This window comes from Dyadobacter sp. LHD-138 (assembly GCF_030929615.1).
Classification (GTDB): Bacteria; Bacteroidota; Bacteroidia; order Cytophagales; family Spirosomataceae; genus Dyadobacter.
Map to the genome: position 1 here is coordinate 1 of NZ_JAVFVU010000046.1, position 51093 is coordinate 51093.

General features: G+C 43.9%; 34 protein-coding genes. 14 read left to right on the top strand and 20 right to left on the bottom strand.

Features of this window, described 5'->3' with window-relative positions:
• The first annotated feature begins 438 nt into the window (after positions 1 to 438).
• Positions 439 to 807 carry a VOC family protein gene (locus RB622_RS26070; RefSeq protein WP_308049715.1) on the top strand — a complete coding sequence of 123 codons (369 nt, stop codon included), beginning with the start codon at positions 439 to 441 and terminating at the stop codon, positions 805 to 807.
• 43 nt (positions 808 to 850) lie between these two features.
• Here RB622_RS26070 and RB622_RS26075 read toward each other — a convergent pair whose 3' ends face one another.
• The 3 genes from RB622_RS26075 to RB622_RS26085 all read right to left on the bottom strand — a co-directional run bounded on the left by RB622_RS26075 (position 851) and on the right by RB622_RS26085 (position 6930).
• Complete coding sequence (locus RB622_RS26075) at positions 851 to 3028, bottom strand: c-type cytochrome domain-containing protein (protein WP_308049716.1); 2178 nt, start codon at positions 3026 to 3028, stop codon at positions 851 to 853.
• Between the two features lie 67 nt (positions 3029 to 3095).
• Positions 3096 to 4550 carry a DUF1501 domain-containing protein gene (locus RB622_RS26080; protein WP_308049717.1) on the bottom strand — a complete coding sequence of 485 codons (1455 nt, stop codon included), beginning with the start codon at positions 4548 to 4550 and terminating at the stop codon, positions 3096 to 3098.
• 67 nt (positions 4551 to 4617) lie between these two features.
• Positions 4618 to 6930 carry a PSD1 and planctomycete cytochrome C domain-containing protein gene (locus RB622_RS26085; protein ID WP_308049752.1) on the bottom strand — a complete coding sequence of 771 codons (2313 nt, stop codon included), beginning with the start codon at positions 6928 to 6930 and terminating at the stop codon, positions 4618 to 4620.
• Positions 6931 to 7481: 551 nt separating this feature from the next.
• Here RB622_RS26085 and RB622_RS26090 point away from each other — a divergent pair.
• Positions 7482 to 8702 (top strand): erythromycin esterase family protein, encoded by a 1221-nt coding sequence (locus tag RB622_RS26090; protein WP_308049719.1) that lies wholly within the window; start codon positions 7482 to 7484, stop codon positions 8700 to 8702.
• Between the two features lie 23 nt (positions 8703 to 8725).
• Here the strand turns inward: RB622_RS26090 and RB622_RS26095 are convergent, their stop codons facing one another.
• Positions 8726 to 9538, bottom strand: coding sequence for a sugar phosphate isomerase/epimerase (locus RB622_RS26095; RefSeq protein WP_308049720.1), 813 nt, complete (start codon positions 9536 to 9538; stop codon positions 8726 to 8728).
• Between the two features lie 93 nt (positions 9539 to 9631).
• Between RB622_RS26095 and RB622_RS26100 the strand changes: the two genes are divergently transcribed.
• Together RB622_RS26100 and RB622_RS26105 are read left to right on the top strand one after the other, a co-directional pair.
• Complete coding sequence (locus tag RB622_RS26100) at positions 9632 to 10180, top strand: hypothetical protein (RefSeq protein ID WP_308049721.1); 549 nt, start codon at positions 9632 to 9634, stop codon at positions 10178 to 10180.
• An 81-nt stretch (positions 10181 to 10261) separates the two neighbouring features.
• Positions 10262 to 11380, top strand: coding sequence for an AI-2E family transporter (locus RB622_RS26105; RefSeq protein ID WP_308049722.1), 1119 nt, complete (start codon positions 10262 to 10264; stop codon positions 11378 to 11380).
• A gap of 21 nt (positions 11381 to 11401) precedes the next feature.
• On the opposite strand, the gene RB622_RS26110 is transcribed toward RB622_RS26105, so the two are convergent.
• From RB622_RS26110 to RB622_RS26140, 7 genes are all read right to left on the bottom strand, one after another.
• Positions 11402 to 11710 carry a hypothetical protein gene (locus tag RB622_RS26110; RefSeq protein WP_308049723.1) on the bottom strand — a complete coding sequence of 103 codons (309 nt, stop codon included), beginning with the start codon at positions 11708 to 11710 and terminating at the stop codon, positions 11402 to 11404.
• A gap of 80 nt (positions 11711 to 11790) precedes the next feature.
• Positions 11791 to 12183, bottom strand: a complete 393-nt coding sequence (locus RB622_RS26115) for a response regulator (protein ID WP_308049724.1) — start codon at positions 12181 to 12183, stop codon at positions 11791 to 11793.
• A 60-nt stretch (positions 12184 to 12243) separates the two neighbouring features.
• Positions 12244 to 13551 carry a TolC family protein gene (locus tag RB622_RS26120; RefSeq protein WP_308049725.1) on the bottom strand — a complete coding sequence of 436 codons (1308 nt, stop codon included), beginning with the start codon at positions 13549 to 13551 and terminating at the stop codon, positions 12244 to 12246.
• Between the two features lie 255 nt (positions 13552 to 13806).
• Positions 13807 to 16929: an efflux RND transporter permease subunit gene (locus RB622_RS26125; RefSeq protein WP_308049727.1), complete on the bottom strand. Its 3123-nt coding sequence runs from the start codon at positions 16927 to 16929 to the stop codon at positions 13807 to 13809.
• A 100-nt stretch (positions 16930 to 17029) separates the two neighbouring features.
• The gene (locus RB622_RS26130; protein ID WP_308049728.1) at positions 17030 to 18076 is read right to left on the bottom strand and encodes an efflux RND transporter periplasmic adaptor subunit; all 1047 of its coding nucleotides are present in this window, start codon (positions 18074 to 18076) and stop codon (positions 17030 to 17032) included.
• 355 nt (positions 18077 to 18431) lie between these two features.
• Positions 18432 to 19337, bottom strand: a complete 906-nt coding sequence (locus RB622_RS26135; RefSeq protein WP_308049729.1) for a helix-turn-helix domain-containing protein — start codon at positions 19335 to 19337, stop codon at positions 18432 to 18434.
• A 101-nt stretch (positions 19338 to 19438) separates the two neighbouring features.
• Positions 19439 to 22213: a DUF6797 domain-containing protein gene (locus RB622_RS26140; protein WP_308049730.1), complete on the bottom strand. Its 2775-nt coding sequence runs from the start codon at positions 22211 to 22213 to the stop codon at positions 19439 to 19441.
• A 331-nt stretch (positions 22214 to 22544) separates the two neighbouring features.
• Between RB622_RS26140 and RB622_RS26145 the strand changes: the two genes are divergently transcribed.
• Positions 22545 to 23726: a PQQ-binding-like beta-propeller repeat protein gene (locus tag RB622_RS26145; RefSeq protein ID WP_308049732.1), complete on the top strand. Its 1182-nt coding sequence runs from the start codon at positions 22545 to 22547 to the stop codon at positions 23724 to 23726.
• Positions 23727 to 24223: 497 nt separating this feature from the next.
• Positions 24224 to 24895: a DUF3244 domain-containing protein gene (locus tag RB622_RS26150; RefSeq protein WP_308049733.1), complete on the top strand. Its 672-nt coding sequence runs from the start codon at positions 24224 to 24226 to the stop codon at positions 24893 to 24895.
• Positions 24896 to 24964: 69 nt separating this feature from the next.
• Here the strand turns inward: RB622_RS26150 and RB622_RS26155 are convergent, their stop codons facing one another.
• The 5 genes from RB622_RS26155 to RB622_RS26175 form a co-directional block, all read right to left on the bottom strand.
• Positions 24965 to 25720: an MBL fold metallo-hydrolase gene (locus RB622_RS26155; protein ID WP_308049734.1), complete on the bottom strand. Its 756-nt coding sequence runs from the start codon at positions 25718 to 25720 to the stop codon at positions 24965 to 24967.
• Between the two features lie 115 nt (positions 25721 to 25835).
• Positions 25836 to 26834 (bottom strand): ELWxxDGT repeat protein, encoded by a 999-nt coding sequence (locus RB622_RS26160; protein WP_308049735.1) that lies wholly within the window; start codon positions 26832 to 26834, stop codon positions 25836 to 25838.
• A gap of 311 nt (positions 26835 to 27145) precedes the next feature.
• Positions 27146 to 28495, bottom strand: coding sequence for an ectonucleotide pyrophosphatase/phosphodiesterase (locus RB622_RS26165; RefSeq protein ID WP_308049736.1), 1350 nt, complete (start codon positions 28493 to 28495; stop codon positions 27146 to 27148).
• A gap of 96 nt (positions 28496 to 28591) precedes the next feature.
• On the bottom strand, positions 28592 to 31195 hold the full coding sequence (locus RB622_RS26170; RefSeq protein ID WP_308049737.1) for a TonB-dependent receptor: 2604 nt from the start codon (positions 31193 to 31195) through the stop codon (positions 28592 to 28594).
• A 66-nt stretch (positions 31196 to 31261) separates the two neighbouring features.
• On the bottom strand, positions 31262 to 31750 hold the full coding sequence (locus RB622_RS26175; protein WP_308049738.1) for a carboxypeptidase-like regulatory domain-containing protein: 489 nt from the start codon (positions 31748 to 31750) through the stop codon (positions 31262 to 31264).
• A gap of 583 nt (positions 31751 to 32333) precedes the next feature.
• Here RB622_RS26175 and RB622_RS26180 point away from each other — a divergent pair.
• Together RB622_RS26180 and RB622_RS26185 are read left to right on the top strand one after the other, a co-directional pair.
• The gene (locus RB622_RS26180; protein WP_308049739.1) at positions 32334 to 35597 is read left to right on the top strand and encodes a SusC/RagA family TonB-linked outer membrane protein; all 3264 of its coding nucleotides are present in this window, start codon (positions 32334 to 32336) and stop codon (positions 35595 to 35597) included.
• A 44-nt stretch (positions 35598 to 35641) separates the two neighbouring features.
• A complete protein-coding gene (locus RB622_RS26185; RefSeq protein ID WP_308049740.1) occupies positions 35642 to 37087 on the top strand; it encodes a SusD/RagB family nutrient-binding outer membrane lipoprotein in 1446 nt (481 codons plus the stop codon).
• A 412-nt stretch (positions 37088 to 37499) separates the two neighbouring features.
• On the opposite strand, the gene RB622_RS26190 is transcribed toward RB622_RS26185, so the two are convergent.
• A complete protein-coding gene (locus RB622_RS26190; protein WP_308049741.1) occupies positions 37500 to 38249 on the bottom strand; it encodes a response regulator in 750 nt (249 codons plus the stop codon).
• Between the two features lie 80 nt (positions 38250 to 38329).
• Positions 38330 to 40093, bottom strand: a complete 1764-nt coding sequence (locus RB622_RS26195; protein ID WP_308049742.1) for a histidine kinase dimerization/phosphoacceptor domain -containing protein — start codon at positions 40091 to 40093, stop codon at positions 38330 to 38332.
• 444 nt (positions 40094 to 40537) lie between these two features.
• Between RB622_RS26195 and RB622_RS26200 the strand changes: the two genes are divergently transcribed.
• The 6 genes from RB622_RS26200 to RB622_RS26225 all read left to right on the top strand — a co-directional run bounded on the left by RB622_RS26200 (position 40538) and on the right by RB622_RS26225 (position 47796).
• Positions 40538 to 40981, top strand: coding sequence for a hypothetical protein (locus RB622_RS26200; RefSeq protein WP_308049744.1), 444 nt, complete (start codon positions 40538 to 40540; stop codon positions 40979 to 40981).
• A 66-nt stretch (positions 40982 to 41047) separates the two neighbouring features.
• Entirely contained in the window at positions 41048 to 41626 is a 579-nt protein-coding gene (locus RB622_RS26205; protein ID WP_308049745.1) for a hypothetical protein, read from the top strand.
• Between the two features lie 100 nt (positions 41627 to 41726).
• Positions 41727 to 43409: a CsgG/HfaB family protein gene (locus RB622_RS26210; RefSeq protein WP_308049746.1), complete on the top strand. Its 1683-nt coding sequence runs from the start codon at positions 41727 to 41729 to the stop codon at positions 43407 to 43409.
• A 107-nt stretch (positions 43410 to 43516) separates the two neighbouring features.
• The gene (locus RB622_RS26215) at positions 43517 to 44050 is read left to right on the top strand and encodes a hypothetical protein (protein ID WP_308049747.1); all 534 of its coding nucleotides are present in this window, start codon (positions 43517 to 43519) and stop codon (positions 44048 to 44050) included.
• A gap of 278 nt (positions 44051 to 44328) precedes the next feature.
• Positions 44329 to 46716, top strand: coding sequence for an FtsX-like permease family protein (locus RB622_RS26220; protein ID WP_308049748.1), 2388 nt, complete (start codon positions 44329 to 44331; stop codon positions 46714 to 46716).
• A gap of 153 nt (positions 46717 to 46869) precedes the next feature.
• Positions 46870 to 47796 (top strand): VOC family protein, encoded by a 927-nt coding sequence (locus tag RB622_RS26225; RefSeq protein ID WP_308049749.1) that lies wholly within the window; start codon positions 46870 to 46872, stop codon positions 47794 to 47796.
• Positions 47797 to 47810: 14 nt separating this feature from the next.
• Here RB622_RS26225 and RB622_RS26230 read toward each other — a convergent pair whose 3' ends face one another.
• Positions 47811 to 49373, bottom strand: coding sequence for a TlpA disulfide reductase family protein (locus RB622_RS26230; RefSeq protein WP_308049750.1), 1563 nt, complete (start codon positions 49371 to 49373; stop codon positions 47811 to 47813).
• A 377-nt stretch (positions 49374 to 49750) separates the two neighbouring features.
• Entirely contained in the window at positions 49751 to 50899 is a 1149-nt protein-coding gene (dgoD, locus tag RB622_RS26235; protein ID WP_308049751.1) for a galactonate dehydratase, read from the bottom strand.
• Positions 50900 to 51093: the final 194 nt, after the last annotated feature.

A 51093-nucleotide genomic window follows, 5' to 3' on the forward strand; every position in this document is an offset into this window, starting at 1 on the left:
CCTTCTGGCAAAAGGATACGGACTAAGGCTTGATAGGATTCGTTCAACACAAACGGGATTGGTTCGGGCTACAAAGCAAATAATTTATTTCATTCCCCCCAACTTTTCAGCTTGATCCTCTTTTATTTATCGGTCCGACGGTTGAAAAAACCGTCGGACCGGCGTCGGACCGGACTACGGATTAATCATACTACATCCGACACCAAAGCAACAATTCGCTCCGTTATTCCCGGCCGCTATTATGCCAAAAACAAATGATATCAGGTCCGGAAATAAATTAAAATTTCAATTTACAAACCTGAAAAATAGCGTTATATTACTGATAAATTCTGTTGTTCATCAGCAAAACTAAACCTTGTCATGGAGGCGATACAATGAAGCCGACAAAACTGACATTCCGGGTATGACAAACAGAAGTCACCCTAAACAAACCTGAAAATGGAACAAGGAAATCACCCCACTTTTGCCAACGGAAAAGTATGTTACATCGAAATCCCAGCCATTGACATCAGTGTTTCAGCAGCATTTTACAAGACCGTTTTTGACTGGCATATCCGCCACCGGAGTGACGGGAGCGTAGCTTTTGATGATGGTGCCAGTGAGGTAAGCGGCACCTGGGTCACAGACCGCAAACCCGCCAAAATCGGAATACTGATTCATCTTATGGTTGACGATATCCATGTAACAATGGCGTTGATCACTGCCAATGGCGGTAAAATCACACAGCCCGTGGGTATGGATGCACCGGAAATCACCGCGAGGTTCAGTGATCCGGCTGGGAATATTTTTGGAATATTTCAGCAGTAGCGCAAAATAATTTCACACCGTCTGATCAAAAATTAAATAACCGTCAATTAATAAACATTTCATCCACCAGCAAAAGCGCTTTTTTACCCTTATTTCTATGCCATTCCGGCAATTGACCGACAGGTTTCGCAACGATTTTAAGATAAGAAATACGCTCCGGTTTAAACTTACCTTCCAGTGATTTAAGGACCGGTTTATCTCCTTTTGCGGGTGACGCCGGTTTTACTTTTGCCAGTAATTTCAACTGTTTCATATTGGGTCCGCCCCAGATTTCAACAACATCTGGTGGAAAAATTCCGGTGTCCTCCTCGATCATATAATGCATCCCGACAGACGAAATGGTCACGGGCGTTTTAAACTCAGACACCAGCGCCATATCATTGTCCTTCACCGCGGCCCAATTATTGGCCCAGGCAGGGTTGTTGGCACCGATCGCACCCAGTTTGTTGTCAAAAAAAGTTTTGGCGCCTTCCGCCTGATGTACCCTGTTCAATGGCAGCAGCAGGTTAACGCTATCGGGTTTAAAGGTGCATTTAAAAAAATCAAAAGTAGCCAGATCACTTCCAAACCAACCCGGCTTGAACGCTTTGGCTTTGATCGTCATACTTTCCTTAAGTATAGTTTTATTATCAAAAAGAGGTGATTTGAGGCTATCAGGCTCTGTTCCGTCCGTGGTGTAACGGATATCCACACCCTTGATCGGATGCTTCAACAGCAATGGTGCCGTCTGAGCAAAGATCGTTGAACCGTTTTTAATCTGCGGCGGATTCAGCTTTAATGGCTCTTTTCCATCATCCTTAAAACCGCCAATAAAAGTGATATTTTTATTGCTTTTTTGAAGCAGTGACACTTCGGCCAGCGATATTTCCGTATCCCAAACCGACACCGTTTTTAGCTTTTTAAATGCCGCTATCTGGCTTTGCAGATCTTTGAAATTAACTTTGGTTCCTGATAACGTCAGGCTTTGCAAATGTTTCAGCCCGGTAAGCTCTTTCAATCCTTTTCCGGTTATATCCGTAAAATTCAGATCCAGTTTTCTCAGGTTTTCAAATCTCGCAATACTTTTAAGTTCACCATCATTTACCGGCATCTTGTTTAGGTTCAGCGACACAATTTGCTTCCTGACCTTGTCGAGTTCATCCAGTTGCTTGACATTGAATGCACTTCGGTTATAAATATTGACGGATAATGCCGGCGACTCTGTTGCCAGCGGTGCAACGGTACGGTAATCGTTATTCAGCTTTTTGACTGTTTCTTCATCCGCCGCATCAAAATCGTACGGTTCCTCACTGCTTGTCGCTGGTTTCAACTTAGCTGTGGCCAGAATTCTCAATGAATCGTTTGGCGGCAGATCAATTACTTTTTTATTAAAACCTGAGTTTTGCTTGACCCAAAGCGACAACAAACTGATTTCATTAGCTGTCAGCTGTGTTTTTCCCGTTGGCGGCATATGTTTTTTGTCGTCGACTGGCAAGTGAAGCCGCTGCAACAGCAGACTCATGCCCGGATTGCCAGGGATATACAATTTCCCCGATTTCCCTCCTTTTAATATTGATTGAGGATCCGTTAAAGATAATTCTCCTTTTAATTTATCGGGATTATGACAGCTTACACATTTTTGCTCTAAAACCGGCTTGATAACATCGTTGAAGACGATGGCCTTTTCCAACGGTACCATGGCCATTTCGCGCTGCGCGTCAATCGGTTCAAATACAAAGTTTTCTCCATGCGTTAAAGATGCACCGTAATGCCCCGTCAAAATCAGGGCGACCACGACCAAAACCGAGCTGATTTTCGCAACCGGAGCCTTATACCAGCTGCTGTTTCTAATCCAGTAAATAAATGAAGCTATAAAAAATATTCCGGCACCGGTCCACTTATGCCAGAAAAGTGTATTTCCTGAATAACCTTCCTCCCGGGAAAGAAACAACCCCATGATCACCGTTACGGCAGCAAACAACGCACCGATCAGCAAAAGATTTTGCAAGAAGTTCCGGTAAAAAATATTGATGGCATTCTCGGTTTTGAACCGAAAAAACTCCATCAGCATCGCAATCAGCAGGATGACAATGGGAAAATGCAGAATCATCGGGTGCATCCGGCCGATGGTTTGCAGCCATGCCGGTATGACCAGTTTGTCTTCAAAAAGAAACAAAAAAGCAATCAGAATATTGGAAGCAAACAACAACTGCTCAGCAAACCTCTTTAATTTTATATGCATCACCAATTCAATTCATGTATTAAAAGCTTCCGACTTATTTATCTAAATTCAATGTGAACAGGTTATCCTAGCTAATGATATCATTCACCACTTTCCCCGACACATCCGTCAAACGGTAACGACGTCCGAGGTGCTTGAAAACAAGTTTTTCGTGATTCAAACCTAACTGGTGCAAAATGGTCGCCTGAAAATCGTGCACGTGCACCGGATTGCTCGCGATGTTATAACCCAGTTCGTCTGTTTCGCCATACACAATCCCGGGCTTAATACCGCCACCAGCCATCCAGATCGTAAAACAGCGCGGATGGTGGTCCCGACCGTAATTATCGGTGGTGAGTTTGCCTTGCGTATAACTGGTACGTCCAAATTCTCCGCCCCAAATTACCAGCGTTTCGTCCAGCAAACCTCTTTGTTTTAAATCCGTAACTAAGGCGGCAGATGCCTGATCGACATCCTTAGCCTGTTTGGTAATTTCAAATGGAAGATTTCCGTGCTGATCCCAGCCCTGATGATAAAGCTGTACAAAGCGTACGCCGTTTTCAGAAAGTTTTCTGGCAAGCAAACAATTCGCCGCAAAGGTTCCCGGCACGAGACAATCCGGGCCGTACAGTTTTATGATATCGTCTGATTCCTTTGACAGATCCATCACTTCCGGTACAGCGGTCTGCATCCGGTAAGCCATTTCATATTGTTTAACCTTCGCTGTAATTTCCGGGTCGCCAAATTCCTGATACGACATTTCATTCAGTTCCGACAAATTATCAAGCATATCCCGCCGCTCCTTCCGATCCATCCCTTCCGGATCCCGCAGATATAACACAGGGTCTTCGCCTTTGCTGAACTGAACGCCCTGATGCACCGAATCCAGAAAGCCATTAGACCATAATTTCGAATAAACACCCTGTCCATTCCCTACCCCGCGGGACAACAAAACCGTAAAATTGGGGAGATTTTTATTTTCATTACCCAAACCATAACTCAGCCAGGCACCCATACTCGGCCGGTTGCCCTGCTGCGACCCCGTTTGCAAAAAAGTGAGCGCGGGATCATGGTTGATTGCTTCCGTATACATCGATTTCACGATGCAGATATCGTCCACAATTTTAGATGTATAAGGCAGCAAATCGCTTACCCAGGCTCTGGATTCCCCATATTGCTTAAAATTCACAAACGAGCCAACCAATGGGAACGAGGCCTGGTTCGCCGTCATACCGGTTAACCTTTGCGTACCACGAACCGATGGCGGTATTTCCTGCCCGAACAAATCCCGAAGTTTCGGTTTATAGTCGAATAGCTCCTGTTGGGAAGGTGCGCCATTTTGAAATAAATAGATAACCCTTTTTGCTTTCGGCGCAAAATGCGGCATTCCGGCCACAAGCGCTTCCTCATCCAGCTCACCGTTTTTGAAAAGGTCGGGCATCAGCAGCGATCCCAGCGCTATGCCACCAATCCCCAAACTCATCGAAGATAAAAACCGCCTTCTGTTAAAATTAAGGCCGTGTTCCAAAATTTCCTTTTCCATAGATACTTAGCTTTTGGGCGAATACTGAGGCTGCTATTAACAATCAACCATTAATAATTCACCATTATCAGGATTTCGTGATCGTCTCTTCCAAATTGTAGATTGTGGAAACCACCCGCATCAGCGCGGCCAAGGTTTTCTTGTCTACATTTTTTGTTAATGGGTATTCCCCGACTGCAATCATTTTCTGAGCGGTTTCCGGCTTCATGGTTTTTAATTGCTTGTCGTAATAGGCCGTCAAAACACCGAGCTCCTTATCACTTGGTTTTCTACACACAATCAAACGGAAAGCCTTGGCGACTTTCTCCTTTGCATCTGTTTTTTCCTGCAACAATTTAGCTGCCAAAACACGGGATGCTTCCAGTACCGTCGGATCATTCATCATCACCAGCGCCTGCAAAGGTGTATTGGTTTTCAGCCTTTTCACCTCGCATAAATCCCGGTTACTGGCATCAAAAATCCCCATGGTTGGAGGCGGAACCGTTCGTTTTATGAGTGTATACATGCCTCTTCTATACAAACTGGCACCATGATCCTGGTTATAAACAGACAACAATCCTCGTCCGGACGTTGCGCCTTCCCACAATCCTGCCGGCTGATAGGGTTTGACACTTGGCCCGCCTATGGTTTTGTTCAATAATCCGCTGCTTGACAAAACAAGATCCTTGATAAACTCAGCATTGATGCGATAACGCGCCCCTCGGGCCAGCAAAATATTGTCAGGATCCATGGCCAGCTTTTCTTTGGTAATCACCGCCGACTGGCGGTAAGTTGCTGAAGTCACCATTTGTTTCACCAGCCTTTTAACATCCCAGTTGTGTTCCATAAAGTCGGAGGCAAGCCAGTCCAGCAGTGCCGGATGCGACGGGAGTTCTCCTTGCATACCAAAGTCGCCGGAAGTTTTGACGATCCCTTTTCCAAAAAACTCCTGCCATAATATATTGACATAAACCCTGGCCGTCAGTGGATTTTTCTTATCAAACAGCCACTGCGACAATCCCAGACGGTTTTTAGGATACTTATTATTGAAAGGTAAAATGGACTTCGGCGTGCCTGGTTCTACCTCATCGCCGGGCGCATCATACACACCGCGTTTCAGGATATACGTTTTTCTTGTCGTATCAAGATCTCCCATAACCGAGACGATCAGCCGGCTTGTATCCTGCTTGTTGACAAAAGTCAGAATGTTTTTCACATCTTCATTGCTGATTTCCATCAAGGGTTTTTTGGCATAAGTTTCCGGCCCGCCGATAACCGATTCGATCCCAACTTCCTTTACATTATTAAAAAAAGCAAACATCTGGTAATACTCCTTCTGCGAAAACGGGTCGTACTTATGGTCGTGACAATGCGCGCATTCCAGCGTAACACCCAGCAAACCTTTGCCAAAAAGATCATTTCGGTCGGTTACATACATGATCCGGTACTCTTCCGGAATGACCCCGCCCTCTTCCGTAATTTTATGATTTCTGTTAAACCCTGTGGCCAGAAGCTGCTCTTTTGTCGAATTTGGCATTAAGTCGCCTGCCAGTTGCCAGGTCACAAAATCGTTATAATGCATGTTTTGGTTGAACGCATGAATCACCCAGTCGCGCCATGGCCATTGGGTTCTGTACCCATCGTCCTGATATCCGTGCGAATCGGCATAACGTGCCAGATCCAGCCAGTGGATGGCCATTTTTTCTCCATAAGCCGTATTTTTCAATAGTTTGTCAACCATTTTCTCATATGCTTTCGGACTGTTATCGGCCAAAAATTCATCCATCATTTGCAAACTCGGAGGCAAACCATTCAGGTCCAGACTTAACCGTTTCAGCAATCTTTCCTTGTCGGCTTCTTCATTCGGTTTTAACCCCTTTTGTTCCTGTTTTTGCAGAACAAAATAATCAATCTCGTTTTTCGGCCATTCTTCCTGCTCTACTTTGGGAACCGAGGGCTTTTTAGGCGCGACAAACGCCCAGTGTTTTTCATATTTGGCCCCCTGTTTAATCCATTTCTCAATGAGGTTAATCTCATGCTGCGTCAATTTCAAATTTGAAGATGGCGGCGGCATCAGCAGCGCCGTATCCTTGGAAGTTATCCGTAAGTAAGCCTGAGAAAATTCAGGTTTTCCAGCCACCAGTGCATGTGCTTTGGGATTTTCCTTCAATGCCTGAAATGCGCTTTCTGCCACATCCAGACGAAGTCCCGCCTCCCGCTTGTTCGCATCCGGTCCATGACAGACAAGACATTTGTCTGAAAGTATGGGTCTGATATCAAAATTATAGCTAATTTCCTCCGGTACTTTTTCCTCTTTCGCCTGATTTGACGAATCAGATGTACGGCATTGAAAAACCAGTGCAAGACAGGGTACGGTAAGGAATAATAAGGTTCTGCGCATATCAATTGGGCTCTTCAAAGGGCAGGATATTTTATACTAATATAACTAATCAACTAAATAAATGTACATTTTTTGGGCAATATAATCAAATATATGTGCGCCAACTGTCCTGTGCTATGCTGTTTTTCACAAATGTCTACCTGATTTTTTTCCGTTTAAAAAAATACCCAGGAGCGGAGCCTCAAAGGTTACTGACAATCAATCCGTTTCGTTTCAGACCGGTCAAATAAATATTCTCTGCGACACATAAATTCTTTGAATTGTTTCAATTTATATTATGCCTGTAGGCGAACATCACCCCAAATTATCTATCCCGAACATTAATTGATTTTATCCGCGACAAGCCACGGAATCACTTCAATTAATAATAGTTATTTTATATAGCATTGTTACTTATATATAAAATAACTATTTTGAGCGTCCGAACAATTTACTCAATTCGAAGATCACTTAATTTTCAACTGAAACCATTAAATATGATTACTCAGTATAACAGCTTTCGAAGCGCCTTTCAAATTGCTGCTTTAGTATTGTCCTTAAGTAGTTCAGCCATGGCCCAATCCGCTGATAATTTCACTGAAATTATAAAAGCCAACGCAATGATTATCGATCCAAAAATCCTTTCCCAGGACGATGACGTTGTTACCAAACTGGAAAAATCAATCCATTTCGGAGATTATAAAGTGCTGGCCATGGGAGAGCAGTCTCATGGTACTTCCGAATTTTTCAAAACCAGAACCAACCTTATCAGGCTGTTGGTAGCCAGGAAGCAACTGACAAAAATAGGGCTTGAAGCGCCAATGCCGGAAGTAGATTTATTAAACAAATTCGTTGCCGGTGAGGGCGGCAATTTAAAAGACATATTGAAAAGCTTCCGTCTCTACAGTTATGAATGCAGCGAGTTTATGGATCTGGTGGAAGCCGTTAAAACGATCAATGTGAACCGGCGGGATAAAATCATATTCTTCGGATTTGACGTACAAAGCCCTTTTCAATCCCTGCAAAATATGCTTGATTACAGCGCAAAAAACAATCCAGCCACGGTTGATTCTTTACAAAAACTGATCAACAACTACAAATTGCTAAATAATGAAATGTACGCTCATACATTCAGCGAGGAGGATTTTAACGAGCTTAATACGTTGAGTGAGCAAATAATGACTACATATGACCCGCAAAGTGCGTCTTCTGAAAAATCTGATTTGCTCAAAAAAAGTATCAACAATTACAGGCAATTTTTACTGATCAACAATCCCTATGTTACCAAAAATGATATGCTGATCCAGTCGGTGATCAGGGATTCGCTGATGGCTGTCAATGTACTTTCAGAAATAACGGATGCTGATAAAATTATTATTCTGGCCCACAATGCACATATCCAGAAAACCGTGAATGTGTATTCAAAAAGTATGGGTTATTATTTGTCCAATACGTTGGGAAAGCATTATAAATGCCTGGGTTCAACGACCTCAACCGGGTTTTATACGGCTTACAACCCGGCCGTCGGCAAGATTACAGACATGAACAAGATTCAGACAGGTGATCAGGACACTTTTGAATTCTTTTTCTCCCGGACAGAAAAACCCATATTTTTCCTCAACACATCGCAGGTTGTACAGCAACTGAAAAATGTCACCACACCGACGAAATACAGACTTCTGGTGTACGGCTATACAGAACAGCAATTTGTACCAGGCAATGTTTTAGCCGATTACGATTTTGTTTTGCACATTGACCGTACGACTGGAAACAAGAGTTTTTATTTAAAATGAGTGAAAAACGTTATGCAGCAAAACTACTTCGCTGCATAACGTTTTTTCAGTAAATTCATCATGTGCACATTAATATCCCACTGATTCGCCACTGGCATTTGTGAAAATGGCAGTGTAGGCATATAAGTTGCCGGCCCGAACTCCGTCGTAATGGTCAGTGTCGTGCCATTTTTTTGATGCGTGGCAACCACCTGATCCCACCAGCCCAGATGCACCTGCAAGGCCTCCTCCCACTCCGGCGCGCGCGGATCATTCACCTGCGGGCCTTCCGGGTGCCCTACCCTGCTGTGAATGTGATCGGTATGTTCCAAAGCCAGATTCACCGCGTCGGCCTGATCTGCCAGCAACGACTCGTGTACATTACACCAGTGTGATATATCAAGCGTAATCCGCAGACCCGGAATTTTTGTTAAATAATTTCTGGTAAGACTTGCAGCAAAAAGACTTTTCCCCCGATGCGTTTCATGAATAATCCGCACACCTGTCTCCATGGAAATTTTGTCCGCCAGATCAAACAAATGTTTATTTTGATCAAATGTGAAATAGTCCTTCCCCGTTTGGCAGTTGATAAAAACAGGTTTTGCCGCAATCAGATTTCGCAGGTATTTCTCATAATTGGCTGCGTGCTCGTGAAGATCAGCTTCAAATGACTGCCAATACTGGCCGACCAGCTCAAGACCATGTTTAGCCAGGCAATCCAGAATTTCCTGTTTTTCCCGCTGTTCAAAAGGCAATGCCATTTCAACGCCGTCGTAACCTGCCGTTTTTACATGCTGGCAAAAAGTATCAAAAGGAAGCGTATTGCCCCAATGAGGTGCATAAAATTTAATTTTCATACCCTCAAAATGCAAGTAACATACCTTTTATACTCTTTGGATACCAAAAGAAGATTTAATAACTTGGAAAATTAACCACGAATTGCTCAGTTTATGGATCCTGCTGTTCGCAAACATTTTGATGCCCTGTACGTTGACGATGCCAATGTCCGCTATGAAGCTTTTAAGCATATTATTGAAATAACCCATAGACCGGTAACATGGATTTATGAGATTTGGGACGAGTTATTGAAATTGTTACAAAGCAAGGATAACCACGTGCGGACAATCGCTGTTCAGCTTTTAAGCAACCTGGCTAAAAGTGACTCCGAAAACAGGTTATTGAACGACTTCGACCAGCTGATCGTCGTAACGAAAGATGAAAAATTTGTGACAGCCAGACACTCACTCCAGTGTTTATGGAAAATCGCAGTGGTGAAACCCGAATTCCGGGAAATGGTTGTCGGGAAGCTAACGGAACGGTTTGACGGGGCGATGCAGGAAAAAAACGGGACGCTGATCCGCTATGATATCATTGAAGTGTTCAAAAAATCTTTTGATGTTACTCAGGATTCGTCTCTGAAAGCTATTGCACTGAAACTGACTGAATCAGAGCCTGATCTGAAATACAGAAAAAAATATGCAGGCTTGTGGAAGAAATGACCCGACCGCTTCATCCTGCTTTCAGTTGCCCGTGGTACGCTTTTATTAGACGGGGATTATAGTTTACATTGCATCAAGCCTATGACCAATCTGCCTTCTACTGTTAAACGCGCTATCGAATTAGTGGGTTTGTTTACCCTCGGAACCATTCTGGTGGTGGGAAACGATATTATTATGCCGGTTATCATGGCATTTTTTATCAGTCTGGTACTGCTTCCCGTTTTCAGATTTTTGAGGAACCACCGCGTTCCGGAAGCCCTGGCCATTGTTTTACCCATTTTACTGCTTGTTGTGATGCTGGCCGGCATTGTCTGGTTTTTCTCCGCTCAGGTCAGCAGCCTGGTCGCTGATTTCCCCCGTATCAAAAGCAATGTCAATAGTCACCTCAAAGCCCTGAGCGACTGGATATCCAGTATCAGTGAATATTCTGCCAAAGAGCAGGTCGATTTTATCAATAAAAACACGAACGACCTCGTCAGTTTTGCAGGCAAAAAAGCGAGCGGCGTGGCCGTAACACTGAGCTCACTCTTCGTTTTCGTTGGCTTGCTGCCGATTTATATCTATCTGATGTTGTTTTACAAGGATATTCTGCTCCGTTTTATTTTCATGTGGTTTGAAGAAGGCCATTACGGCAAAGTTAAAGAAGCCATTTACGAAACTGAAACCATCATCAAAAGTTATTTGATCGGTTTACTGATACAGGTTACTTACATGACCATACTTTTAGGCGGAATTTTGATGTTGATCGGTATCAAACATGCGCTTTTAATCGGCGTGATATTCGCTTTCCTGAATCTTATACCCTACGTCGGTGCACTGGCCGGAAACATTATCGGCGTATTGTTAACACTGACATCGTCCACAGAGTTATGGCCGATTATAACCGTTTTATGCGTGATTGCAGGGGTTCAGTTTTTAGATAACAACATTTTGATGCCAAGAATTGTGGGATCAAAAGTAAAGATCAATGCGCTGTTTTCTATCCTGGGTGTGATTATTGGCGGAAGTATTGCCGGTGTTTCCGGCATGTTTCTGGCGATGCCGATTATCGCAGTGCTAAAAGTCATTTTCGACAGAACGGATATGTTTAAACAATGGGGTGTTTTACTTGGAGATGAACGGCCGGCTAAAAGCCCGCTTGTCTTTTCAAGATATCGGAAAAATAGACCAAGCGATACCAAGCCGGGCGTCCAAAAATAACACAACCATCCGCCATTTCCATTAAACCACCACGACAATCGACCGGCATTGTATTTCAGTGTTTTGATTGGTGACAATATGGTAAACATCGTCCCGGTGGCTTACGTCTTTTATGCGCTCATTCGAAGAAAAAACTGGCTCAAAGACCCGGATTTGTTCCATCAACATCGCACACAAATGTATTTCTAACGGGCCGGGTTCTGTCAAAGTTGTTTCTTCATGATCGAAACCGCTTACCACATGGCAGCGCATGTTCAACAATCCTGCTTCCAAAACGGCAAGCAAACTGGATGAACCGGAGCCGACGATACATAGATCAGTATTAATCATTTTGTCAGGACATTAAATAAACCAGTAATTTATCTCTTCCCCCGTGGCCTTTGGCAAGCCACAGAAGAAGAAATTTGATTTTACCAAAAGGCATTCAGCACATTTTCTTTCAGCAGAAAAAGGTCATAAGCACTTTTCAAGATGATTCTGAACTCCGTTTCATCCCAGGGCTTGGTCAGTTTTTTGTATATTCCGGAGCCTGAAACAGCATTGTTTAACGGATAGTCTGAGATCAGAATGCATGTGCATTTGCAGTATTTTCGGGAAACCGCTAACAGAAATTTCAACCCGTCCGTTTCCTCTACATAAAGATCGCTGATCACAATGTGTACAGTATCGTTCAGCAGAATATCAAACCCCTCGGTAGCGGACGACGCGGTAAGAATTTTGTAATCCCTTCTGAAAATAGCGACGAAAGAGTTGATGTTATTAACCTCCCTGTCTACATAAAGTATGGTCGCTTTCTTATTCATTGCTCCAACATCCTGATTCAGGATTACGCTTACGACAGTTCCTAATTTCGCTCAAACCTACTACATACCCGATTCACCGATCGCTTTTTTATAGGCCGCCTCGCTCACTTTGTATTCCACTTTGGCATCTATCACACTGCTCAGCGCTTGCTGCCAAAGCGTTTGCGCTTCCAGAACGTCCTGTCCGGTTACCGTTCCAGCCTTAAACCGGTCATTGCTTAACCGGAGGTTTTCTTCCGCCTGCTGAACAGAAGCATTTGAAAGATGGATGCGGCGGGCAGACTGGTTGAGCTGCAAATATGCATTTTGCGCTTCAAGCGAGATCATTTCTTTGGTTTCTTCCAGCTCCGTCTGATGTGCCCGGATTTTAAACGCCTGTTCTTTGACCTTACTCGCTTTTTGTCCCCAATCCCAGATAGGCACACTCACGCTAACCAAACCCACATAAGACGACATGAAATTTTTGCCGTTTTCAAAGTTCATGTTTGGACCAATACTGGCAAATCCGCTGGCAAGCAGACCTACGGTTGGTTTGAAATCAGCCTTTAAAAGTTTTTCCTGTAACTGATTTGCTTCCAGTGATTTTTTAAGCAGCCGGATTTCTGCCCTGTTCTCCGCCGCGTTTAAAAAGTTTTCTGATGCAAGCGGATTAAAAGCGCCAACAACCGAATCGCTTAACATAAAATCAGTGCTGCCGGCCATGCCCATGGTCTGCGCCAGGCTGAGTTTCGCCATAACCAGTCCGTCATTCGCCTTACCCAGGTTAAGCTCGGTTTCATTCAACTGCACCTGCACCCTTAACATATCATTTTTATAGATCATACCGGCATCAAAAGAATTGGTAAGCTCGCCCAGCAAAGATTCAAGTAGGGTTTTAAAATGCCTACCCAGCATAATTTTTTCGTTTACACTGGCTACCTGCCAGTATGCTCTTTCGACATTAAACAGCACTTCTGACTCTGTAACGGCCTTTTGTTCTTCATAAATTTCAATACCCTTGTCGGCAGCCTGTTTTCCGAGTTTGATCTTTCCTCCCGCGTAAATGGATTGTTTTACCATCACAGATGGACTGACGCCATATTCAGGCAAAAGCGCGTTCAACGGTTTTCCGACATAAAAACCAGCGATGGAACCATCAACCATGGGTTTATCTGCTCCGTTCAGCCCTTCTCTCGCGGCTTTCGCGGCATCAATGTTATATTGGGATGATTTCAGTTTCTTATTCTGTGCCAAGGCAAGTAACCGGGCTTCTGCAAGGGAAATGCTCTTCTGGGCCGTCACGCCATGTGAAAGTAAAATCACCAGCAAAGCCGACTGTCCGAACGGCTTGATCATGCGCCGGAATACTTCCGTTTTTAAAAGTTTCATTTTTTGTATCGTTAGAATTTAGCTATCACCTTGATCCTGTCGTTTTTCAGCGTATAAAATTGTAAGTGGCTTAGCGTGGCCACTTACAATGATGCACTACCTCTTACTACACTCAAAACATGGAAGGCTTATTACATTATTAGTTTAAATAGCTTATTTAAAAAAGATTATACAGAATAAAATTAAAAGTGACGTGTGTTAAAAACATCACTTTTAATTAATCATTACCCGTACATATACTTCCCTGTTCAGCTTTTAAACATGTGAAGGTTTGTACTGAATATGCTCACTGTCGGGCGTTGGCATTTCAGGTTCTGGTTGCGGTTTGATGAACCTGTAATATAAAACAGGCACAACGAATAATGTCAGTATCATCGAAACGATCAGTCCAAATGCAAGTACACTGCCCAGCGGCCCCCACATGGGTGATTTGCTTACAATCATCGGAACCACACCAACCGCAGCCGCTGCGGAAGTAAGGAAAATCGGCCGCATTCTGCGTTTTGCAGCAGCAAGTGCAGCCGCCTTCACAGTATAACCATGTTCAATGACAAGTTCATCGGCATAATCAACAAGGATAATCCCGTTGCGCACTACGATCCCGATCAAGCTGATAATCCCCATAAAGGCCGTGAAACCCATTGGATTTCCCGTTACATAAAGTCCTAAAAATGCACCCAGAAGGCTTAGAGGGAATGTGGCAAGGATGATGAGCGTTTTTCCGAAGTTCTTGAACTGGAATAAAAGCGTCATAAAAATCAGGATCAGACTCACGCCCAGCGAAACACCCATGCCCGGCGCGCTTTCCCCGCTTGATTCAAGTTCTCCGCCGTAACCGATCCTGATCCCGTCGGGCAGTTCAAGCTTTTCAATTTCTGGCTGAACCTTGGCCATAATCGCAGAGGCTTTTATCCCCAACTGCGCCTCCGACTGAATGGTCAGCGTGCGAAGCCCGTTGCGGTGCGCGAGTGTTCCTGTATGCCAGGCAGGTACGAGTTCGGCAACTTCTTTCAAAGGTACTTTACCGCCATACTGCGTGCTTAAATAGAGATTATCCAGGTCGTTAAAATCTTTCCGGCTGGCGTCGTCAAAGCGCAAAAATATGTCAACCGGCTTGTCGCCCTCCCATAAAGTAGAGACCGAATATCCTTTCAAACCGGCGCCCAGCGTCTGGGTAATTGCCTGATTGGAAACACCCAACCGGCTGGCAACATCCTCTTTTATTTTAAGGCTAACACCCATATAATCCTGTTCATAGTCGCTCCGTACCCAGTTGGTACCCTCCTGTTTTTCGAGAATCGCGGTAACCTGCTCCGCTACCCTTTTCTGGTCATTCAAATCGTTACCGATCACACGGATTTCGATGGGAGAACCAGCCTGCATACTCAGCTGTTTAATCCGGACATAGCCATCGGCAACCAATCCGTCGAACTTACCCAGGTATTCCTTCACCATTTCATTGGTAGCGTCCGGACTGGTCGTCGTGACAAAGATCTGCGCAAAATTCCTTCTTGGTGTTTCCGGCGCATAAGTCATCTGGAAGCGCGGCGAACTTGTTCCGACAAAGCTGGAAAGTCCGGCCACACGCTTGTCCTGCTGCAATATCGCCTCAACTTTTTTCACTACATTTTCCGTCGTTGGTAACGACGTCCCACTTGGCAGCCATACTTCCACATTGAACTGATTTCGTTCGGAGGTTGGGAAAAATTCCTGCTCAACATTTGCGGCCGTCAGGAAAGCCAGCGCAACTGAAACTACTGCCGCCGCCATGGTGGATTTTGGCCAGCGGAAACAAAACTCAACACCGATATTAAAAATATTCTGAAGATAATCCAGCAAACTCTTTTTCACCGGACGATCACTCACCTTATGCTTCAAACCCTTTTTGATAAACACATAACACATGTAAGGCGTCAATAGCAATGCCACAAGCATGGAGGCGATCAGTGCCACCGCAATCGTCAGCGGAAGCGCTGCGATAAAGTCTTTTGTAATCCCGTCCAGAAAAAATGCCAGTGGTGCAAATGCAAATATAATCGCCAATGTTGCCGTGAAAATCGGCAGGGAAAGCTGGGTAGCCGATTGCCAGGCCGCCGTCCATGGCGTCACACCTTCGTCCAGCTTTTCAATATAATTGTCAACTACAACAATGGCGTTATCTACCACCATCCCCAATACAATAATCAGCGCAGCCAAAGTCACCTGATGCAGCTCTATCCCCATGATGTTGATCACACCAAAAGTAATGGCAATGGAAATGGGTGCCGCAACCGATGCAATGGACGCAACCCGGAAAGGAAGGAGAAACATCACGACCAGGATTACGGCCAGAATGGCGATCCCGAACTCCACCATAAAGTGGGAAATGCTATCTCCTACCACCTGAGGCTGATCCACAATGGTCGTTACTTTCACGTCTTCCGGTAGCGTTGACTGGATTTCCTTAATCTTATCCTGCACAATATGACCGAACTCGACAATGTTATTGCCGGGCTGCATTTCGATGCTTAACATCATCACTTTATCTTCACCCATACGGATATACGAAGAGACCTCTTCGTACCGTCTCTCAATTTGCGCCACGTCCTTCAAGCGGACCACCGTTCCGTCAGGGTTGCTGTACACAATCTGGTTTGCAATATCGGCTTCCGTCCTGTACTGACTGTTCGCGAAAATCGGGATATTGTTAGCCGCGATCGTAAGTTCACCGGAATAACCCGTCACGTTCTGCATTTGCAGCGCTCCTGCCAGCACCGAAACATCAAATCCGTACTGACGTAGTTTGGCATTATCTACTTTTATATAAATCTGCTGTTTCTGTCCGCCTGAACGGTTAATTTTGGAAACGGTTGGTATTGTTTTCAAGCCATCTTCCAGATCATCCAGATACTTTTCAATTTCAGCATAATTGCGTTTTGAAGACGACACGGTGATCATCTGCGCCACAACATCGCCAAAATTACTATTGACAATCGGCCCTAAAACGCCCTGAGGAAGCACAGAATGCATGTTCATGTTCAGACCATGCTGTAAAGTCGACCAGAATTTCTTCCGGTCTTTCACACTTGTATGGAGTTCAACCGTGATAAAAACCTGTCCATCTTTGGTGGAAGATTTTGTCTTTTCTTTCCTGATTTCCTCAAATGAAAACAGATATTGCTCAATCTTGTTGGTCACCTGCTTTTCCATCTGGATTTCATCCGCGCCCGGATAAAAAGCCATGACCATCGCCACGGGCATATCTATTTTCGGATCTTCGCTGCGCGGCATGTTCAGCAGCGCATTTATTCCGAGCAAACCCAGAAGTACGGTCACGACAATCGTCACCCGCTTGTACTTCATAGCCGCTTCTATAAAATTCATTTTATGCTTTTCCATTTACAAGTACGGATTTTTAGATAATAGGATTCCAGCCATCCCAGAGAAGATTCTGAAATGAAAATCCTGCCGATCAGGAGATTCCGGTTAAGATTTTTTGTTATAAACTGATGGCCGCACCATCTTTCAGCCGGGTTTGCCCGGCAATCACCACCTGGTCTCCAAACTTCAACCCTTCTGAAACAACGATGTCATTTCCCTGAACACCACCTGCGGTAATTCTCCTGCGCATCGCTTTCTGATCACTGCCAGCAACAAACACATAGGTAATATCGTCTGCATCCCGGATCACCGCCGAAGCCGGAATCGTAATCGCTTCCACTGACTCACCGGTTGCAATCTTGGTTTGCGCAATCATACCGGGCAATAACCTCCCCGCCGGATTTCCGAGCTGTACTTTTACCGTATATGATTTTGTCGCCGGATCCGCCTGAGGGTTAATGATCGTGATTTTACCGGACAACTGCTGATTTAACGTTGAGATAAAAACGCTGGCCGTTTGTCCTTTTGAAATCTTACCGATTTCACTTTCCGGTACGGTCACACGAGCATAAACCTGGTCAGTTTTGATAATGGTAAAGACCGGAACACCAGGCGCTGCCATGGCTCCTTTTTCCAGCGATTTAACCGTAATGATGCCCGACATCGGCGCATACAATTTCGTATCATGCACCCGTTTGACCGCGAGATTTTTATTCGCTTTCGCCTGTGCAAGTTTCGTTTTGATGTCTATAAAATCCTTTGCCGGCAAACTTCCTTTTTGATACAATCCATTCAAACGGTTGAACATATCCTCTGCCTGTTCCAGTCCCGCGCTTGCAATGAGCAGCGCGTTGTCGTACTCCGTTGCATCAATGGTTGCCAAAACTTGCCCGACGCTCACCTGCTGGCCTTCATTTACTTTTACTGCACTGATCGTACCGGGCACGGCAAAACCGATCTGAACCGAGTTATCTGCCTCAATGGTTCCCGAAAAACTGAATTCTTCTTTCAATCCCTGACTGCGGATTTCCTGAACGGATACTTTTACAGCCGATGGTTTGGTCTTCTTCTCTTCCTTGGCGGCACAGCCCGACAAGAAACCTGTAACAGCCGACAATAATAAAATGGATAGTATGGGCTGACTAATAAATCTGTTCCTTTTCATTTTTTGATTCAATCGTGTAACCTTTAAAAGTTGGGTTTGCAAAGGTGATTATTGTCTTTCCCAAACAAAAGGTTTACAGATCGGTTAGATTGGTCAAAAAGTCGGTTTATCGAAAGCAAGGGAAGAAAAACAATTTTTAATTCTCCACTAGCCTATAAAAACTACAAAACAAATTCGGAAACAAGATTTCAAAAAAAGCTACCCATTCTACAAGATGATCACTTTTATCTATAAATACACCTGACAATTATATGTCACACCGATAAATTAATAAAAACAGGAAAACAAACTTTGGTATGATTGTCGTTTATAAATTAAACTACAAAAAAGAAAAAACCAGGCATCTGGTGTAAAACTATAATCCCTTACGATACTCTTTTGGCGAAATACCCGCGTGCCTTTTGAAGAATTTCCCGAAAAATGACTGGTCATTAAAATTAAGTAGATTGGCCGCCTGCCCGATACTGAGGGAAGGATTCCCCAACAAATACCTCGCTTCAAGCATGACGACATCGTCGATAATTTCACCGGCATTCTGTCCTGAAATCTCTTTGACGGTTTCAGTCAGATACTTTGGTGTAATACTCAACATCTCTGCATAGACATTCACAGTACGCTCATGCCGGAAATTTTTCTGTACAAGCTGCATAAATTCCATCACCAGATTTTCCTTTCTGGAAAAGTAATTCGTGACCGGCTCGGCATAACGCTGACTGATACCTGCAATCTCATAGATGAAAGTCTGGAATGAACTGTACAATAACTCCTTACCGAAAGGATGTTTTTCCACGGCGTTATTTCTGCGATGCAACTGAAAAATCTGGTCTTTCATGATGTCCGCAGATTCCTGATCAAGCGACCAAAAAGGTGAAAATTTTGTAGAAAAATAGTCAAAAAGCTCAGGTGATAAGTTAGGAATCCCAACTCTGTTCAGAAAGTCACCGGTGAAGCTTACGGCAGACAATCTTGCTTCCGGGCTGGCACTTAAAAATTGTTTCAAGGCATTGGGCGAAACCACAATAAGGCCATTCGTCGTCAGCTCATACTTTTTCAGATTCACGGTAAGGGTTACTTCACCACTGACAACAAGGCAAATAATCAGATAATCGCTCCTGAAATGCTCCTCCGTAAAATGCTCATGCCTGACCATTTCATCGATATGAACAGCAAAACCGCTGGTCACTGCATAACCCTCTGACGAAAATACCTGCTGTAATTCCTCGTGCCGGTGAATGGTTTCAACTTCTTTTTTATTACGCATAACTAAGACTATGACCTCTGTTTTGCAAGGAGCAAAAAAGCGGGATACAAATGTATTCACTTCCCGCTTTTTTTTACAGGATAATCGTTACCCAACCGCAATTACTTTTTGGGAAGTGTCTTAATATGTAAAATAATTGATTCAATATCCGAGTCAGAAAGCACCCCCACAAACGACGGCATTTCTTCATTATAACCCTTCACTATTTTCAATGAAGGACTCAGAATTGACTCCTTAATATACTTTTCGTCAGCAATGATCGAAGTGCCGTCTTCAAAATGTCTCTCGGATTTATAAAGATTCTGGAATGGGGGGCCATACATTCCGTCCGTTTTTAAACCTTCCGAATGGCAAGCTACACAGGCCATTTTTTGAAATAACGCCTTTCCCTTTTCCGCCGTAGCCATCTCATCCTTTTTTGCACTTACAATTTCTTTCTTTTCAACCGATAACCGTGCGAGATCAACATTTTTAAAACCGTACTGATCCAGATTAAGATTACCGGCGCTATTAACCGTGAACCAGAACGGATCATTCATTTTATGCCCGTCTCTGGATTTGAGCTGGTAAACCACCTCCATTTGCATCACTTCTTTCATGTCAGGAACCAGCAACAGCACTTTTTTCCTGTCAGCCGACAAATACGAAGCCGTGACAGCCAGCGTTTCTTCTCCCGACGTTCCGTCCGTTTTGTAATGACCGGAACCATACTCCTCCGTTCTTTTATAATCCCATCTTTTTACCCGAAAGTTTTCAGGATTCGACGCTGTTGCAGCATCCAGTTCTGCATCAAATCCGAGAATAATGCCTTGCTTGCCCGCCCTGATCATTGCAGGCAGATAACTTGGCTTGCCGGTGTAACGCAACCTGAGCAAAGAACTGATGCCGTTGGAAGTTGAACCCCACAAATTAAACCCGGTTATGTACAACTGTTCGTCCACCGGGTTCATCGTACCTTTTGAAGTTGGAGCCGGATAATTGGCATGAATTACCGAGACACCGCCCTGTAAAATCGCCGACGTACTGTCAATCAAAACCCGAAATAAACCCGGGCGACCAAACGAAAAATGGATCAGACTTCCGCTCAGCGGCCCCATTTTATTCCCCGTTATCCATGCCTGCCCCAGACTGGAACGATCTACCCGGTGCGGTATCCAGGTCAGTGGCGGCGTTATGGCGGGTTTATCTTTCCGGTGCAACGTCGGGATGACCCCAAAATAATCGCCTTTTTTTAACACATAAATTGGCGACGACGGGACAAAATTTCCCTGCTGATCCGTACTTGTCAATATCCCTTTTTCTGAGTTAAATCCAAGATATGGGCCACGCAAACCTGTTGCCACCACCTCGGATTTACGGCCATCCGGGCTAATTTTCAGTACGGTACCGTTTTCATCTGAACCGGCCCTGAACCCTTTGCCGACCTGGGCAGTGACGCCCGGACCGTTACTTAAACTTCCACCTTTGGCGATGTAAAAACTACCATCCGGCGCATAAACCATATCAGCGGCCCATTCCCTGGATTCTGATGACTGAGCCATGACGTTGGAGAAATTTTCATAAAAATCTGCCATTCCATCGTTATTGAGGTCATTCAAACGAACAATTCCTTCTCTGCCAAAAACATAAATCTTGTCTTTCACCACTTCAATGCTCATGGGTTCGTGCAGTCCCGAGGCAAAGCGTCGCCACCTTACATTTTTCAGATCCTGATCGATCCCCTCGATAAGCCACACGTCTCCGTCAAAAGTGACGGCGGCTGCATGTCCATCTTTGAAAAATGAAATATCAGCAACCCGAACATTACGTTTCCACGGATTATGAAGCGGCAAACCCAGCAAATCCGTTACAAAAGCGGCCGTGTCAGGCGCTAATTGTCCATGTGTCACAACCGTTTCTTTCCATTGTCCCGGTCCTCCACTTTTAAATTCCGGCAATATAATCTGGGTTTTGCGGCACAATTTCTCAAATTTTGATTTCAGCTTAGCCGACCCTTTCCATATTACAATGCTCATGGATGATGCATCAGAACCGGCAGGGACGTGAATCGTCAGGTACTTGTTATCACGAACTTCAGCTTTAAGCGCAGACTTTCCTTTTCCCGCAATCCCGACCGCGGTAACGGTATCTCTGTTCGCACCCTGATAAATGTAGGCCACTCCGTTTTTCACCTCACTATAAGTTGCATTGGTGATTTCGGCAGCCGTCAGAAAAAGTGCCTCCGTTGGTTTTTCAAGCTGAAAAGTTCTTGTAAAAGCCGTCTGGTTATCAAAAGTAACACTCCCGGGCATTTCGTAGATGTTGGTACTCCCAACGGAATAGTTCAAAATGGCTCTTTTGTCAAAAACATAAACACCATTCCACCGGGCTTTTTCCGCAGGGAGCGGACGCCAGGTTGGCTGATAAGTATCCGACGATTGAAATTCGGGTTTGCCCGCAGACCAGCCGACATATGAACCTGTGGCGATTAATGGACGCCCGGTCAGGGTTGTAACCTGATTGTTTTTATTAAAAAAATCCTTGTAAGAAACCTGCGCCAAAAGTGTCATGGGCAGAAATTTACCCGTCCAGGCCACGGACCACCTCAACAAATCGGTATCAAAACAGGCGTAGGCGCTATCGCCGAGCTGTAATGCCAGCGTTCTTCCCGCCATATTATCCTTTGGAAAACCATTACCCAGTTTCCGGGCATCGATAGAAGTTGAGATAAAGGGAAAACCCGGCTCAACAAACGGATTCAATTCCAGCGAATCAGGCCTGTCCAAAATTTCTTTTTCTGTGTCCGTATATCCGGTCAGTAAAAAAGAAGCCGCGACCAAACCACTTATTGCAATAGCACTCAAATATTTACCGGATTTTTTAAGAAAAGGATGCATGTTTTGAATCAATGTTGGTCAGGTCAAACGTCAAAATCGTCATGGACGAAGTTTGTATTTAGATAAGACGCAAATCCCGGTTTTTTACCTTACACAGCCACGAGAACTATTATTCAGACAATCACCACTGGCTTATTTTCGGTTTCTTTCAGTATCTCAATTTGCTACGGATAACAATTTTCATTCACCTGAAACAGGTTAGTTATCAGTCAAAGCGGTATTTTACCCACACAACAGCTCTCCAAATTAAATATAAACAAATCACCAACAAATGGACTTATATTAATAATTTGCAACCCAAGTTGCTAATCCTAAACCTAATAAGATTGTCATGAAGCAAATATCCTTGTTGCTATGCTGTGCCCTTACCTCACTAACCACCTTTGCTCAAAACGATTTCCTCTGGCGATTTCCAACCGACAGCGCGATTTATTCCACACCCGTCGTCAGTGGAGCACATGTTTATTTTGGAAGCAGCGATACCTATTTGTATGCTGTGACCAAGTCCGCAGGCAAGCTTAACTGGAAATTTAAAACCAACGGAAAGGTCAACTCCTCGGTTGCTTCGACAGAAAAAAGCGTGATGTTTACCAGTACGGATGGCAACATTTATTCGGTGGATAAAACCAATGGAAACTTAGTATGGAACTTCAAAACAGGTGGTGAACAGCGTTATGATTTGTGGGATTACTATCTTTCCTCACCGGTTGTTTTCAATAATGTAGTTTATTTTGGAAGCGGCGATAGCTCAATCTATGCACTGGATGCGGTTAATGGCAAGAAGTTATGGCAGTATAAAACGAACGGAATCGTGCATGCATCGCCCGTTGTAAAAGACAGTACCGTTTTTATCGGCAGTTATGATGGCTGGTTTTATGCCCTGAATGCAAAAAACGGCAGTCTGAGATGGAAGTTCAAGACGGTCGGCGACGCTTATTTCCCCAAGGGAGAAATTCAAAAAGCAGCGATTATTCATAAGAATACGATATTTTTTGGCAGCCGGGACTTCAACATTTATGCCCTAGACCTAAGCACCGGGACCGGCAAGTGGAATATGAAAGAACGCGGAAGCTGGGTTATTGCCACGCCTCATTTTTACAACGACAACCTTTATTTCGGAACTTCGGATACGCACAGATTCTATTGCATGAACGCAGAATCGGGTGAGATAAAATGGACACTGCCGCTGAATATGCGCGTATACGGGACAGCGTCCTCAATAGGAAATCAGGTTTTTTTCGGTTCGTTTAATGGTAAAATCTATTTTGTAAATTCGGAAACCGGCAAGATAAATTCGACATTTCAAACGCCTGAAAGTAAAAAATTATACGCCGGTCTTTTCGATGCGAACGACCATATCAGGAAAGATGTTGACCTGTACGGAAAAGATTATCTAATTACCGAAAAAAAAATACTAGCGCTGGGTTCTATTCTTTCCGACCCGGTCAGTGAAAACAATATCCTCTATTTTGGAGACACCAATGGATACTTCTACGCATTGAAATTACAATAAGTCCAGTGTACGGGAAATAAGTATCGTTCATTTCCCGTACTGCGTAGCTAATCACAACCAATCGGCCACCCCGGCGGGGTTTGATGGGACGGTCTGACATTTATTTGCTACAATAATACCATCCCTCCGGGATTTTTTCGGGCTGATGGTATATCGGCTTTCGGCGAGGCCACCTCGGCTATCCTGCTGAAGGCAAGAAATCAAATTTTGCCCGATCGCAGACGGCAAAACTGTCTTACAATACAATTCGCGTAATGCATATTAATTTACCACAAATAAGTTTAAACAACTTCTATGTGATCGGTTCTTGCCCGATCTGCATGAGAGAAAATTTATCTGGAAAATATTTTCTATTTCCTGCAACGTTCTTAATAAATATGACTCTTTGTAACAATTGATGGCCAGCAAGTTATACATGTTTAGTAAACCGGATACCCAAATTTCCGGAGCACCTTATTTTGTTGCTTTATTACAAAAAACATTTATCCCTGATAGCCATGAAAAGTTCAGAAACCCCAAAAACGAAGGTGCTAATCATAGCACTTCTTTTGACATTAAGTTTGCCCATTTTGGGCCAGTCCCATTATTCATCCGAAGAATCCGGGAAAGGATACTGGCAGCTTCACACAGATTTCAGCTCTAAAAGTACGATTGTTCAGTTTTTCGACGCAGACCACCAGCCTATTTATCAGGAAACAATGCCGAGTAAATATATCAAATTAACTAAAAAGAACATCCGGCGGTTTGACAATTTGCTAAGCCAGTTGATGAACAAAAATCTGCTTACCTCTATGGTCCGGTCCTATGACCTGGTGGCAGACAACCGGCCTGATTTCCGGGATATTCATAAACCCGAAGCGAACGCCGCTGGCTTTTCAGAATCCAGCAAAACTTTTGCCTCGAACGTATATGTACTCGATAAGGGAAAATTAAAAATCATCTTAAAAAACCCTACTCAGGATCTTTTCACCGTTACCATCAGGGATTCAGAACTCCGGACAATCTACTATGAACCGATCAATAACGCCTCTTACGGCCGGTGGTTCGATATTTCGAACTTACAGGAAGGTGCATACAAGGTTCAGATTAACAGCAAGAATAAGCGACTGGCCTACAAACTTACCGTGGACGGATATTTAAATTCCTACCATCTGGAAGCATTGCGGTAGAATACTGAAAGTCTATTTTGTGGTCGCCGATGGCTTTTTTGAGCCGCCGGTGACCACAAAACGACCAAATTATTTCTTTGCATACCAGTTTCGCAACCGGACATCAATGGATGTGCTGGACGCATTAACGAGTTTTTTAAAAGCTTCGGTATCACTAAATCCGTTTGCGCCACGGTAATGATAAGGGTAAACAATTTTGGGTTTAAAATCAAGCACGGCAGCAGCAGCTTCCGGGACATCCATCGTGTAGGGCAAATTCATACAGACAAATGCCACGTCGATATTTTTCAGACCTCTCATTTCAGGAATTCCAGCCGTGTCACCGCTAATGTAAACCGTTTTGCCACCCATTTTCAAAACATAGCCGTTACCTCTTCCCTTAGTATGTTTCGCGTCTGCCGCTTCCGGCAAATTGTACATCGGTATCGCCGTTATCGCAATGTCAAGCTTACTGATGGTTTGTCCGTTATTGATAATCACTGCCTTTGATTTCAGTTTGTCCGACATTTTATCGGCTACTGCCTGAGGAACCACCAGCACTGCGTGGCTTAAATCAAGTGCTTCCAGGGTCGTAGAATCAAAATGATCGCCGTGGATATCGGTGATCAAAATCAGATCCGGAGCGGCTATGCCCTCAAATGTTTTCGCGCCTTCGTACGGGTCGGCATAAATCGTTTTCCCGTTCCAGGTCATCGCCAAAGTAGCATGAATCAACGGCTGGATTTTCAATGCACCCTTCGAAGTCTTAATATCGTCGGCAGCCGGAAGCTGGGCCCATGACACCGTACCTATGAACAGCAATAACAGCGTAAGCTTCGTTTTCATATTTTACATTGATTTGTTTAACCAAAGATAGATTACCGGGCGCTTTCTTCCACAGGATGGCTAATTTATTTGACGACATGCATCGCCCGGTTTGAAAATCCCAAAGAAAAACTGTTTACAGCGGAAAAATGACTTTCTTTCCTTTTGGCAAAACAAATTTATAAAGTTCATTTCCTGTGACCCTGAGCCTGTTCTGGGTATAAAAAAGCTTGCCATTTACATGGATCAGATTGGCAATCGGACCGGACGTCTTGAAAACAGCATACGCGGTATTCAACGACGGATTTGTTGCGTAAACCGATTTCCCTGAGTTGACAAAATAAAGCACCCCGTTCACATGCGTCAGATAACCTGGTTCGAGCGTTTGGCTAATCCTTCTGGTTCCCGCCGCAGTACCATTCGACTTCCATAAATATCCTGCAAAAACAAAATACAACGTCCCTTTGATATTGACAAAATTCGAGGGAGCAATAGCGCCGGTTGCCTTCGCGGAAGGTTCATAGGGAATATTACTGTCAAGCGGATTATTCTGAGACGAGGGTTGTACAAAAGTGCCAAAAAGCTGCGTTCCGGGGTAATCCGTTCCATCCGATGTAAACAAACCGGAATTGCTTTGTCCTCCCACCGCAAGTGTATTGGTATAAAAGAGCGCACCATTTACGGGTGTCAGGTTAGCCGGTTTCAAACTTTCCAACGGATTGTTTATACCATCTTTGAGCTCAACAGTTCCGGCGGTTGTCCCATCCGTTTTCCATAATTTGGTCTCTCCCCCACCAAGTTTGTTAACGATCTGCGGATTTGAAGCGGCAAAAAAAAGTTTTCCACCCACATGGAGCAAATTCCTGATAAACCCGTCGCCAGCTCCCGGAATAATATCCTTCACCATAACCGTACCCTCCGCGGTCCCGTCAGATTTCCATAACTCCTTGCCGTGGACACCATCGTCAGCGACAAAATACAGTAGTCCGTTGGCATTCGTAAGCTGTTCCGGATTAGAAGAGGCCCTTAACGGTTTGATATCTTTTACAAGCACCTGTGCATCAACCACAAGAATACTAAAAACAAATAAACCTATCAGACAAAAAAGCGCGTGTCGTTCAGGAAACTTTCGCATAATATGGCTTCGGTTTGAGAAAATCAGAATACATAAATAGCAGTATTTTTGATCTTAGCGCGCAAAAAACCGGTTGGATCGCGGAGCGTTTTATTAAACGGCATCGATTTCTTGTCCCACGTCACACCAATTTACTACCATGACCGATACCTCACTACAAAATGAATGATGATACGGTTTATTTAATCAATGACTGACGGTATTCTGTGGACCACATATCTCAAAAAAAAGATAACCATTGCGCCGTTAACTAACGCACAATGGTTATCTTTTTTTGAAGTTCACCTGACTACCGCGAATGATACTTCTCCCTATTCTTTCACTAAAAGTCCGGGATACAAACTTCCATCGGCGGAAGGGAAATCAATTTTTAACAGTTTTGCAATCAAGGGAGCGATGTCCTGCAAACCCATCTCCGGAATCACAGTTCCTTTTTTTATACCATTTCCAAACACAACGAAACCCGTCTGAATTTCCTTAAAATCAGGAAAAAAGCCGTGTGTCCCTCCGCTTGCCGGACGGATCAAATCTCCTGTGGCGGCATTACCAAACGTGAAACCTTGTTTAGGAGCCAGTGCCAAAGCCGCGTTCGGATCAGAACCCACGACATCCAATGCCTCCCGATCTTTTACCGTAAACATCGCCTGCTGGGCAACGGGTAATTTACTTAAAATTGCCTTTACTTTTTCCAGGGTTGCTTTGTCGTTTTTGTCCTTCAAATGTAAAAAAGACGAGCCTCCCGAAGCATGAAAATAGGCTTTCCAATTCCCCTTTTGATCCGGATTGTATAAACCGGCCTGAGCCAGCAGAACATTGGGCGAGATAGACGCATGAATATCAACAAATCCATGATCGCCGGTCACGATAATTGTCGTTTTTTCTTTAATACCGGCCTTTTCAACCGCTTCCACAATTGATTTAATTCCTCTGTCGACACTCGACAACGCAGCACGTACCTTATCGCCATCCCTTCCTTCTTCGTGTTCAAAATGATCAACCGCAACCAAATGAACGGCTAAAAATGAAGGCTTGTATTGTCTGATAATATAGCTGCTCATTCGCGACAGGTTATCATCGATACTTAGATATTCGCCATCGAAATCGATTTCTTCCAGCTTACCCACAGCGTTCTGCTGAACCTCCTCATAAAATCCCTTTGGGAAGGAATGCTCTGAAAGCGCTTTGGTCATGTTTCTTTTCCCTCCTTTTGTTTCAGGCAGATACCAGTACTCAGGAATGTTATACGTGGCTGGCCCACCGACAGAAACCGGCCAAAAAACAGAAGCCGTCTTCAATCCTTTTTCCTTGGCCGCGCTAAATATGGTCGGAACCTTAATATTGGAATAATCCCAGTTCCATTTTCCGGTTACTTCCAGCGGTTCGGATGGCGTATTGTAGTAAACACCATGTTTGATCGGTTTCACACCGGTAATCATGGTTGTGTGCGATGGATAGGTAACGGTCGGAAAAACCCCCGTTACGCCATCAGCATAGGCTCCGGTTTTCATCGCCTGCCGGAGATTTACCATGGACCATGAAGCATCTTTATAAAACTCAGGTCTTAAACCGTCGATGCTGATCAGAATAACATGCGCATCCTGGGCAATCACGTTTGTGAAAGACAAAACAGATACCACGAGAATAGATAATATTTTTTTCATTCGAAGTTAAAAATTGGATTTGTCGTACAGTTTTAAAGCGAAAAGCATTGACGACACTCAAGAGATCATCCATGCTTTTGGCTTTTATTCTTAAATTTAGAAAGAGTACCTCAAACCAAGCTGAATCTGGTACGGGTTACCATTCAAGCTGGAAACACCCGTTGCTTTATTTACGTTGTAAACAAATTCCTGTTTCGCTGCGTCAAAGCTCTTGATCGAGTAAAGATTTTGTTTTCCCAGGTTATTACCAACGCCCCATTTCTTGTTCAGAAGGTTAGCCATATTGAAAACGTCAACAGAAGCTTCAATACCGTGCGTCTTGTAAATCTTGAAACGCTTCGAGAGACGGACATCCCACACGCCGTAGAAATCATTGATACCGCCATTGCGTTCGGCAACTTTACCAAGATTTTCACGAATGTATTTTTTTATTCCATCTTCCGCGTCCTTATTGTCAAGAATAGCCTGAATACCGGTGCGAATATAATCCGGCGTAGCGGCATTTGCAGGGTCATAAATATAAGCAAGATCATTTGACGACACAAAGTCACCGTTCATGTTACCGCTCACGGCCATCGAATAACGCGTTCCTCCGATGCCTGAAAAGCGAAGTCCGAAAGTCACACCCCAGAAACTTGGCGCCGTTCCGTAAAATACTACCTTATTGCGGAACTGGTTATTTGCATATTGCATTTTACTCAAATCACGGGGATCATCCACAACCATTTGGTCAAGCGTTGCCGTGTTGGCCACGTTTCCGTTGTACGAGGTATTGTCTTTTGCATCGTTCCAGGTATAAGAAGCTGTGATTTGTCCATCCTTAAAGTAACGATACGTTCCGTCGATTACCAGCGCGTACTGATTTTTCTTCCCTTCGCTGACCAGCTCTAAAACACGTCCAACTTTTGTTGTTTTACGGCCATTTAACCAGTTTGTTGCACCATTTTTAGCGTTAATCGAAGTAGCAGGTACGTAAACGCCACGGTCTGCTTCGGCTTTAATTCTGAAAAACGGATCTTCCACCATATTACGGTCGATGTACATATAGTTATTACGTGCCCAGGAAGCATATCCGCTTATCCCAACCCGCAGACGGTCACTGAAAAAGTGGTTATAAGAAAAATTGGCTTTGTAAAGCACCGGCACTTTTGCATCCGGACTATTGGTGTTAATTGTCAGCAATCTTTCAACGCCCGGAATATCAAATAATTCAGCGCCGGGTGCCGAAGCAGGGTTTGCTCTGTATCCTACAAAATCAGGTTTTGGAACCAAATTTCCCTGAATTTCAACGGACGCCACTCTTGTTCCGTCAAAAAGCATGTTGTTGATCATCGAATAGGGGTTCAGGTTTGATCCGAAAATCCCTGCCCCAAAACGGAAAATATCCTTGCTTCTTTCGTTGATATCCCAGGTAAACTGAACACGTGGCTGGACCTGTAACGTATTGATGCTGTTGTTCGTTTTGATACCAAGTTCATCATAGACCACCTGGCTAAAATTCGCTTTGTTTAAATAACGGGTATTATCCAGACGCACACCGGCCATCATCTGAAGCCCAAGCGCAAGTTTCGTTTCCATCTGTCCGTAAAGACCAGAACTTAACGAGTTTACAACCGTACTTGGGTCATCCAGCAAGTTGATTTCTCTCGCATAACGGTATGGCGTCATGTTATTAAAGTTCTCCATCCCTGTGAAATAGAACCGGCCGTTCATTTCACTTCCGTACCGGGAATGCATTCGGTTAAACTGAAGGTCCACACCAAACGTGAAATTCACTTTTTCCGTATTGTAGTAAAGGTTGTTGACCAACTGCACTACATTTCCCTTAAACCATTCAGGCGCAAAACGCTGTCCACCAATCTGAATGGAGTTGAAATAAGTATTAGTCCCAGAAACGGACTGTACGTTTTCGACGATTGCGCGAGGAATGCTTTCACCCGGCAACTGACTGTTTGGAATGACGGCAACGTCCTCATAAAAATGCTGCACTTTCACTTCGTTCGTTAATTTCGGGCTAAGCGTTGAACGAAGCGAAACCATCAAACTATTGTCAAACTTTTTACGGTTGATATAAGATTCATACAGGTTGATACCGGAGTTATCCCCTTCCGAAAGATTGTCCATTTCATACACCAGATTGTTACGCAGTGTAAGCAGGTTTTTAGCATTTAACTGCCAGTCGATACGGGCAAAAACGGCGTCAGTTCCTTTGGTTTTGCCAAATGCACCAAACTGAGGTGAGTTTGCCAATCCGTATTTCGAACGCCCAATATCCACAAAGTTGTTAAGCGTTTCCTGGGTAACTTTGTTGGCAGCCTCATCCGCCGCAGACATAATATTGGCAATATAAAGCGGACGGGAATCGGCCTGATGGTCCCAGGCGACGAAGAAATGCGCGCGGTCTTTAATGATTGGGCCTCCAAGTGAAAAACCGTATTGATAGGTCGAAAACTCCTGCGTTCTTTTATTTCCTCTTAAATCATAAGGACTTGACAACCAGTTGGTACGACCGAACGTAAAAGCACTCCCGGACAGTTTGTTCGTTCCCGATTTTGTAACCGTACTGATCGTACCACCACCAGCGCGTCCGTTCGTCACGTCATATTCGTTCGTAACAACTTTGAATTCCCTGATGGCTTCCATGGAAATGGAATAAGCGCCGGAAGTACTTCCTCCCGCAATGGTTCCTCTGGAACTCATCCCATCGATCGTAAAGTTTGTGGAAGATGCCAATTGGCCGCCCAAACTACTGCCGTTACTTAATGGCTAAAGATCAATCAAGGACGTAAAATTACGGCCATTTACGGGAAGCCTGGCAATATCGCGGGCCGTTATCGGTGTCGAAGCGCCCAGCGTTTCAACGGTATTTTTCAATGAATTAGCTACAATTTCCACGGCCTGGAGCTCGGTGGCACTCGCTTCCAGACTAAAATTCAAGCGAAGCTGATCTCCCTGATTCAAAGAATATCCGGTTTTCTTCTGCTCACCGTATCCCAGGTAAGAAACGGTAACAGAATAAGGTGATCCCAGTGGTAATTGCTTGATAATGTAATCTCCTTTTGTGTCGGTAACGGTACCGGTCTGAAACCCGGTTGATTCATTTTTAACAATAACCGTCGCGCCAATAATCGGCCCTGTTTTTTCTTCAGAAATATTTCCGATAACTGTTGCCTGATTGCCTTGCCCATACATCTTCGGAGTTACCAAAAACAGTAACGAGCACAACAGGACTAATCCTGTAAAGAATTTTTTCATTTTAATTTATATTTGAGTAGTAAGTATTCAAGCACAAGCCATTTCCGATCCGCTTTAAGTAGGTTTTGATACCATCCAAAACTGAACGATATTTCATATACGTAACCGATCTTATTCAGGAAAATCAATCAGTATTTCTATGAAATACACCCCCGACAGCCCCCTTCTCACACCGGTCTTAAATCGAGTACAAATGTAGTTTTTCAGTGTTACCATCCTGTTAACTGCAGATCAACCTTCTATTAATTAGTTCCTACTTTTTTAAGTGCAGATTTGCGGGTTGCCCGATTACGTATATCAATAAAAGCACTAAAATATTAACATTGAAAACGGGCAGCGAAGAATATTTTTGTCAAAATAGCTGCAAATATTTCCGGCAAAATCCGGGACAGACTGGGAGAAAGAACCAATACGGCCACTGTGTTCCGAAAGATGCGTTGTGAATTGCTCGTAGTCACAGGATTGCCGGTTTCCGGATGTAACCGATCCTTTTCAAAAAATATGAAAAAAAATAAATTTACAATAGTATCCTTATCGAAAATAATTCATTATTATTGATAAAAAATCTTTAAATTATACAAATATGAGCAAATGTATACGAGGTTCTTTATTAATTATACTGGGAATCATGTTTCTGAATCTGAAAATTCAGGCGCAGAACCGGCAGATCAGCGGGAAAGTTGTAGATGAGTCCAACACCGCCCTTCCGGGTGTCAATGTTTTAGTAAAAGGGACAAATACCGGAACCAACACAACGGCCGAAGGCAAATTCACGCTCTCGCTCCCACCCCAAAATCACACTTTAACCATTTCTTCGATAGGGTATAAAACCCAGGATGTCGAAATTACACCGTCCATGTCTACCGTGACGATCAAGCTTGTGGCCGACATCAAGAGCCTTGGCGAGGTTGTGGTTACCGCTTTGGGTGTTCAGAGAAATACGCGAAATGTCGGTTATGCGGTTCAGCAAATAGACGGTGGAACCATTCAGGAGGCCAGGGAAGTCAATTACATCAATTCACTTCAGGGTAAGCTGGCAGGTGTTCAGATCGGTGGCAACAGTGGCTCTATGGGCGGATCTTCCCGCGTAACAATCAGGGGCTTGAAATCGATATCAGGAAACAACAATGCGTTATTTATCGTAGACGGTGTTCCGATGGCCAATATGAACCTCAATTCCTACGGAGTCACCGGAGGACAAGGAACCGGTGGCGGAGGCTATGATTATGGAAATCCGGCCCAGTTGATCAATCCTAACGATGTTGAAAATATTTCCGTGTTAAAAGGTGCCGCAGCAACAGCACTTTACGGGAGCCGGGGCCAAAACGGTGTTATCTACATTACCACTAAATCCGGAAAGGGATCCGGCAGCCTCTCATTGAATTATGACTTAAATATTCAAATGGATCAGGTTTCATTGCTGCCCAAATTCCAGAATTCTTATGGAGGCGGTGGCAGTTCCAGTTTCACAAAACTGTATGTAAATCAGAACCCAAGCGGATTTTTAGCCGGTGGCGGCACCTATGATGACAATGACGGCAAAGGAAAATATGACCTCATTCCAGACTACGGAACTGATGAATCCTGGGGACCCAAACTGGAGGGGCAACTGGTGCGGCATTACTGGTCCTGGGATCAGGACAGAAATAATCCAAATTTCGGAAAAACAGCTCCCTGGAGTCCGCAACCTAACAATGCGAAGGATTTTTTCAAAACCGGTGTAACTTTTTCAAATAATTTATCCGTCGCCAGCAGCACTGATAAGGGGTCGATCCGCTTTTCTCTCGGACAAACAAAACAGAATTTTATTTATCCCGGGAGCAGCCTGAACCGCTTTTTTATCAGCTTAAACACCACTTACAAATTTACCGAAAAATTTACTTTCAGCGGTGGGATCAATTACATTAACGACCATTCCAAAGGACGACCGGGAACCGGTTTCTTTGGAAACAACCCCATGCTTTTTTACGTCATGTTCGGGCAACGCCAGATTGACGACGCTTATCTGAAAAATTATAAATATGACGACGGAACAGAACAGTCATGGAACCGTACGGCGTGGAACATTCAAAAGCCAGCCTTTACCCAAAATCCTTATTGGAACCAATACGAAAGCTATAACACCGACCAGAATAACCGATATTTTGGCAACGCGGGACTAACTTACAAGATCACAGACTGGCTGAGTGCGGATGTCCGTGTCTTTTCAGATTATCTGAACCATTTGGATGAAGTGCGCAGTGCGAAAGGATTTTTTGTAGGGTCTTATGCCAAGCGCGTGGCCATCAATAACGAAAACAACTACCAGGGAACGCTGAACATTAATAAAACATTTAATGATTCCAAATTCAGTCTGGAAGCAGTTGCGGGCGGTAACATTCTGAGTATCAAATCAAGCGTGGACGCGGGAACCACCAACGGCGGACTTCAGAATCCATTGGTTTATGTTTTACAAAACTCGGTTACACCGGCCACGATCTCAAACGCCTACGGAAACCGGCAAACAAATTCCCTTTTCGCCTCAGCGACCTTTGGGTACGGCAAATTTTTATATCTGACGGCCACAGGCCGAAATGACTGGGCGTCAACACTGAAGCAAACCGGAAATTATTCATACTTCTACCCTTCACTGGCTGCTTCCTTTATTTTTTCAGATGTTATTCGGAAAAGCAACTGGCTGACGCTGGGAAAAGCACGTTTATCTTATGCCAGGGTGGGAAATGATGCGGATCCGTATTCAGTATCCCGGTATTACGACTACGTCGCTCCGTTCAACAGTTTTCCGCTACAAAGTACCTCTGATAAACTTTTCAACAGCCGGCTGAAACCCGAACTCTCATCCGAAGTTGAAGGCGGGCTGGACTTTAAGTTTTTCAATGATGTCATCGGAGCCAATTTTACCTATTACGACCGTAAGACAAAAAATCAGATCTGGAATGTTCAGATACCCTCAGAAAGTGGCTTCACTACCAAAATCGTGAATGGCGGTACTGTGCAGAACAAGGGGATTGAACTTACGCTTTCGGCCACGCCCGTTGCAATGAAAAACTTCAGCTGGAGAGTCGCCCTGAATTTTTCAAAAAACAAAAATACCGTGCTTAACCTCAACAGCACCGGTGACAATATTGCGGGAATCGAACGGTTTATTATCGGTACCGAACGCCGGACCAACAAGGTTTCCATGGTAGCGCAAAAAGGCAAGTCGCTGGGTACCATGCTGGGTACCGACTATGTTTATGATGCAAATGGAAATAAAACTGTCGCCGCTAACGGGACCTATAACGTTACTCCTACGCCGGTTATTATCGGTGATGCCAACCCTGATTTCATAGGCGGCTTATCCAATACGTTCAGTTACAAAAACTTCTATCTTTCTGCACTGGTCGATTTCCAGAAAGGAGGTGATTTCTTTTCCTATACCAATTTGTACGGAAACAAATCCGGTATGCTTAAGGAAACGGCCGAAAATGGCATTCGTGAAAATGGCATTATAAATCCGGGGGTTAAGGCGGATGGTACAGCGAACGACATCGTTGTCCTGGCGCGTACCCATTTTAATGCAGACGGCGGTAACCGTATCAGCAAGGCCAACCTCTACGACGGCAGCTATATTTATCTGCGTGAGGTCCGCCTGGGATGGTATTTGCCTGAAAACTGGGCAAAAAAAATCAAAATGCAGGCTTTACGCTTCACACTGACCGGTCGTAATCTCTGGCTGATCAAAAGCAATGCACCCAACGTGGATCCTGCCAACATAACCAATTCCATCAGTAATCAAATTGGCTTTGAAGGCGGTGCATTACCTCCTGTCCGTAGTTTTGGTGCAAATCTTAATGTTACTTTTTAACGCATTTACCCCGAAAGGTGATATAAATTTAAAACTTTGAGCATATGAAAAGTAAAATGATATTCCTGATAACGGCAATGATCATTGCTGCTACCGGCTGTAATAATTTTGAAACACTGAATACAGATCCTTCCAGATCCAGTGAGACCCAACCGGAATTTCTTTTAGCCAATGCTGAAAAACGAGCCACCGATCTCATGTATGACACCTATTTCAACGGACGTATCGGCATGGAACTTTCACAGTACTGGATGGGAACCGATAAAACGTCCGATGGCCGTTTTCTGTTCACAAACGACGGTTTGTGGACGGGACTATACGCTGGACCGTTGATGGATCTTCAGGAAATTCAGAATTACTATAACCGCCATCCCCAGGAAAGCAACCCGCATACCATAGCCGTTGCTGAAATATTGAAAGCATGGATTTTTCATGTGTTGACTGATGTCTACGTTGACATTCCATACACCCAGGCGCTTAATGGCGAAAGCACTCCGCAACCCGTCTATGACAGAGGCCAGGATATCTACACAGCGCTACTTGCCTCCTTAAAAAAACAGGCTGACGTATTGACAAACACCCCGTCGGGTGCGATACGTGGTGATATTGTTGCCAACGGAAGTGCCCAGAAATGGGTAAAAATTGCGAACGCATTACGCATGCGCATAGCGTTAAGAATGGCCGATGTTAAACCGGCAGAGGCTAAACTGGTGATTGAAGAGGCCGCGAAAAATACATTAACGGATGTAAGTCAGGATGTTTTTTTTCCTTATAATGTAGCAACCACCACAAACCGTTTTCCTTATAATGACGTGGAACGTCCGCTCGTTGAATTCGCTGTCACTTCAACACTTGTTGACTATTTAAAATCGGTCAATGACCCTCGCTTGCCAATATTTGCACGCCCCGACGAGACCAACGGTAAATACATAGGAAAGGTGTACGGCACCGAAGCAAATTCGCCAACCATGATCGGGCTTTCCAAGCCGGGCGTTATCGCATACAGCGGCGCTGCAAAAGGCTATATTATTACCTATGCAGAAATTGCCTTTATCAAAGCAGAAGCCGCGGCGCGAGGCATGAATGTTGGTACGGAAAACGCAGAAAGCTTATACAACGCAGCGGTAACGGCTTCGATGACACAATGGGGCGTTACAGATCCCAAAGTGATCTCGACCTATCTGGCAGAAGTGCCTTACAATGCAGGGAACTGGAAAAACGTAATTGGCACACAAAAATGGCTGGCACTTTATATGCAAGGTATACAGGCATGGATGGAAAGGTTACGGTTAGACATTAAAAAACCAAACGGCGACCTATTGTTTATTCCACCAGCCTCGGGCAGTCTCGATCCGGAAGTAACAGATGTGCCGAAACGCCTGAAATACCCGAGCGGCTCCCGGGCCAGCAACGCCGCAAATAGCGAAAAGGCGGCGAAGAATATTGGGGGTGACACACAAGCGGTTAAAAATTGGTGGGATACCTTGTAATTTGAAAACGTAAATCATGATCTCCGGAAAGCAAAATTTCGCCTTCCGGAGATCATTTTATGATGATCGGTAACAAATTCTGTTTTTGAGAAACATGCTCCTGCATAACTTTTTCAAAGGCGTATGAGGGATTTTTGGACAATCAAATGTTTTGTGTGCATACGTTAAAAATTAATGATTACAAATTCCCGGACAGGTTGGGAGCAATGGATTGGGCAGACTGACTTATTAGTCACCCAAAGGTGATATTTTTTATAAAAATGTCAATAAAACACTTTAAAAATGTGAATTATTTGCGATAGAAAAATACACTTAAATTCAAGAATGGTTAATCAAAACCTGCTTACATTCTATTACGCTGTATATTTTTGCCCGTCTTACCGGATAGATACGGGTACTTTACAACTGTATTCTATTTTCGTGGCCCGCGTACAATGGCCAGTTTCCTCATCAGATCGGTTCGCGCCGCTTCGGGAATCGTGAGCAGGATTCCTGTTTCCTGAATTTTTAACTGCGCTCCCTCAATCCGCTCAATGTAATTGAGGTTCACCATCAATGATCGTGAAAGCCGAAAAAAGTGTGGAAGACCAAAATACTGTTCGAGATGGCCCATCGATAAATTTATCAGCAATGGTTCTTTTTTGTATACCTCATACACATTTACCGAATGCGTGCTTTTCTTCGTGGCAATGTAGGTAACCTCTGATTTAATTATTTTTTGAAAGCCCTTATCCACAGGAAGGAAAACACTATCCGCAACAGCGCTAATTTCAGGCATAGCATCTGGCCTGAAATTATGCCAGGCCAGATCTATCACACGGGTCAGATCAAGGTGTCGAAACGGTTTTGTGATGTATGCGGCAGGAACGAACGTTTCTTTAACCCGCTTATAGGTTTCGTCTTCGGTATTGGCCGTTAAAACAACAATCGGGATTTGGTATTGTTTAAGTATCTCTCCGGCCACTGCAACGCCGTCCTGGGACCCATTTAGATGTATATCCAGCAATAGAAGATCCGGTCGTTCATTTCTAGCTGCCATAACAGCTTCCTGAAAAGTTCTGGCGCTAGCAGTCACGCGGTGACCGGTCCTTTCCAGGGTTTTCCGGATATCTGCGGCGGTAAGCACGTCGTCTTCTACTATTAAAATGTTAAGAGCTTCCATTTTTCGTAGCTTTTCAATTGTCTAAATTAGTGTGACCGGTAAAATCCTGTATTGAGACAATGATGTTTATGAAAATAAATTCAAAGCATGGTCGGCTCAGGACTACTTTCCTGAAAGTCCATCGAAAATCTGGTCCCGCCTTCGTTGACAAAGGTGTATTTGGCGTAAAGTTGCTCGGTTTCCATTTTTATCAGGCTCATGCCAAATCCCGTTATGTCGTTTTTGGTGTTTGTGAATCCCGGACCATTATCCGCAACAATTAATTTTATATGCTTTTGAGACCACGCATAATACCGGATACAGGTGATGCAGAGTTTGGGACAATCATGTTTTGGAAATGCATACTTACAACTATTGGTAATCAGCTCGTTCAGTATGAGTCCAATGTGAACGGCATGGTCGGCAGACAAATGAATCGCATCTGCTTTTACTTCCAGCGCTACGTTTTCAAAACCGTATGCATGGAGTACACCCTCCGTAAGTTCCTCGATAAAATCGGGCATAAAAACCTTGGCGAGTTGATTTCCATCGTACAGTTTTCGGTGCAGTATGGCCATTGTTTCTACCCGCAAACGACTTTCCTCGATTGCTTTCAAAGCCCCGGGATCGGTAAGAATGTCGGATTGAAGGCTAAGGATACTGGAAATGGCCTGCAGGTTATTTTTGACACGATGATTTTGTTCTTTTACCAGCAGCTCATTCTGGGCATTGATCTTTTGATTTTTCTTATACAACCGATAAAAGACAAGACTCATACCGGCCGTGACAATCAGGAGCATGAGGGAGGTAATGGTAAATCTTTTTTGTGCCAGCAGCATTTCGGACCTGATTGCGAGTTCCTTATCCTTCGCTTTCAGTTCTACATCTTTTTTCTCTTTTTCATTTTCCTGTGTAAGTCTCGAATAGGCAAGCTGACTTTCAGTGGAATAGGTTGCCAACTCAATTTGCCTTAATTCTTTCATGCTTTCAGCGGCGTCCTTCCATTTACCCGTTTGCCGGTAATACTCAGCATACAAGTCCACGAACTCGCCTCGCCCACTAAATCCATTGTTGAAATAGTCATACCGGTCGAGTATTTGCCGAACCTCTTCAAGTGCCTTTCGTGCCGGTTCATATTGTTTTCTTGCAAAATAGAATTTGATCAATGGATAAAGTACGTCTATCTGTCCACCGTCGTCATGTCTTTTTTTGTGAATAGACAAGGCCATTTTGAACCCGGATTCCATGGCCTTAGCATCGTTAAACAACCTGAATCTAAAATGCGCCGTGGCTACGTAGGCTTCCGCCAATCCTAAGGAATCATTGACCTCAATAGCGTGAACTTTCCGCTGATGTAAATAATATCTGGCACTATCAAGATTTTGCTTGGGCAGGTCGGGTTTCTTTCCCGCTTCTGACCAGTCAATGCTGTGAATCTCTGCCAACCTTTGATTACCCCAATAAATAAATTTGTTTGATGACACCCGTTTGGCCATAGCCAATCCTTCTCTTATCCATTGCAGCGCTTTCTTATAATCTCTTGGTATTTCCCCGTCAGCAAATTTGTAATACAGCCTGCTCAAACCGGGAGAGTCGCCTCTGGGTTTCAACAGCTGAAATGCTTTTAAATACCATTTTTGTCCTGCTTCGATATCGCCCGCTGCCCGGTAACTCTTCCCATATAAATAGTATGCCTCAGCCAGCAGATCGGTGTCCTTTCTGGCAATAGCGTCATTGTAAAGCGTGTCGGCATAGAGGAGCTTAAATTGTGGAACAGGCAGGAATTTAGCTGCCTGTCCGGATGCAGTCAACGGCCCGCCCATAACAAGAGATATTTTCAGAAGAACAATGATGCAAAATTTCACAATGTCATGATAATAAGAAGGATCTGCTTTTAAAATTAGAGAATTTAGCTAAAAATTAAAACGCTATTCGCGCAGCATTTTGCCGTGTTCACGCTAAATTTTTGGGGTTTCGCGCAAGAGCCTTATCAGACTCACGCCGAAGAGATCTTTGGTGAAGTTGAATACCGAAGAATCATAGGGTAAAATCAGACTGAAACCGGCCTGAAAATTTCCGGATTATTCCGAAAAAATAAATCCTTGTTCATGCAACGTTTACCCATGTTCGTGCAGGATTCGCCGTGATTGGTGATCACTGATTGACAGGAATCATAATAAATGAGATGTTTGTAGTGAAGCCCAATTTTATCTTTTCAGGACTCGGTGAAAAACAAATTATTGAAACCCTCAATTAATTTCTTTCATAACATGGCAAAAAGTACAAGGAGCATTTTAACGATGCTGATAATGGTTATTACATTGATAAGTCTGGACGGCTGTAAAAAGAAAGAGGCAGATCCGGTATTGGTAGGGAGTCCGGGAAACCCAAGGTTCAATCTTCAATTTGACAACGAGGAAAATGTTGATCTGGATTTGTATGTTACCGATCCTGAGGGTGAAACGCTGAGTTATCAAAACGCATCTTCCTCCTCTGGTGGTGCATTGGATGTTGACTGCAAGTGCAATGACTGTCCCAATGGCCCCAACGAAAATATATTCTGGCCAGAGGATGATTCCGCACCGAAGGGAGAATACAAAGTATGGGTCCGCTATTATGGCCGCTGCAATGCCAGCAGCAACAAAATTTCCAATTTTACGGTGCGGGTAACAAATAACAAAAAAGTTATTGACACCTACACGGGGACGCTTTCCACCGGGAAGTCAACGATCTGGACCTATACCAAGCGGTGAGCGATTCACCGCCACCATGATTACAGCAGTAATCCCGGATTCGAATTATTAAACAAAATGCTCCTCATGATCATTATTTATCAAACCATTTTCAAGTTGACGTATATGCAAAAACTCTTCATTTCTCGGACGCTCATTTGTTTATTTTTTCTAGGTTCCATTGCGGCAAAAGCCCAAATTTTTGAAAAAGGGACTAAACTGGTTGACGCGGGTTTTCAGTTACAGAGCGACTACATTCCAATTTTCGCCAACTTCGAAACCGGGGTTACCGATGACATCGGCGTCGGTGCAAAATCCTCTTTTGCCAAGAAGAACCATGTTGGCAATATGGGGATTCAGCTCGTCGGAAATTATCATTTCAACCGGTTGCTTAAACTCCCTGTTGAAAAACTCGACTTACTTGCTGGCTTGGGCCTGGGCGTTCAACTGGTCACGTACAAGTTTGCTGGTGATTCCGATTCACAAGCCGCATTTTTGTCCACACCGTTCGTAGGCAGCCGGTACTTTTTTACCGATAAAATTGGGGCAATGGCCAAAGTAGGATTCGACATCTACCGTTATAAAAATGACTATGGCTATTACGGTTCCGCAGTCGAAACCTTTACCAGAGCTTCTTTCGCTTTGGGCGTGACTTTTAAGTTGTAAAATAGACAAAAAACCAGTGCCTGCTCTCTCAACCTATTCCAAGTGTCCCTGACAATGAGCGCTCCCCCTGTCTTAAATCTTATCATAAAACCCATCTATCATGCGAAAATACTTCCAATATTGTTTAACCCTGGTATTTGCAAGCCTGATTCCATTGCAGATCCTCGCCCAAAAGGACCCAAAAATCTCACTCGAAAAAGTTGCCGAAAAATGTAAGGATCTCCCTAGAGACAAACGGGTAGTCGTTAAAGTGTCGCGCTTCAATGTCTCCACCAAAGCATCTAAGGCAAATGCAACTTTCGGGGATGAATTGGCCACCATGCTTACATCGGCCATTCAACAAACCAACTGCTTTCGCGTTTTGGAAATGAACCGAAACATTGGCGATGCAACGGGCGAAATGGCCTTTGCACAGGATGGTTTCACAGACGGATCGGGACCTCAGGCAGGACAACAACTAGGAGCCCAGCTCATTGTAACAGGTGAAGTAACAGATTACTCCGAAGGAAAATCTTCAACGACCATTGCTGTGGTAAGTGTCGGAGGAAATAAAGCCACGGTGGGATTTACATTAAAATTACTGAATCCTCAAACAGGCGAGGTACTGTTTAGCAGGGATGTGAACATGACCGGGAGCTCGTCGGGATTTACCGGATTTAAATTTGCCGGTATCCAAACCGTTGGCACCACGCAAAACCGCGCCGTACAGGATGCAATGCAAAAGGCCATCATCCGGGCTGTCGAACTAATGGCGGAAGAAAAAGATAAGATCGATATTCCAGAACCCCTTAAACCTAAAGTGAAGAAGCAATACACGGCACAAAATTGCTCCATGCTGCGCAGCGGATCTCCGAAGGTGATTATTCTGGTAACCGAAGCCACCACTGCGGGAACGGCCAGGGACAATACCACGACCGATATGAATCGGCGTGAGCGGGAAATGAATCTTAGGGAGCGGGAAGCCACTGTTGAAATTGTAAAAGGCATTTTCGGGAGAAGAAACGACAATGCAAGCAAAACGGAAAATCAGGCAAGCCGGCAGACCAGCGCCTCGGCAATATACAAACCGGTCATCATAGAACAATCGGCCACGGAGACTGAGCTAACGCGTTATTTTGTGGAAGCGGGTTTTCGCGTGGTTGACCCCAAGGTGTATGGCAGAATGCGAAAGGTAGCGGATTCAACAGGAAATTTGGGGGATATGGCAGCGCTGGGGCTTCAAATGGGGGCCCAAATGATTATTACAGGCCAAACCATATCAGAGCGAACCAATACACAAGGCGGTATGATTTCCTGCAGGGCACGTTTGGAAATAAAAGCGATTGCCACTGAAGATGGTTCGATCCTTGCTACCAACGCGATAGCAGGAGGTGGAATTGATGTTTCAGAAGCCGTTGCAAACAAAATAGCTATAAAAAATGCATCGGACAACATGGCGCAATATCTTCTGGAGCGTCTCTGTAGCATGAATGTGCAATTTGCAGGTGGTGACAAAGGTGGTGCATCAAGGGCAGCGGCTTCAAGCGTTTCAACAAATGTGACGGAGATAACGGTCACTAACGTAAACTACGCCAGACTTACCACTTTGTCAAACGCCATATCAAAGAATGCCAAAGTGAAAAATGTCCAGAAAAAATTGCTTCCTGGTAGTACAGAGGGGAAAATTCAGGTAGAGCATACAGGAAATACAGATGAACTTATCGACGCCCTGAGTAAAATACCTTCCCTTAAATTTGAGGTGATGGGTGTAGATAATGGTTTGGCAAGTATTGCGATGCTATAAAATGGTACACTTATAGCGTCACCTAGCGGTATTGAGATCATACACACTTACATGCGAGTATCTGTTTAAGTGACCATTTTTAAAACAAATCAAAACCCAATATGAAATTGAAAAAGATTCTATTTCTAGGGGTACTCCTGTCTTTTGCAGCGGGATGCAGCTCCCAAAAAGATAATGTGGCACCGTCTTCAACGACTTTGGACGGTCAATGGCAGTTAACGAAGATAACCGTCAACGCGGTACTTAAAGATGAGGAGAAGGTCTCGGAAGATAGTTTTCCGGCCGATGTCGTAACCGTAGATTTTAAATCAGATGGTAAAGTGAAAGGCCAGTTACCTTTTCTCTCCGATTTAGACTCCTTTTTGTTTGTTGATTTGGAAACCCAGGGTTTTGACTACCGTTATGAAGTAACTGATAACCTGATTGTCATCCGAAACAGAGTCACCGATACGAAAGACCTGGAAAAGGCATATTTTAAGTTAAGTAAAACAGAGAATTCCATGACCTGGACAATGGATATGAATTTGGCCAAAAAATCCGCTAATGCATCGGAAGTTGAATTGATCGTCCCGTTGGATGAGAAAGATCTGGATAACCTGCTTCGTGATTTTGAAATGAAATGGGAGTTCAAGAAGAAATGAGTTGGCATTAAATTAGTTCCCATTATCGATTTTTATAGTAAACAAATAATCATCCGGTTACTGACTTAATCGCATATAGCTAATTGCCAACAGTTGCTTACTTAAAACCGGACAGTAGTGTTCAAATCCGAACAAATGATCATTCAAAAAGTGCTTTAAATACATTTAATGCGATATTTGTACAAGTGGTACAATAATTGAGAGCGTCTAAGGAGTAGCCGCCCAATCTTTTGTAAATCGCAAAGTTGAGTCGGTTACCATACTATGCAATTAAACCTATGCTCGCTAATTACTTTAAGATCGCTTTCCGTGTCCTTTGGCGCAATAAGATTTACGTGGTCCTCAATGTCGCAGGATTAGGTTTTGCAATTGCCTGCTGCATTCTGGCTTACCTAAACTACAACTACCGGGCCAAGTTCGACCAAAATCATACCCATACCGAAGGTATTTACCGGCTGAACAGTGAGCGAATCGTAGAAGGTACAAAACAGACCTGGGGCGTTGTTCCCTTGCCACTGGGCCAGGCAATGCAAAAGGAATTAGCAGGGGCCGAAAGGATTGCCCGATTGAGCAATGCTCCTGTCATCGTAAAACACAAGGACAATACTTTCGACGAGCGTATGCACTACGCCGACAAGGACCTATTTGATTTTTTCAATTTTCCTTTAAAATTTGGAAACCTGTCAGCCTTTGACAAAGCCAATCAGATCATAATCAGTGACGATTTAGCCGGGAAATATTTCCCAAAACAAATGCCCGTGGGCCAGCCCCTGACTATCGTTGACGCTGAAGGCGAAGACAAGGTTTATACGGTTGCCGCCGTAGCGCAGCGGATCCCTGCAAATTCAAGTATTCAGTTTGACATCATCACGTCTTTCGAGAATGGGTTTATCAATGGGAAGACGCCACCTGATGACTGGGCCAATCCAACGCGCATTACGACATTTGTGCAGTTGAAAGATGGACAAACCGGACCTTTTGTACGATCTAATCTTAAACCCTATGTGGCACTCCATAATAGTAATCACACGGATTGGCTTTTGGAAGGCTTTTCACTTCAGCCATTTTCTGAACTGGCGACGAGCTCGGATATTGATATGTCCGGATACGTATATGGTAGCGAACTAACTTCCAATCCCCGTGGCGTTCTTGTTATTGTCCCTGCGATCATGTCGGTATTTATTTTAATTATCACTTGCTTTAATTTCACAAATGTTTCAATCGCCTTTGCCAGCGGCCGGTTAAAAGAGATCGGAGTTCGTAAAGTAATCGGAGGGCTGAGAGGCGAATTAATCTGGCAATTCCTGACTGAAAACATTATTCTTTGTCTTTTGGCGTCAGCATTGGCTCTGTTATTTATCAATCTGTTGACCCCAACCATGGTTGGCCTCACGGGTATCGATCTTTCACCGGACCTGACAAAAGATTATGGTTTTTGGTTGTTTTTGATACTGGTCCCAGCGGTTAGTGCGATCTGTTCTGGTTTGTATCCTGCACTTTACGTCAGCTCGTTCCAACCCGTTCGTATTCTTAAAGGAAAAACATCCCTGGGTTCCATAAACCGTTTTACACGCTTTTTACTGCTTGCACAATTTAGTCTATCGTGTTTTGCATTGGTTGTTGGCATTGTCATGACCCAGAATGCAGCATTTCAACAAAAAGCGGATTATGGTTATGCCATCCATGAGGTCGCGGTTGTTGAAATCAACGACCCGCAGCAATACAGGGTTTTAAGCCAGGCCATTCAATCTCATCCGGAAATTAAGAATGCAGCCGGGTGCGTGCAGCAAATCGGCGATGGGACGTACACGCTGACGGCTACAACCGAGAGCGGGGAAATGCAGGCACAAGTTGCGCATATCGGAGGACGCGATTACCTTAATACCATGGGCATTGGTTTGATTCAGGGACGCCCATTTCATGACGGTGAAGCCGATGTAGATGCATCTATCCTGGTCAATCAGACCTTTGTGCAGCGCTCCGGATTGCATCAACCGATAGGTCAGCAAGTTACGCTGGACCGTATAAAATATACGATTGTTGGCGTTGTAAACGACTATAAAGAATATGGCCTACATGATATAGTACCGCCTTGTGTGCTGCGTATGGCAAAGCAAGATGACTATAAGTACATGGTCGTGCGGGCAAGCAAAGATAAATTGCCACAAGTTGCGGCATACTTGCAGACAGCATGGCACAAAACGGCTCCCAATTTACCTTACCGGGGTTTTCTACAATCAGATTTGATTGAAAAGGAACTCCGCATGACAAATGGATTTAAGTCGATAGCGTTTTTTCTGGCCATTGTCACCCTGCTGCTTTCCGCATCAGGTTTGTTTGCACAAATTTCATTAAACATAGACAAACGTAGTAAGGAAATTGGCATGCGTAAAGTTCTTGGCGCTTCGGTGCTGCAAATCATCGGGTCAGTCAACCGGCGATTCGTACATATCCTGCTGATTGCATTTGTCGTTGGTTCGGTTTTCGGTTACCTGTTTACCAGCAGGTTTATTTTCCAATTTATCTTCAAATATCACCCTGACGCCGGGCCATTGCCCTATATTGGCACATTTGTGATTGTTGTGCTCTGCTGCTCTATCATCATAGGTTCAAAAGTTTACCGTGCGGCCACGGCAAACCCAATAGAGCGATTGCGTGCAGACTAAGCGTATCTTCTGGATTGTATCAGACCTAATAAAGAGAATCTGTTATAAAACTTGTGGAACCTTATCTCAAACAAGTTTCACCGAAATTCTTTAACTTTATCATACAGTTATCCTGTCCGATACCGCATTTTAAAACGATCTAAATGAATGGTTATGCAAAAAATTATTCCGCATTTATGGTTTGATAAAGAAGCGAAGGAAGCCGCAGCATTTTATGCCTCAGTATTCCCGGATTCCAGGGTTACCCATCTGACTACACTTGAGAATACCCCATCCGGCGATTGCGATGTTGTAAGTTTTGAACTCTGGAATCAAAAATTCATGGCCATCAGTGCCGGCCCGCTCTTTAAGTTTAATCCATCCATCTCATTCATGGTGAATTTTGACCCGCTGCTATTCGGCTCGCCTGAGACAGGAAAAAAAGATGCGAGAGAAAAAATAGATATGGTCTGGAACAAATTAGCAGAAGGTGGCAATGTGCTCATGCCTATTGACAAATATCCTTTTAGCGAGCGTTATGGATGGGTACAGGATAAGTACGGCTTATCCTGGCAGTTGATTCTGACCAATCCTGAAGGTGAGTCGAGGCCAGCGATCGTACCTTCCCTTATGTTTGTGGGAAGCAAATGCGGCAAGGCGGAGGAGGCTATCAACTTTTATCTCTCCGTTTTTAAGCACTCAAAATTAGGCGGAATGTATCGCTATGGAAAAGGCCAGGAGCCCGATCAGGAAGGCACGGTTATGTTCGCCGATTTTATGCTCGAAAATACGTGGTTCGCGGCCATGGATAGTGCCCACGAGCATAAATTCGATTTCAACGAAGCGGTTTCCCTCCTGGTAAACTGTGAAGACCAGCAGGATATCGATTACTACTGGCAGAAATTATCAGCCCTCCCTGAGTCCGAAGAATGTGGATGGCTCAAAGATAAGTTTGGTGTATCCTGGCAAATTTCATCCGCTGATATGGAAGAAAAAATGAGTACCGGTACACGCGAACAGATCAACCGGGTTACCCAGGCTGTCCTGACCATGAAGAAACTGGATATTGCCAAATTGAAAGCGGCATACGATGGGGCCTAAGAAGCGGATAGCTCCTAAGGCTTATGAGCCAGCCTGGTAAGGAGCAATCCGATTTCACTACTTTCTACCCTTGGCGCATTGGCATGTATCAAATTCCCGGTTTTGTCAAAGATCATATAACGTGGTATTTCATTGAGCTTATATTTCCTGAAAAATTCTGATGTTTTATGATTTACCACAAGAAAGTTATCTTTTAAATTGTGTAAATCTTCTTTTACACTGGCTATCTGCCAGGGTGGTATATTGTTGTCAATGGACAAATAAACAAAAACCACATCCTTACCTTCAAGTTCCTTTCTTAATGAAGCCGAAGCGGGCATGGCTTCTCTGCATGGACCACACCAGCTGGCCCAAAAATCAACATAGATAATTTTACCTTTATGACGCTTCTTTAAGTCTTCAAAAGTAAGCTTTTCCCCCTTTTGCCCAGTCAGAACCATTGACACTGTTTGACTTCGACTACTATCGAACTCCAGGGAAAAATTCCTTTTAGTCCGATTTACAAGGGCAGTATCCTTCACCGATAATTGATATTTTGTAAAATACTCAATAAAATTATCGTGGGAAAATACACTATGAATTCTGTTGAGTTCTCTTGTCAATAAATAATTTTTGTCTTTTTCCGGAAACAGAGCAGACGTATCAATCTTTGAAAAAACCTGTCTATAATCTTTGTTTATACCGTCACGAAAATCTTTAAAGTCCGCAGTTTTGGTGTAATAAATATACGCAACCGTACTTAACAGTTCCTGATGATGTATCTCAGGATAATTGGATTCTTTAGCGGTATAATTTTCAAATATCTTCCGAATTTCTAACCCGGATATTTTCCCGGCGCCGATGTTAATCGCGTTTTTAATATTTTCATTTCTGTCTTTGTAAAATCGGTACTCAAGTTCTGAAATTTGATTTAAGGCTTTTATTGAATCCAGTATATTCTTTTCAGAAACCAAATATGCATACACGTTACCGTACAGGCTATTCCTTACAGAATCCACTCCCATATTGATCCTAGCCAATCTTTCTTCATTCGTCAAATTGTTATTTGCTTTCCGAATATTTTTGTCTGATAGAATTCTCTGCCCATTTAGCTTATTTGCTTCACGATATTTTCCATAAGGCGAATACCCTGTAATATGTAATCTCTTTCTAACGAGTGCATCAAATCCTAAATCATATTTCAAGCAAATCCTGTTCAGAACCTTGATCTGCGGGAATTTGTCCTTGTATTCGATCTCTACCGAATCTCCCTTATGTAGTAGAATTTCATTAAAATCGAAGTGATTCACCAGAATTCTCATTAAAGCGTATTTGTCGTAAACCGTCTCTACGATGTTTTTGGGCATAATATTGGGTTTACATTCAATCAGGTTTCTGGTGTTATCCTTGTAAATCGTGAGATGGTTGTCATTTCTTGTCCAGTGGGTAGTTGTATAGTAAAAGTAATTATCTACATCAGGCACATTTTTAAACATGATTACGATCTTTTCCTTAACATCTGTATTGACCTTTCCATAGGCAACCCCACAGCTATAAAGTGCCGTAACAAAGAAATAGATAGCTATTATTGATCTCATTTCATTCAGGATTAAAAGATTGATATTGATCTCGGGAAGGAACTCTAATCGCATCTTCAAATGGTATCCGCACGTAGCTTATTTACATTTAATGACCTACTAATAAGCAAATTATGTGCATAAATTTTATTATTCGTATACATATAATTTGGTGTCATGTCTTCAAAGCTTTGATTATCGCAAGCAACCTGGATAAGAAAACTTACCACGCTTTTTGCGATAATAAGTACCCGGAACATCAGGGGACGCGGTTGAATAAAAATGGCCGGTCGGAAAAACATCTTACAAGATAGCAATCGCCATTTTCCAGCGCGGAAACAGCGCGGATTATTCCGCCCTGCAAAAATGTAAAGCGTTCCCAACCAGCCAGCGTTCGATTACCATTCAGCGGCGCTGCCGTCCGCATGCTTCCAAAGCGGATTTTTCCAGTTATGCCCTACTTGTGCCATCTTCCGAACCTGCGCCTCATTCACCTGAATGCCAAGTCCCGGTCCGGATGGAATGTTGACAAAACCACCTTCGTAGCTAAAAACCGACTTATCTTCCAGATAATCCATCAAATCACTTCCCTGATTGTAATGTATACCAAGGCTTTGTTCCTGAATAAAAGCATTATGGCATGTGGCGTCCACCTGCAGACAAGCTGCCAGCGCGATTGGCCCAAGTGGACAATGTGGAGCGGCTGCCACGTCGAACGCCTCGGCCATCGACAAGATTTTTTTACATTCTGTTATACCACCTGCGTGGGATAAATCAGGTTGGATAATATCTGCATAGCCGTCTGTTAACAGATTTTTGAACTGCCAGCGGCTGAACATTCTTTCGCCGGTAGCAATAGGAATACAGGTGTGATTGGCTATTTCGCGCAGCGCCTCATTGTTTTCAGGCAAAACGGGTTCTTCAATGAACATGGGCCGAAACTGTTCCAATTCCTTCGCAAGTACCTTGGCCATGGGCTTGTGTAATCTTCCGTGAAAATCCACGCCAATATCCAGGCTATATCCCACGGCCTCACGTATGGACGCGACACGCGCCAGTACCAGATCGATTTTTTCGTAGGAATCAATGTATTGCATTTCATCCGTCGCATTCATTTTGATGGCTTTGAAACCACTTTCCAAAGATAACTTCGCAGCATTCGCCACATCTGCGGGGCGGTCTCCACCTATCCACGAATACACTTTGATCTTATCCCGGCATTTACCACCAAGAAGCTGATAAACGGGTGCATTATAAAACTTCCCTTTGATATCCCACAATGCCTGGTCGATACCGGCGATTGCGCTCATCAGGATTGGCCCGCCACGATAAAAGCCACCGCGATACATCGTATTCCAATGCCTTTCAATATCCATCGGATCTTTTCCAATCAACGCTTCCATCAATTCAACAACAGCTGCTTTTACTGTGGCAGCTTTGCCCTCGATCACAGGCTCTCCCCAGCCAATAATTCCCTCATCTGTTTTTATTTTTAAAAATAACCACCTTGGGGGTACCTGAAACAACTCGAAACTTATAATTTTCATTTTCACCGGTCTGTTATGTAAAAAAAAATCCAAAAAGATACTACTATATTTTCTAATTTAAATCAAACTAATTCGCTATTTTGTTACTTAGTTACGATTTAATCGTCTTACTACCGTTACTTACACTATAAACTAAAAAAACATGAGAAATTTATTACCATGGAAGTACTTAGTTTCACTCACTCTCTCACTAT

Coding starts and splice junctions, on each gene's coding strand:
- RB622_RS26115 (WP_308049724.1), bottom strand. CDS start 12,183: ATGAATAAGAAAGCGACCATACTTTATGTAGACAGGGAGGTTAATAAC.
- RB622_RS26210 (WP_308049746.1), top strand. CDS start 41,727: ATGCGAAAATACTTCCAATATTGTTTAACCCTGGTATTTGCAAGCCTG.
- RB622_RS26230 (WP_308049750.1), bottom strand. CDS start 49,373: ATGAGATCAATAATAGCTATCTATTTCTTTGTTACGGCACTTTATAGC.
- dgoD (WP_308049751.1), bottom strand. CDS start 50,899: ATGAAAATTATAAGTTTCGAGTTGTTTCAGGTACCCCCAAGGTGGTTA.
- RB622_RS26180 (WP_308049739.1), top strand. CDS start 32,334: ATGAGCAAATGTATACGAGGTTCTTTATTAATTATACTGGGAATCATG.
- RB622_RS26150 (WP_308049733.1), top strand. CDS start 24,224: ATGAAAAGTTCAGAAACCCCAAAAACGAAGGTGCTAATCATAGCACTT.
- RB622_RS26135 (WP_308049729.1), bottom strand. CDS start 19,337: ATGCGTAATAAAAAAGAAGTTGAAACCATTCACCGGCACGAGGAATTA.
- RB622_RS26120 (WP_308049725.1), bottom strand. CDS start 13,551: ATGAAACTTTTAAAAACGGAAGTATTCCGGCGCATGATCAAGCCGTTC.
- RB622_RS26160 (WP_308049735.1), bottom strand. CDS start 26,834: ATGCGAAAGTTTCCTGAACGACACGCGCTTTTTTGTCTGATAGGTTTA.
- RB622_RS26080 (WP_308049717.1), bottom strand. CDS start 4,550: ATGGAAAAGGAAATTTTGGAACACGGCCTTAATTTTAACAGAAGGCGG.
- RB622_RS26090 (WP_308049719.1), top strand. CDS start 7,482: ATGGCCCAATCCGCTGATAATTTCACTGAAATTATAAAAGCCAACGCA.
- RB622_RS26105 (WP_308049722.1), top strand. CDS start 10,262: ATGACCAATCTGCCTTCTACTGTTAAACGCGCTATCGAATTAGTGGGT.
- RB622_RS26140 (WP_308049730.1), bottom strand. CDS start 22,213: ATGCATCCTTTTCTTAAAAAATCCGGTAAATATTTGAGTGCTATTGCA.
- RB622_RS26190 (WP_308049741.1), bottom strand. CDS start 38,249: ATGGAAGCTCTTAACATTTTAATAGTAGAAGACGACGTGCTTACCGCC.
- RB622_RS26125 (WP_308049727.1), bottom strand. CDS start 16,929: ATGGAAAAGCATAAAATGAATTTTATAGAAGCGGCTATGAAGTACAAG.
- RB622_RS26100 (WP_308049721.1), top strand. CDS start 9,632: ATGGATCCTGCTGTTCGCAAACATTTTGATGCCCTGTACGTTGACGAT.
- RB622_RS26145 (WP_308049732.1), top strand. CDS start 22,545: ATGAAGCAAATATCCTTGTTGCTATGCTGTGCCCTTACCTCACTAACC.
- RB622_RS26200 (WP_308049744.1), top strand. CDS start 40,538: ATGGTTATTACATTGATAAGTCTGGACGGCTGTAAAAAGAAAGAGGCA.
- RB622_RS26220 (WP_308049748.1), top strand. CDS start 44,329: ATGCTCGCTAATTACTTTAAGATCGCTTTCCGTGTCCTTTGGCGCAAT.
- RB622_RS26170 (WP_308049737.1), bottom strand. CDS start 31,195: ATGAGTTCCAGAGGAACCATTGCGGGAGGAAGTACTTCCGGCGCTTAT.
- RB622_RS26175 (WP_308049738.1), bottom strand. CDS start 31,750: ATGAAAAAATTCTTTACAGGATTAGTCCTGTTGTGCTCGTTACTGTTT.
- RB622_RS26130 (WP_308049728.1), bottom strand. CDS start 18,076: ATGAAAAGGAACAGATTTATTAGTCAGCCCATACTATCCATTTTATTA.
- RB622_RS26095 (WP_308049720.1), bottom strand. CDS start 9,538: ATGAAAATTAAATTTTATGCACCTCATTGGGGCAATACGCTTCCTTTT.
- RB622_RS26185 (WP_308049740.1), top strand. CDS start 35,642: ATGAAAAGTAAAATGATATTCCTGATAACGGCAATGATCATTGCTGCT.
- RB622_RS26070 (WP_308049715.1), top strand. CDS start 439: ATGGAACAAGGAAATCACCCCACTTTTGCCAACGGAAAAGTATGTTAC.
- RB622_RS26085 (WP_308049752.1), bottom strand. CDS start 6,930: ATGCGCAGAACCTTATTATTCCTTACCGTACCCTGTCTTGCACTGGTT.
- RB622_RS26205 (WP_308049745.1), top strand. CDS start 41,048: ATGATCATTATTTATCAAACCATTTTCAAGTTGACGTATATGCAAAAA.
- RB622_RS26155 (WP_308049734.1), bottom strand. CDS start 25,720: ATGAAAACGAAGCTTACGCTGTTATTGCTGTTCATAGGTACGGTGTCA.
- RB622_RS26075 (WP_308049716.1), bottom strand. CDS start 3,028: ATGCATATAAAATTAAAGAGGTTTGCTGAGCAGTTGTTGTTTGCTTCC.
- RB622_RS26165 (WP_308049736.1), bottom strand. CDS start 28,495: ATGAAAAAAATATTATCTATTCTCGTGGTATCTGTTTTGTCTTTCACA.
- RB622_RS26110 (WP_308049723.1), bottom strand. CDS start 11,710: ATGATTAATACTGATCTATGTATCGTCGGCTCCGGTTCATCCAGTTTG.
- RB622_RS26225 (WP_308049749.1), top strand. CDS start 46,870: ATGCAAAAAATTATTCCGCATTTATGGTTTGATAAAGAAGCGAAGGAA.